The sequence below is a fragment of the Hyphococcus luteus genome (assembly GCF_002943565.1).
In the GTDB taxonomy this organism is placed as follows: domain Bacteria; phylum Pseudomonadota; class Alphaproteobacteria; order Caulobacterales; family Parvularculaceae; genus Hyphococcus; species Hyphococcus luteus.
In genome coordinates this window covers 123,990-179,921 of record NZ_PJCH01000003.1, presented here as the reverse complement: position 1 = coordinate 179,921, position 55,932 = coordinate 123,990, and the positions used below count along the sequence as shown (strand labels likewise).

Sequence of the window (55,932 nt, the reverse complement as noted above, 5' to 3'; positions counted from 1 at the left end):
CGCCCATAAGCGGCGAGCCTGTCGGCGTCGCGCCCAGACAGGTCCATCGCCTTGCGGAAGGCGGCGACGGCTTCCCGGTATCGCCCCCGCTCATAGGCGGCCTGCGACAGCGCCCGCCAGGCTGGGGCGCTTTGCGGCGCGCGCTCCGTCCATTCGCGCGACAGGGCGGCGAGCGTTTCGATGTCGCCGAGCGCGCCGAGAACGAAGCTGTAAAGTTCGAGATAGTTTTCGTCGCGCGGCCCGTATTGCGCCGCTTCTTCCAGAACCTGGCGCGCTGCCTTGAAATTGCGGTAGCCCGCATGGGCGCGGGCGAATTTCATCATCAGGGGATAAGAGCCGGGCGCCCGCCGCAACGCTTCGAGATAGGCGTCGGTTGCGGCGCCGGGCTTGCCTTTGCGGACGCAAAGATCGCCGAGCTTTTCCCAGATGCGGGGCAATTCGGGATCGAGTTCGAGCAGCGCCTCGATCTCTTCCAGCGCCGGGTCTGTCTGCCCCGTCTGCTCCAGCCATTCGAGCCGGTTGAGGCGAAACCCGGCTTCCTTCGGCTCGGCCTTAACCGCTTTTTCGAGATAGGGCCCGGCTTCGTCGAAGCGGTGCAAATGCGTAAGGGCGAGGCCTACAAGGCTGTTGACCTCGGCGTCTTCCGGCGCGGCCTCGAGGGCGGCGCGGTAGCCTTTCAGCGCGTCTTCGAAACGCCCCGCCTGGTGGGCGGCGGCGGCGGCGTCAATCGTCTGTGCGAGCGTGTTTTCGGTCATGTCTCTTTCGCGGCTGGAAGACTCAGGACTTCGCCAGCCACTCTTCCAGCCAGTGAATGTGGTAATCGCCCTTCTGGAAATCCGGGTCGTCGACGAGATCCATGAAGAGCGGCACGGTGGTTTCGACGCCGACGAAGACCATCTCCGAGAGCGCCCGGCGAAGACGCGCAATGCAATGCGCGCGGTCGTCGCCGTAAACGATCAGCTTGCCGATCATGGAGTCGTAATAAGGCGGGATCTTGTAGCCCGTATAGACAGCCGAATCGAAACGCACGCCGGGCCCGCCTGCGGCGTGGAACTGCGTGATCTCGCCGGGCGAGGGGCGGAAGGTCTTGGGATTTTCCGCATTCACGCGGCATTCGATGGCGTGGCCTTTGAAGACCACGTCTTCCTGTTTCATGCTGAGCTTGTTCCCGGCGGCGACAAGGATCTGTTCGCGCACGAGATCGGTGCGGGTCACCTGTTCGGTGATCGGATGTTCGACCTGCAGGCGGGTGTTCATTTCGATGAAATAGAACTCGCCGTTCTCATACAGGAACTCGATGGTGCCGGCGCCGAGATAGCCGATCTTTTCAATCGCCTTCCTGACCGTCTCGCCGATTTTGGCCCGCTCTTTGTCGTCGAGCGCCGGCGACAGGGCCTCCTCCAGCACTTTCTGGTTCCGGCGCTGCAAGGAGCAGTCGCGCTCGCCGAGCTGGACCACATTGCCATGGCTGTCGGCGATGATCTGCAGTTCGATATGGCGGGGAAATTCGAGATATTTTTCGAGATAGACCGCGTCGTCGCCGAAGGCGGCCTTGGCTTCGGTCTTGGCGGTGGAAAGCGCCTCGGCGAGGTCGGCGGGCGTTTTTGCGAGCTTCATGCCGCGCCCGCCGCCGCCGGCGGCGGCTTTCACCAGCACCGGATAGCCGATTTCCTCGGCGGCTTCCTGCGCCTGTTCGTAGGAAAGTAGGGCGCCTTCGGAGCCCGGCACCAGCGGGATGCCCGCCTGGCCGACCGCTTCCTTGGCGGCGATCTTGTCGCCCATGACGCGGATATGCTCCGCATCCGGACCGATAAACGTGATATTGTGCGCTTTTACAATCTCGGCGAAGCGCGCATTTTCGGAAAGAAAACCGTAGCCCGGGTGGATGGCGTCGGCTTCGGTGATTTCCGCGGCGGAAATGATCGCCGGAATGTTCAGATAGCTGTCCTTCGGCGCCGGCGGGCCGATGCACACGCTTTCATCGGCAAGGCGCACATGCATGGCGTTTTCATCGGCGGTCGAATGCACCGCAACAGTGGAAATGCCGAGCTCCTTGCACGCCCGGTGAATGCGAAGGGCGATTTCACCGCGATTGGCGATCAGGACCTTGTTGAACATTTCTATCCGTCTATTCCGCTTATTCGATGATGATGAGCGGTTCGTCGAATTCGACCGGCTGCGCGTCGGAAACGAGAACCTTCACAACCTTGCCGGCATGCGGCGCGGCGATGGGGTTCATGGTCTTCATCGCCTCGACGATCATCACCGTCTGGCCTTCCGTTACTTGCGCGCCTTCGCGCACGAACGGGTCGGCGCCGGGCGAAGGGGAAAGATAGGCCGTGCCCACCATGGGCGATTTCACTGCATTCGGATGAGACTCGGCCGCAGCAGGCGCGGCGGGCTGAGCCGTTGCTTGCGGCGCGGGCGCCGGCGGGGGGGCGGCGAAAGCCGCGGCGCCGCCCTGGCGCGAGACGCGCAGACGCGTGTCGTCTTTCTCGATTTCGATTTCAGTAAGGCCGGTTTCTTCGAGGATCCCCGCGAGCTCGCGAATCCACGCGGCCTCCGCGCCATGATCCTTCTGGTCTTTTTTATCGGACATTGAGTTCCCGCTTCTTCAAATGCAACGCGCCGCGCCAAATCCCTGAGGGGCGGTCTTCAAGAGCCCGCGCGGCTTTCGATTAGGCTTTTAAGGGCTTCGAGGGCGAAACGATAGCCCGCCGCGCCAAAGCCCATCATCACGCCGTCGACAGCCGGCGCCGTCATGGATTGCCGCCGAAAGGCTTCGCGGGCGTGAATATTGGACAGGTGCAGCTCGATCTTCGGAAGCTTCGCCGCCGAGAGGGCGTCGAACAGGGCGACCGATGTGTGGGTGTAGGCCCCCGGGTTGATGATCAGGCCCGCCCCCTTGGCGGCGGCCTCCTGAACCCAGTCGATCAGGGCGCCCTCCGCATTGGACTGGCGGAATTCCACCGAAAAGCCCAGTTCCCGGCCTCTCGCCTTGGTCGCCGTTTCGATGTCGGCGAGGGTCGTTTTCCCGTAGATTTCGGGCTCACGGGCGCCCAGAAGGTTGAGATTCGGCCCGTTGAGGACATAGATGGTCTTCGAAGCCATGGGTTTTCCGCCGTTTTCCCTCTGTTCTTCCTTGCGGGGCCGCGCGCGCCTTTCTACATCTGCGCCCGTCAAGGCGCGAAGGCTCCGGGTTTAGTCCCGGGCCCGCGCCCAGGCAATAGACCGAAGAGATTGAATTTTCATGGATATTACCGTGAATGGCGAAGAAAAGAGGTTTGAGGCCCCGTTAACGGTGGCCGGGCTTCTCGACGCGCTCGAGCTGGCGCCCCGGAAAATCGCCGTGGAGCGCAATCTCGAGATCGTGCCGAAATCGCTCTTTACGCAAACCGCGCTCGCCGACGGCGACCGCATCGAAATCGTCCAGTTCGTCGGCGGCGGATAAGGGCGGAAGGTTGATCAATGTCTGACATACTGGAAGTGGCGGGACGCAAGCTGAATTCCCGCCTCATCATCGGCACCGGCAAATACGAGACCTATGAACAGAACGCCAAGGCGGCCGAGGCCGCCGGCGCGGAGATGGTGACGGTCGCGGTGCGCCGGGTGAATCTTACCGACAAGGACAAGCCCTTGCTGGTCGATTATCTCGACCCGGAGAAATATCTCTATCTGCCGAACACCGCCGGCTGCTTCACCGCCGAGGACGCGATCCGCACCTTGCGGCTGGCGCGCGAGGCGGGCGGCTGGGAGCTCGTGAAGCTCGAAGTCCTTTCCGACCAGAAGACGCTTTATCCCGACATGGAGGAGACGCTGCGCGCCGCGAAGCTGCTCATCAAGGAGGGCTTCGACGTCATGGTCTACTGCTCCGACGATCCGGTCTATGCGAGGAAGCTCGAAGATGCGGGCTGCTGCGCGATCATGCCTCTGGGCTCGCTCATCGGCTCGGGGCTCGGGATCATGAACCCGGTGAACATCCGCCTCATAGTCGAACAGTCCTCCGTGCCCGTCATTGTCGACGCAGGCGTCGGCACGGCCTCGGACGCGGCGTCCGCGATGGAGCTCGGCTGCGACGGTGTTTTGATGAACACGGCGATTGCGGAAGCCAAGGACCCGATCCTGATGGCGAGCGCCATGAAGCACGCCGTCATTGCAGGGCGCGAGGCTTATCTCGCCGGCCGCATGCCGAAGAAGCGCTATGCCGATCCGTCTTCCCCTCTTGCCGGTTTGATATAAGATCAGGCCGATTCAGGAAGCGGGGAGGGAGAAGGCGTGGCGTCTACGGATGAGGTTTTCAGGCCTGCGGCTTATGCGCGGTTCGCCGGTTTTAATTACCTGCTGATTTTCGTCCTCGCGATTTTCGCGAATTTTTTCGTTCTCTCCAAGCTAATCGTCAGCGGCGACCCGGCGGCGACGGCGGCCAACATTGCCGCTCAGGAAGACCTCTTCCGGATCGCTATCGCTTGTTTTTTCGTCGTTCTCATTTGCGATGTGTTCATCGCCTGGGCGCTTTATCTTTTGTTGAAGAAAGTCGACCCGCATCTCTCCCTGCTCGCGGCGCTGTTTCGTCTCACTTATACGGTTGCGCAGATCGGGGTCGTTCTCAATCTCGTCAGCGCATTGCGTATCGCCGATGCAGCCGGATCCTTTGGCGCGCTGGCGCAGGAGCCGTGGCCGTATTTCTTTCTCGCCGAACATAACGCCGGGTTCACGCTGACGCTGATCTTTTTCGGCGTCCATCTCGCGCTTCTCGGCTATCTGATTGTCAGGTCTTCTTTCCTGCCGTCGCTGATCGGCGTTCTGGTGATGATCGCCGGCGCCGGTTATGTCATTGACGGCTTCAGCGAGATTCTCGGCTTCGATTACGCCGGCATTCCCAATGCAGGGCTCTTCATCGTCATCCTGCCCGCGCTTATCGGCGAGGGCGTGCTGATGCTCTGGCTGTTGATCCGGGGCGTCGACACGCAAAAATGGCGTGCGGCCGACGCTTAAAGTTTCGGCGGTCTGGCGGGGCTCAATCAGCTTCGGCTTTTTGGCTTAAGACGCGGCGTCCGCCTGTCATTTATGCTATAAGACACGATAGAACAAAAAACCGGCTGAGGCCGTCCGCGACGGTTTCAGCCTGACCAGGGACGGGCGCCGCGCTAATGTTCGATAATCTCAGTGCGTTTCGCATTCTTATTCTTGCGATTGTTTGTTTGCCTTTTATGTGCGGCGCGTCCCGCGCGGAAGACGGTTACGATCTTTGGCTGCGCTATCCGGCGATGGAGCGCGGCGAAGCGCGCCAGTATAAAGCTGCGGCAAAGCGGATCGTCGTTCCGGCCGCGCAAAGCGAAACGCTTGAGCTTGCGGTCAGGGAACTTGAGCGCGGGCTTGCCGGCATGCTGGACGCGGCGCCGTCGGTTGCGAGCGACGCCAAACGCGGCGGCAATCTGTGGCTCGTATCGGGCGACGCCGCGCTGCCGCAGGGCGCCGGAATCGACATGGCTGCGCTCGGACCTGAAGGCTACGCCATTCGCAGCGTCGATGGCGGAACGGTGATCGCCGCCAATTCCGATATCGGCGTTTTATACGGCGCGTTTCATTTCCTTCGTCTGATGCAGACCCGCGAAAACGTGACGGGCCTCGACATCACCGAAATTCCATCCGTAGACGTCCGCATCATCAATCACTGGGACAATCTCGACCGCACGGTGGAGCGCGGTTATTCCGGCGCGTCTATCTGGGATTGGCATAAGCTGCCCGATTATCTCGATCCGCGTTACGAAGATTACGCCCGCGCGCTGGCGTCGATCGGGATCAATGGCGTGTCGCTCACCAATGTGAACGCCGACGCCATGGCGTTGACGCCGGCCTATCTTGAAAAAGCGGCGGCGCTCGCCGGCGTCTTCCGGCCTTACGGCGTCAAGATTTACCAGACCGCCCGTTTCTCCGCGCCCATGGAGATCGGCGGCCTCGATACGGCCGACCCGCTGGACCCAGAGGTGCGCGCCTGGTGGAAAGCGAAAGCTGACGAGATTTATGAGTTGATCCCCGATTTCGGCGGTTTTCTCGTCAAAGCCAATTCCGAAGGCCAGCCGGGCCCGCAGGATTACGGCCGCAATCACGCCGACGGCGCCAATATGCTGGCCGATGCGCTCGCGCCCCATGGCGGGATCGTGATGTGGCGCGCCTTCGTTTATTCCGAACACAACCCCGAAGACCGCGCCAAGCAGGCCTATGCGCAATTCGTTCCGCTCGACGGCAAGTTCAGGGACAATGTGCTGGTTCAGGTCAAGAATGGCCCCATCGACTTTCAGCCGCGCGAGCCGTTCCACCCGATGTTCGGCGCGATGCCCAAAACGCCGCTGATGATGGAGTTCCAGATCACCAAGGAATATCTCGGCTTCGCGACGCATCTCGTCTATCTCGGCGCCTATTACGAAGAGGTGCTGAGCGCAGATACTTATGCGCAAGGCGAGGGCTCGACGGTCGCGAAGATCGTCGACGGCAGTCTGCAGGATATCGAGCTTACCGGCGTCGCGGGCGTCGGCAATGCCGGATCGGACCGCAACTGGTCGGGCTCTCATTTCGATCAGGCCAACTGGTACGCCTTCGGGCGCCTCGCCTGGGACCTGGATGCGGACAGCAAAGATATCGCGGAAGACTGGGCGCGCATGACGTTCGCCAATGACGACGCCTTTGTCCGGCCGGTCGTCGCGATGATGATGGAGAGCCGTGAAGCGGTCGTGGACTACATGACGCCTTTGGGCTTAACGCACCTCATGGCGACGGGGCATCATTACGGGCCGGGCCCATGGGTCTGCGATCTCGCGCGGCCTGAATGGAACCCCTGCTATTATCACAAAGCGGATGAAGAGGGGATCGGTTTCGACCGCACCGCGAGCGGCTCCAACGCCGTCGCGCAATATGAAGCGCCGCTTGCGGAGATTTACGGCGATGTGGAGACGACGCCTGAAAACCTTCTTTTATGGTTCCATCATCTGCCGTGGGATTACGAGATGAAGTCAGGCCGCACGCTTTGGGACGAGCTGGTTATGCGGTACACGGAAGGCGTGGCCGAGGTCCATGAGATGCGGGAGACATGGGAAGGCCTTGAGGGCTATATCGACCAGGAGCGCTACGATCAGATTGTCGCATTTCTCAAGATACAGGAAAAGGAAGCGCAGTGGTGGCGCGACGCCTCGATCGCTTATTTTCAGTCCGTTTCCGGACGGCCGCTGCCGGACGGCGTTGCGCCGCCGCCGCACGATCTTGACTATTACAAGGCGATTTCGCACCCCTACGCGCCGGGACATTAGAGACGTGCGTCGCTCGCGGCGCACAGGCGCGTCTTGCTAGACAATCTTGTCCAGCGCGGCTTCGAGCCGCGCTACAGCGCCATCCACATCCGTCAGCTTGTCGAGGCCGAAAAGGCCGATGCGAAAGGTCGAAAAGCTTTCCGGTTCGTCGCATTGCAGCGGCACGCCGGCGGCGATCTGCAGGCCTTGTGCGGCGAATTTCAACCCGTTTTTGATCTCGGGGTCGCTCGTATAGGAAACGACGACGCCCGGCGCCTCGAAGCCTTCCGCCGCGACGGATGGAAAGCCGCGCGAGGTTAAGAGCGCGCGCGTTTTCCGGCCCAGCTCCCATTGCGCCTCGCGCATCGCCTCGTAACCGTTTTCCTTGGTTTCAAGAACCGCATTCAAAAAGCCGCGCAGGGCGTCGGTGGGCATGGTGGCGTGATAGGCGTGGCCGCCTTTTTCGTAAGCCTCCATGATCTCGAGCCATTTGCCGAGATCGCATGCGAAGCTCGTCGATGTCGACGCCTTCACTCTTTCGCGGCCGCGGTCGCTCATCATCACGATCCCGGCGCAAGGCGACGCGCTCCATCCCTTCTGCGGCGCGCTGATCAGGAAGTCGACGCCGGCGTCTTTCATATCGGCCCAGACGCAGCCCGACGCGATGCAGTCGAGGACGAACACCGCGCCCGCCTCATGCGCCGCTTCGCCAAGCTTTTTCAGATAATCATCTGGCAGGATCATGCCCGAGGATGTCTCCACATGCGGGGCGAAAACGACATCGGGTTTTTCGGCGGCGATGCGCGCGACAACGTCGTCGATGGGCGCGGGCGCGAAGGGCGCGTCCGGGGCGTTCGCCATCCGCCGCGCCTTCATCACGATGGTCTCGTCGGCGATCTTCCCGGCGTCCAATATCTGCGTCCAGCGGAAAGAGAACCAGCCGTTCCTGACGACCAGCACTTTCTTGTCCGTTGCGATTTGTCGCGCGACCGCCTCCATGGCGTAGGTGCCGCCGCCGGGCACGAGCGCCGCTGCGTCGGCGTTGTAAACGCCCTTCAGTTCGGCGCTTAGCGTGCGCATCACCTTCTGAAAAGCCGCCGACATGTGGTTCAAGGAGCGGTCCGTATAAACGACGGAATATTCAAGCAGGCCGTCGGGATCGACGTCGGAGCGTAAGGCGGGCATGCGCTTATCCTTTTTAGCGTCTCGGCGATGAGAGGTGACCGTTTGTCGAGACTTTTCCGGCGTTTGTAAATGCCGCCATTGCGCCCGACAGCGTTGCGCCGGCCATATTTCAAGGCGCGTGCTTAATCGAAGTTAAGATGCGCCGCCGCGCGACCGTGTTATATTTAAAACAAGGACTGGGCGCAGAATGCGAAAAGGGAGAAACATTATGAATAAGACAATGCTTGTGCTTATCGCCGGCGCCAGCGCGCTGGCCGTCGCCGCCAGCGCTTACGCCAATTACCGCGACACGAAGGGCGGCGACTGGGAAACCAGAATGTCCGCCCATTTCGAGCAAATGGACGCCAATGGCGACGGCAATGTGGACCATGACGAGTTCATCGCTTTTCAGGCGAAAATGAACGAGCAACGCTGGCAATGGTTTTCTTCTGAGGCGGGCGACGACGGCGTCGTTTCGCTGGAGGAGGCCAAGGCCCATCACGGCGCCATGATGAAAGGCGGGAAGGGCATGGGTTCCGGGATGGGCCCCGGAATGGGCATGGGGCCGAATTGCGACGGCTCAGGGCCGCATGGCAAAATGGGCCCGATGATGCAGGACGATGATTCCGATGAGGAATAAGCCCCGTTCCAGCTCTTGAAGAAGACCCGGCCCGGCGGACCGCTATCCGCCGGGTTTTTGACGAAAAAACCCTCTTTCCGCCCCTTGAGATGGCGGTTTTCGGCCCCCATCTTGACCTAGAACAAGGCGTCGCCGCGAACGGGACGCTATTATCCTTTTGACGCTCAAACCGAGGTCGAGATGCAATTTGAAAACTATACGGACCGCGCCCGCGGTCTCATTCAGGCCGCTCAAACCATCGCCCTGCGCGAAGGCCACCAGCAATTCACCCCCGAACACATTCTGAAAGCGCTGCTTGACGATCAGGAAGGGCTCGCCGCGAATCTCATCAACGCCGCCGGCGGCCAGCCGGACAAGGCGCTCCAATTAACGGATGAGGCGCTGGGCAAACTGCCGCAGGTCGAGGGCGGAAACGGCCAGATTTATATGGCTTCGCCCACCGCCAAGGTCTTCGCGACGGCCGAGGAGATCGGCAAGAAGGCGGGCGACAAATTCGTCACCGCCGAGCGCCTGTTGACCGCGCTCGCCGTCGAGGCCGATGCGGGCACGTCGAAAATCCTGAAGGAAGCAGGCGTCACCGCGACCAAACTCAACGAAGCGATCAACGACATCCGCAAGGGCCGCACCGCCGACACCGCATCCGCAGAACAGGCTTACGACGCGCTCAAACGCTACGCCCGCGACCTCACCGAAGCGGCGCGTGAAGGCAAGCTCGATCCGGTCATCGGCCGCGATGAGGAAATTCGCCGCACCATGCAGGTGCTCTCGCGCCGGACCAAGAACAATCCCGTCCTGATCGGCGAGCCCGGCGTCGGCAAGACCGCCATCGCCGAAGGGCTGGCGCTCAGGATCATCAATGGCGACGTGCCCGAAAGCCTCGCCGACAAATCCCTTCTGGCGCTCGATATGGGCGCGCTCATCGCCGGCGCGAAATATCGCGGCGAGTTCGAAGAGCGCCTGAAAGCCGTCTTGCAGGAAGTGACCGCCGCCGCCGGCAAGATCATTCTCTTCATCGACGAGATGCACACGCTTGTAGGCGCGGGCAAATCCGACGGCGCCATGGACGCCTCGAACCTCTTAAAACCGGCGCTCGCCCGCGGCGAATTGCATTGCATCGGCGCGACGACGCTCAATGAATACAAGAAATATGTCGAGAAAGACGCGGCGCTTGCCCGGCGTTTCCAGGCGGTGTTCGTGGACGAGCCGACGGTCGAGGACACAATCTCGATCTTGCGCGGCCTGAAGGAAAAATACGAACTCCACCACGGGGTGCGGATTTCCGACAGCGCCATCGTCGCCGCCGCGACCCTGTCGAACCGTTACATCACCGACCGCTTCCTGCCCGACAAGGCCATCGACCTTGTGGACGAGGCGGCCTCGCGGTTGCGCATGGCCGTCGACTCCAAGCCGGAAGCGCTGGACGAGCTCGACCGGCGCATTATCCAGATGAAGATCGAGCGTGAAGCGCTGAAAAAGGAAACCGACAGCGCCTCGCAAGACCGGCTCGAAAAGCTTGAAAAAGAGCTTTCCGAACTGGAGCAGAAATCGGCCGACCTCACCGCCCGCTGGAAGGCGGAAAAGGACAGTCTCGCTTCGGCGACCAAGGTCAAGGAAACCCTCGACCACGCCCGCCAGCAACTGGCGGACGCCGAGCGCAAAGGCGATCTCGCCCGCGCTTCGGAGCTGAAATACGGCGAAATCCCTGCGCTCGAAAAGCAGCTTGCGGCGAGCGAAGAAAAGGAAGAAGAGGCCGACCAGTCGAAAGCGCTAGTGCATGAGGTGGTCGATCCGGAAAACATCGCCGCCGTCGTCTCGCGCTGGACCGGCGTTCCCGTCGACAAGATGCTCGAAGGCGAACGCGAAAAGCTGCTCACGATGGAAGAGAATCTCGGCCAGCGCGTCGTCGGCCAGCGCGAAGCGGTGGAAGCCGTGTCCGCCGCCGTGCGCCGCGCCCGGGCGGGCCTTAAAGACCCGAACCGGCCCATGGGCTCGTTCCTGTTTCTCGGCCCCACCGGCGTCGGCAAGACCGAGCTCACAAAAGCGCTCGCCGAATTCCTGTTCGACGACGAGACCGCGATTGCGCGCATCGACATGTCGGAATTCATGGAGAAGCATTCGGTGGCCCGTCTCATCGGCGCCCCGCCGGGCTATGTCGGCTATGAAGAGGGCGGCGTTCTTACTGAACGCGTGCGCCGGCGGCCTTATCAGGTCGTTCTCTTCGACGAGATCGAAAAAGCGCACCCTGATGTCTTCAACGTCTTGCTTCAGGTGCTTGACGACGGCCGCCTGACCGACGGTCAGGGTCATACGGTCGACTTCAAGAACACGCTGATCATCATGACGTCCAATCTCGGCGCGGAATATCTCGCCAACCAGCCGGAAGGCGAGGATAGCGATGCGGTGCGCCCGCAGGTGATGGAGGCGGTGCGGGCGAGCTTCCGGCCGGAATTCCTGAACCGTCTCGACGAGATCATCCTGTTCCACCGCCTGTCGCGCGGCAACATGGACGCGATTGTCGATATTCAGGTCGCGCGTCTGCAAACGCTTCTGGCGGATCGCAAGATCACCCTGGAGCTCGACGAGAAGGCGCGTCACTGGCTCGGCGACAATGGCTACGATCCGGTCTATGGCGCGCGTCCGTTGAAACGCGTGCTCCAGAAACGGCTTCAGGATCCGCTGGCGGAAAAGATTCTCGCCGGCGACGTCACGGACGGCGAAACCCTCAATATCTCCGCCGATGACGAGGGGCTGACCATCAACGGCAAACCCGCCGGCGGCCGGGACTCGTTCTCGCTCAGCAGCGGGTCAGGGCCGGAGGCGCCGGCGCCAGGCGCGCTCCTCAACTAAAGGATGGCCCATGACGGACAAAAAGCCGACATGGAAACCGGATGACGATGAGGATTTAAAAGACCTCATTCGCGCCACCATCAAAAGCGCGGGATCGGCCGATCCCGCGCAACTGCCCTCGAAACTGCGCGAGCAGATTAAGGGCCGCGTTAAGGGCGATGTCGATATCGACGCCTATGTGAAAAAAGTGCTCGCGGAAGAGCGGAAAAAATAGAGCGGTCTGCCCGCAATCATTGCGGTCCTTGTTGCCGTTCATCCCGGCGAAAGCCGGGATCCCGGATTGTGGTTCTGGATTCCCGCTTTCGCGGGGAAGACCGGGTGGAAGGCTTCTAAAGCCGGTGCTCTAAAGGCCAAGCGCTTTCAATGCTTTTTCGAAGCGATCGAACGCCGCATCCCATTGATAATGTTCGAGCACATGACGCCGCGCCGCATCGCCGAGCGCGCGGCGTCTGTCTTCATTCTTCAACAGGCCGTCAATTGCCGCCGCCATGTCTTCGGGCGCCGCAGCGGTTACCGCCGCGTCTTCCGGCGCGCCGACGCCGGTCATGGCTTCGGGCGAGGCGATGACGGCTTTTCCCATGGCCATGGCTTCCAGCACCTTGTTCTGCATGCCGCGCGCGACGTGCAAGGGCGCGACGGCGAGTTTGGCCCCGGCGAGCCAGGGGCGCACATCCCCGACGCGGCCGGTCACCGTCACGCCGTTCTCGTCGTCAAGCGCGAGAACAGCCGGCGCCGGATTGGCGCCGACAATGGCGAAGCTTGCCTGCGGGTTTTGAAACCGCACAAGCGGCCAGACCTCTTTCACGAACCAAAGAACGCCTTCCACATTGGCGCGGTAATCCATGGCGCCGACAAAGACGCAGTCATAGTCTGGCGCGGAGGATGGGGCGACGCTCTGCGGGTCGAGGAAATCCGTATCGACGCCGTTTGAAAACCAGTCGACGGTTTTGGTCATGCCTTGCCGCGCATTGAAGATCGCGGCTTCGTCAGCCGTAATCGCAAAACTGGCGTCCGCCCAATTGGCGATCTCGGTTTCCTTGCGCGCCAGTGTTTTCGCCTCGCGGGCATAGAGGAGCGCCAGCGGGCCTTTCGCCTCTTGCGCATAGCTGCGCCATTTTTCGGCGTCGGCGTCGCAGAAATCGACAATGCGTTTGCGGCCTTCCACTGAGGTTTCGATGTAAGGCGCCATGGAGGAGGAAAAGACGATTTCCGCCGCCAACGGTTTTTGCCTGATCTTGCGCGCCGCCCTGGCCATCCGGGCGTCGCGAAAATACTGAAAGCTCAAGGGCTCGCCGGTGAGAAAGCCTTTGGCGCTGCGCAGGCGCGCGGCCTTCGGGGCGAGCGGAACGATCGTTACGCTTTCGCAAAGACCTTCGAGAAATTCCCGGTGAACGAGGTCGCGCTTGTCATCGGCGAAACAGGCGAGATGCACGCGGAACCGTTCGGTCAGGAATTTCAGCATGCGCCATGATCGGATCTTGTCTCCCTTGTCCGGCGGATAGGGGATGCGATGCGCCAGAAAAAGAATTTCCGGTTTCATGGGAAGTTCGGCGCCAGCGCGGGGCCGAGCCGGTTTGCAACGCCGAGCGGCAGATGCGGCCAGAGTTTTGAGAAGAGCGCGAATTTCGGGTTCGTCGCATTCACATCCGGCAATTCGTCCGCGCCGATCAGCTTCACCTGATAGGAAAGCGGGCGCGGCTCGAAGCCCCAGAGTTTTTTGTAAAGATAAGCGCCGCTGCCGGTCTTGCTGCGGCCGAAGTCGAAACGCGTAAAGCCTTTGCCGGCGGCGCGGCGCATGACCGACCAGTAAAGATAATCGAAAGCGCGGGAGGCCCGCGCGTCATCGCCCGCGCCCACATAATAGGGCAGGACCGCATCCTTGAAATAAAAGCTGAGAAGCGCGGCGACAGGCTTTCCTTTGTCTTCGACAACCGAGATTTCTGTTTCCTGCGGAAATTCGGCGAGCAGCGCATCGAGAAAGCGTTTCGGAAAGACCGGCGTGCCGAGCCGATGCAGGGACTGCGCATAAAGCCGGTAAAAAAGATCTGCGCCGCCGTCATGACGGATCGAAAGCGCGCCTTTCTGCGCCGTTTTTACAGCCTTTCTGATTTCCGCGCGGCGTTTCCTCGGTATGGCGGCGAGGGCTTCCTGTTCATCGGCGATGAGCGGCGCCTCGAAACTGGCGTGAAGGCCGGTTTTCGTTTCCCAGCCCGGCGCATCGAAGCCGGAGCGGCATTCGACATAATTGACGCGCTTTTCTGCGCCGAGCGCTGCGGCGGCGGCGAGAAGCGCATCGCGCGCCTCTTCGTCATCTGCGAGAGGGCCGCCGCCGACGGAAAACGCCGTTGCGACAAGCGAGGCGCCGAGAAGCGGCGTGCGCGCTTCGGTGAGCATCAAAACGCCGGCGAGCCCGCCATCGCGTTTGGCGGCGAGGTAATGCGCGTCATAGCCGTAAGCGCGTTTCGCCGCTTCCCCCCAGCCTATGAGATGGAAGAAAGTTCCTTCATGATGCGCGCGGACATACGCGTCCCAGCGCGCGCGGTCGCAAGATGTGTTGTGCGTGACCTCGATAGAGGGAAACCGGAGCGCGGGGGCGGCGGTCATGACGCGGCTCCCGGCTGCAAGGCCTCGTCGATGCGCCCCCAGGAAAAGTCCGACAAAAGGCGCGAGAGCTTTCGCTCCATGGTCGAAAGATTGAGATAATGCCGGACTTTCGATTTCAGCCCCGCGCGATTAAGGCGCGGCTGGTCCGGGTCGATTTCCCATGGGTGGAAGTAGAAAATGGCCGGCCCCTGCAACGTCTTCGACGCTTTCTCCAGAAGCATTTTCGAAAATCCATAAGGCGCGGCGCGAAACCAGCCGCCGCCGGCGGCGCTGACGCGCCGGCCGAAGAGATTCGCCGTCGCCACCGGCGCCTCGATAAGTCCCGCGGTTTCATAAGGCGATTGCGGCGCGCTTGCGTCGCCATAATGGTCGTGCGCGATCGGATGCGTGCTTGAGGAATAAAGATAGCCGGCCTCGGCCAGCGCCTCATGGGCCCAGGGCGTGTCGCGCCCGATGGAAAATCCGGCGGCGCGATAGCCCTTGACGTCTGCGCCGCCAATATCTTCGAGCAGCTTTTTGGTTTTCATCACGTCGGCGTGGAATTCGCCGCGCGTCTGCGCCGTGACTTTCGTGTGGTCATAGCCGTGGCTCGCGAGCTCATGGCCCCGTGAAACGATGGCTTTGATGAGGTCGGGATCGCGCTCTGCGACCCAGCCGAGGGTGAAGAACGTCGCCTTTGCGTCATGTGCGTCGAAAAGATCGAGACAGCGGCGGGTATTGTCGCCGACGCGCAGCGCAAAGCCGTCCCAGGAGTTCCGCGAAACGACATCGGAGAACGCCCAGACCTGAAAATAGTCCTCTACATCCACCGAGAGGGTGAAACGGCGCCCGTTTTCAGCGGGGGATATGTCGTTTTGCGCACACATCGGCGTTTGCGCATCAGGCCTGCGCCCGGCGCAGTTCGTTCAGAAGGCTTTCCGCGCGGGAAAGGCTTTGCGCGATTTCCGCGCGGCGCGCGCGGGCTTTTTCCGCGGCGCCGAGAAGGCGCGCGACATTGCCGTTCGCCTGTTTCAACTCGTCCCGGGCTTCATCAAGCGCGCCGCGCAGGCCCTTGCGTTTGGGCGGCGTTCGCGGGACTTCGACAGCGTCCGAAGAGGCTTCGGCGGTCTCGTTCGCGGCGGAAGCGGCGGCGATCGCGCTGGCGACGTCGGTGAGCGTTGCTTCCTGGCGCTCGTCTTCCGGCTTTTTTGAGCGCAGCCGGTCGAGAACGCTCAAAGAAGAGGAAAGCGCCACGCCGCTCCTCGGTTTTTCGTCCGCAGCGTCTTCCGGCGCCGTTTGTTCTTCTGCCCCCGTCTTTTCCCGGGCTTCGTCCAGCGACAGGACGACGGCGTCTTTCACGTCCGCGAGCTTCGTGTGGGCCGGGGCTTCTTCCGCCGCTGGCGCTTTTTCTTCCTTTGCCGGCGCTTTTGCAGCCGGCTCGTCGTCATTGTGAACCTGCGGGACGGCCGGCATGGCGTCGGCCGGTTTGCGGGCTTCGAGCTTTTCGTCCCGCAACTCGGCGCTCACCGTTTCCACGACCTTGGCCGTCACTTCATGGGCTTCTTCCAGCGAGCAATAAAGCATCAACCGGTTGCACAGCGTGTTGATGCGGCGCGGCAGGCCGTGCGTCTGCTCATGGATCGCTTTGAAGGCGCCCTTGGTGAAGGCCGGGTCTTCGCGCCAGCCGGCGACGGCGAGCCGGTGAAGAATATAGTCGCGGGTCTCCTCTTCGGTGAGCGGCTCGAGGTGATAGGAAGCGATGACGCGCTGGCGCAGCTGCTCCATATTCGGCGCTTCCATGATCGCGCGGAATTCCGGCTGGCCCACCAGAAAAACCTGAAACAGCGGCGTTCCTTCATAGTCGATATTCGACAGCATCCGCAGCTCTTCGAGCGTCTTGAAGGGCAGGTTCTGCGCTTCGTCGATGATCAGGAGAACGCGCCGCCCGCGATTGAGCTGGTCGAAGAGATAATCCTCGAACGCTTCGATTTCGCCGGCGCGGCCTTCGCCCTCCGGCTCGATGCGGAAGGCGGACAGGATCTGGCTCACAAGATCTTGCGGTTCGATATTGGACGTCAGGAGATTCGCCGCGACGACATTCGAAGCGTTGAGCTGGTCGAGGAGATGGCCGATCACCATCGATTTGCCGGCGCCGACCGGCCCGGTGATCACGATAAAGCCTTCGGCCTGCTTCAATCCGTAATGAAGATAGGCCATCGCCTTGTTGTGGCTCCGGCTGCCGTAAAAGAAGCGCGGGTCCGGATTGAGCCGGAACGGCGCGTCAGTCAGCCGGAAATACTCTTCATACATGTCAGAAATCCAGAGTGATCCCGGCCAGGATGCTGTTTTCCGCATATTCAAGATCGGGGTTCGGCGCGAAACGTTCCGTATGCGAGCCTTCGACGAATACGGACGCGTTTTCGTAAAGCCGGTAAGACGCGCCGAGACGGCCCACGACAGTGTTGGTGACGCCGTTATTCGCGGCGAGATCCGCACAGTCTGTCATGGCGTCGAACGCCGGATCGGTCGGGTCGAAACCGAAAACAAGCGGGTTCGCCTCGCAGGTGGCGGGGTCGAAAACCGTATCGATGCGGCGATAGGTGACCGAGCCATAGCCGGTGAGCTTGCGGGTGACGCGGCGGCGCAGATCAAGGCCGCCGCCAATTGATTCGACCTGGCGATACCCGAAATCGTCGTCCGAATAATAGCCTCTGAAGGAAAGCTCGGTGCGGTCGAAACTGCCGACAAGGCCGGCGGAAGCGTTATTGGAAACGGTGACGCCGTTGGTCTGCGACAGGCCGGACGATTGCCCCCTGGCGTACCAGTTCGCCGCCTCGATGACGCTGCGTGCGTCAAGCTCATCGCCGGCGCGAAGGCGGTCGGCGAATTCGAGCGCGCCGCGTTGGGTCGAGCGGAATCTCGATGTGGCGAATTGCGCGCGCGTGCGGAAAGAACGGCTTGCGGAAGCCGTGAAAAGAAAGCGCCGGGAAATCTGGTAGCGCGCATCCGCATCGATGAAGTCATCGCCGTAACGCTGGCCGTATTCGAGACGGATAGAGGATCGCGCGCCGGGCTGGGCGGAAAATCCCGCGCGCCAGAAGAATCCCGAAAGGTCGCTGTCGCTGAAAAACAAAGCGGAGGCGCCCTGGTTTTCAATTTCGTCATATCCGACGCCGCCTGAAAGCGCGAAACGGCTCGACAGCGCATATTGCGCGGACGCGGACAATGAGCCCTGACGGTAGCCGAAATCGGGGAACGGCGCCACGCCGTCTTCCGTCGTGTCGGAGCCGTAGGCGGTCAGCCGAATGTGCAGCTGGTCGAATTTACGCCCGGTGTCGTATTGCGCCAGCGCTTCATGGGTGACGGAGTCTTGAATGGAGCTGCCGAAAAGCAGCGAGGAGAGCGATTTTTGGTCGTCGACGAAAACCTGGGAATAGCGATAACGCAGTTCGGTCGTCGATTCATCGGAATTCTGACGGAAGATATAGGGGCTGGCGGAATAGGTGTGGACATTGGCCTGCTGATTGCGGGCGGCGTTGATATTGCCGGAGAACCGCGCATTGTCGCCGACCAGCTGACGCGTTGTAGAGCCGGAAAGATCGAAATAGAGCCAGTTGTCGACAGCCGTAAACGTGCTCGTGGCGGCGATATTCTGGCTGACCCGAAAATCGCCCTGATTGAGGAGATAGGAAAAATCGAGATCGCCGAGGATAAGACCCGTCACGCGCGGCGTCGAAACGATGGCGCCGCCGGTAAACAGCGTTGACAGGAAAAACTCGTCTTTTTTCAGCGCGCCGCGTTGCAGATTGATATTGTCCGAATAACCGGCGCGCGCGGAAACCCCGGCGGAATAGCCGAAATAATCGGTCTGCATTTTCAGCGGCGCCGTGGGATTGGTCACCTGCGCGAGCGCCGCGCCGGCGAAGCCGGCCGTGGCGGCGGAAGCGAGCAAGGTTTTCTTTACGCGCGACATCTTGTTCGGCTTTTTGCGTTGCTGCCCCATGGGATTATCCTTCGCTTGAGGGGGTGGCTGCGGCGGACGCTGGCGCGGCCTCGCTGCGGTCATAATATTCGTAAGAGCCGTAATGCGCCCCGCCTGCGCCGATCTGGCAGCGGTTCAGCATCAGGCTGATATTCGGATTGATGTCGATCAGCTCGTCGACGGCGGCTGCGACCGCCGCTTCGGGCGTCGAATTCGCTTCGACGACGAAGACGATTTCGTCGGCGTATTTGGCGAGAATGACGGCGTCCGTGGCGGCGAGCACCGGCGGCGCATCGATGATGACGAGACGGTTCGGGTTGGCCCGGGCGATGTCGGTCCACATCTCTTGCGCTTTTTGCGACGCGAAGATGTCCGCCGGACGGTCGAACCGGTCGCCTTCGGGCAGGACGCTAAGCGGCGCGGCGTTCGACCGCCAGCCCATGGCTTCGACATCGCGCCTGGGATCGAGAAGGCGGTCGGCGAGGCCGGGCGCGGCGGGCAGGGCGAGCCTTTCGCGCACTTTCGGGCGCGCAAGATCGGCGTCGACGAGGAGCGTTTCGATCTGGTCCTCGAAAGCAAGGCTGAGGGCGAGATTGATCGCGGTGAACGTTTTGCCTTCGCCGGCCCGCGTCGAGGTGACGAGAATGAGATTGCGCTGCTTGCCGGGCGTGCGGAACGCCTGGCGTTCGGCCGATGCGCGCAGATAGCCGATGCGGCGCAGGAGGCGGCGCTTCACCGCCCGCAATTCGAGCGCGAGCTGGCTCGAGCGGTCTTCCGGACTGTAAATTCCTTCTTTCGACAGCGCAGCGAAATCGAGATCGAACGGTTCGCGTTCGGGCGGCGCAGGCGCTTCGGCTTCGGCGGCTGCTGCAAGTGCGACGGGCTTTTTCTTATTTTTGGTTTTGGGCGCGTCCTTCTTGTCGAAGGAGCCTTTGAGGACCGTGGCGCCGGCTTTTTCGATCAAACTCATGACGACGCCTCATATGAAATGGAAAGCTGCGCCGATTTTTCCGCCGGCGCCGGCGTCGCCGAGGGCAGGCGGTATACGGTCAGATAGGTGTAAAGGACGGCGACGGCGACAAAGCCGGCGGAGGCCATGGCGAGACGCATGTGATCGCGCCGGCGAAGGGCGAAAACGCTTTCCGACGGGGTTTCGCTGATGGCGCCAAGCACCGGCAGGCCGAATGCGGTCTGCAGTTCGCTGGCCTGGGTGTAGCTCTTGTCGAGCAGCGTCAGGACGACGGCGACGCCGGCGCCGGCGCCGGCGGCGAGAAGGGCGACGCCGAGGATGAGCAGCAGGCGCGGCGGATCGCTGGGCGCCAGCGACACCGACGGCCATTCGAACACCTGATATTCGACGCCGCGTCCCGCCGCGCCGAGATTGCGCGTCAGGTCCAGCCGGTCGCGGCGCGCCAGCAGCTCTTCGTAAGTTTTTTGCGTCTGTTCGTATTCGCGCTCGATCTGGCGCAGCTGCGCCTCTACGGCCGGGGCCTGACCCGCCGCGAAGTCGAGCGTGTCGAGTTCTTCTTTCAGGCGTTGCTCTCGCGCTTCGAGCGCCGTCACCGAATCCTGGGCGACCCGCAGCTCGGAGGAGAGGCGCACATATTCCGGATTGGCGGAAAGCGCGGCGTCCGCTTTTTCGAGTTCCTCGATGCGCGCTTTGACGCCGCGGATGTCCGGATGGTTTTCTTCATACTGGCTGCGCAGCGACGCGAGCTCCACTTTCAGGCGGTCAAGCTCGCCGCCCGAAGCGTGGCGCGGCGTCGCCGACATCAGGTTTTGAAGCGTCAGCACGCGCCCCTTGGTGCGCTCAAGCTCGTCGCTGACGCGCACCAGTTCGTTTTCCTTCATCTCACGCTGGCGCTGCGCACCCTGGCTCGCCGTCAGTTCCCGGGCGTGTTCGGCCCGGAAGGCGGCGACCGCGTTTTCATTGGCGGTGAGTTTTTCTTCATATTGCTCGACCTGCAGATCGAGCCGGCGGCGCGCGGCCTCGCTTTCGGAAAGGCTGGCGCCGAGATCCTGTTCGATCAGCATGTTGAGCACGGCGTCGACGACGGCGCGGGCGATTTGCGGATCGCTGTTTTTGTAGGAGATGATGAAATACATCTCCCGCGGGCTTTCGATCTGGATCTGTCCCGCCACCCAGTCGACCATGTTCTGCATCTTCACGCGCCGCTCCATGGGGCTTTTCGCGTCGATGGTCTTGTCGAGGCCGGCGCGGCGGATGATCTCCTCCACATTCGGCCGGGTCAGAAGCTGCAGGCGCATGACTTCGACGCGCCGGGAATAATCCGGGCGCGCCGTAAAGCCGTTGAGCACGGGTTCGAGGATCGTCTCCGTCTGCACGAAAACCTGCGCGCGCGACTCGTATTTGTCGGGGATGAGCCACACCGCCAGCCATCCGGCGAGCGCTGCAGCCCATGCGACGGAGATCACAAGCCAGCGCCGGCGCCAGAGCCCGTTAAGGCCGCGCAGAACCGGTTGTGGCAGATCGGAGAACTTGAACACTACGCTTTCCCCCGGAACCCGAAGGCGCCGCCCGTTAGAGCGCGCTTTCAGGGATCAAAATCACATCGCCCGGCAGGACCGGCACATTCGCCGAGATGTTGCCCTTGCGCAGGAGATCGTTGAGACGCAGGCGGTAGGACTGGCGGTCCTCGCCCTGGCCGCGGATCAGCACCGCGCGGTTGCCGGCGGCGAATTCGGTGAGCCCGCCGACGGAGACCATCACGTCAAGCACCGTCATGCCGGCCTGATAAGGCAGGGCGATCGGCTTTTGCGCCTCGCCGAGGACACGCACTTGCTGGTCATAGGTCGATGAGAAGTTGCTGACGATGACAGTCACTTCCGGCGTGCGGACATATTCGCGCAATACGCCTTCAAGATCGTTTGCAAGCGCCGACGGCGTTTTGCCGGCGGCGACCATGTCTTCGACGAGCGGCGTCGAGATCCGTCCGTCCGGGCGGACGGTGACATTGGTGGAAAGCTCCGGCGCGCGCCAGACGAAAATTTCAAGCTGGTCGAGCGGTCCGATAAGATAATCCGGCGCCGTCTGGGCGGCGTCGGAAGCAGTCGACGGCGCAGCCTGAAGCTGCTCGCCGCCAAGCCCCAGCGTGTTGCATGCGGCGAGCGTCAAAGCGGCGGCGAGCGCCGCAGCGGCGCGGATCGTGTCGTTAATCTTAATCATGGTCATATCCCTGTGGCGTCCAAGTGAGCGTCGGGCCGGCGCGACGGCCCCCAAAATCCCATGTCAGTCTAAAGGCAACGCAAAATCTTTGCCATGCCTCCCCCTGCACTGCGCAAAGTGCAAACCCGCGTAACAACAAGATTTCCCGCGGAAATTCGCTTCCGCTCCTGTCGGCTGATTCCTGACAAAACCGGAGTCGCGATTAAGGGCTGCGTTTAGCGCCCGCCAAGCCCGAAAAGCGCCACTCTCACGGTCATCAGGACGATCAGAAGGTCGAGAGCTGGGGAAAAATGGCGGATATAGTAAAGATCGTAGCGCAGCTTGGTGCGCGCGCCTTCGACGGAAGCGGCGTATTCGTATTTCACCTGGGCCCAGCCGGTGATCCCCGGTTTGACCAGATGCCGGCAGTGATAATTGGGGATTTCGCGCTCCAGCGCCGCCACGAATTCCGGGCGCTCCGGCCGCGGACCCACAAAGCTCATGTCGCCGCGCAACACATTGATCGCTTGCGGAATTTCATCGATCCTGAACTTCCGGATGAAGCGCCCCACGCGGGTGATCCGCGGATCTTTCCTGGCGGCGTATTGCGGCCCGTGCGGCTCCGATCCGACGAACATCGAGCGGAATTTAATGACCTCGAATTCGCGTCCGCCATAGCCGACCCGGCGCTGGCGGTAGAGAACGGGGCCGGGACTGTCGAGCCTGATCGCCAGAACGGTCATGACCAGCAGCGGCGAAAGACAGAAAACAAGACCGAAACTCAAAGCGATATCGAGACATCTTTTGAGACGGCTTGAGGCGGGCGCCGTGATCTTTCGGGCTGCGGTTTCATAGTCGCGGGGACTGACGCGCCCGAGATCGACCGCGCCCTCGAGGGGGCCGGTGGGCACGGGCCGTTCAAGCAGGCCGACGCTGTCGCGATAAAACTGATGGTCGCCGGCCTTGCGGGGTTTCGGATGGAAAACCAGCCGGGAGGAGGCGAGCGCGCCGCCAGCAGCCAGTATGGCGGCCAGACCAAGCGCAAAAGCGAAGTGAGCAAACATCTCCCGTGCCTTAAATTCCGCCGGGAGGCGCGGCCTTTATTGCGAACTGGGCCGTGACCGTCCCGGAATGCGACGTTCACGGGGCTTTCCCGCACAATGCATGCCTAACGAAAAGTTAAGGGACTCCATGGAGCGGGTTTCCGCCTGGGGTTGCAGGGCAAGCGGTGAATGCGCGCCTTATTTTCAAGATTGTGCCGTTTCGGGATTGGCCGGGACGAAACGCAGAAGAGCCGCTCGGGCTAAAGCGGTTTTTAAAGCCTCGCAGGATAAGGTGCCGCCGCCATGCGCATTCTTCTCTTTTCAACGCTCTTTCCGAACGCAGCCGCGCCTGCGCATGGGATCTTCGTTGAAAATCGCCTCAGCGCCTATCGAAAGAAATACGACGCGGAGGTGAAAGTCGTCGCGCCGGTCCCGTGGTTTCCGTTTTCCCATCCGCTTTTCGGGCGTTACGGCGCTTACGCCCGGGCGCCGCGCCGGGAAACCCGTCACGGCGTTGACGTCTTTCACCCGCGGTTTTTCATTCCGCCAAAGCTCGGCATGCAGGCCGCGCCCGTCGCGCTTGCGCGCTGCCTGCGCAAAGAGGCGAAGCGGCTGATCGCCGAGGGCTGGGATTTCGACTTCATCGACGCGCATTATTTTTATCCCGATGGCGTCGCGGCGGCTGACGTCGCGCGCGAATTGGAAAAGCCTTTCGCTGTCACGGCGCGCGGCACGGATGTCAATCTCCTGCCTCACTATGAAGGGCCGCGAAAGAAAATCCTCGACGCCGCCTGGCGCGCCGATGCGGTGATGACGGTCGCCGACGCCTTGAAGCAGGAGCTCGCAAGGCTCGGCGCGCCCGCCGAAAACATCACCGTTCTGCGCAACGGCGTCGATCTCGAAAAGTTTTCGCCCGCCGACCGGGAGGCGGAGCGCCGCGTCCTGGGGCTCGACGGGCTGGTGCTGGCGAGCGTCGGACAGCTTATCGAACGCAAAGGCCATGGGATCGTTATCGACGCCCTGAAAGATTTGCCGTCGGCGACGCTGTTGATCGTCGGCGAGGGACCGGAACGCAAGATGCTGGAGGCGCGCGCAAGACTGGCGGGCGTCGCCGAGCGCGTGCGGTTTCTGGGGCAGGCGGACCATGACGATCTGAGGCGCATCTATTCCGCCGCTGACATTCTGGTGCTGGCGTCTTCGCGGGAAGGCTGGCCGAATGTGCTGCTCGAAGCCATGGCCTGCGGAACCCCTTGCGTTGCAAGCGATGTCTGGGGAACAAGCGAAGTGATCGCCGCGCCGGAGGCGGGCCGTCTGGCGAAGGAAAGAACGCCGCGCGCCATCGCCGGAGCGGTGAAGGATCTGCTTGCGTCTCCGTCAGGGCGCAAGGCGGCGCGCGCTTACGCGGAAAAACAGTCATGGGAGGAAACCGCCGACGGCATGCAGGCGATCTTCTGCGCGCTTGAAGAGAGATCGCGCGCCGCCTCGGCGCTCAAAACGTCGCCGGTTGTTCTTGATGAAGATAACAAGCGCCCGCGTCTCATCGTTACGGTGGACACGGAAGAGGAATTCGACTGGCGCCGTTTCGACGGGGACGACTATCGGGTCAGTCCCATGGACGGCGTCGAGCGTTTCCAGGCCCTTTGCCGCGAGGAAGGCGCCGCGCCGCTTTATTTTCTCACCTGGCCGATTTTGAAAGATGAACGAGCCGCGCCCTGTTTTCAAAGCATGGCCGGCGCGGGCGTGGCCGATTTCGGTCTGCATCTGCATCAATGGACGACGCCGCCGGGAAATTTTACGGGCGAATATTTTTCCTTTCAGAAAAACCTGCCGCGCCAGGCTTATCGTGAAAAACTGAAAAGCCTCGCGGGGCTTTTTGAAGATGTCTTCAGCGAAAAACCGCTCGCCCATCGGGCCGGGCGTTACGGGATCGGCAGCGGCGATTACGAATTGCTGGCTGAGTTTGGGCTTTGCTATGATTTCAGCCCCAGCGCCGCCTTCGATTTTTCATCGCGCGGCGGGCCCGATTTTTCAACGATGTCGAACAAACCGTTTATTGCAGAAGCGGACGGGCGGCGCCTTGTTGCAACGCCGGTCACGGGCGCCAGGGCGCTGCGCGGCACAAGCTATTTTCTGTCTCAGGAAAAGCGCGACGCGGGCTTTGCGCCATACAAAAAAGATCCGTTTTCGGTCTTCAAAATTCCCATGCGCCTGTCTCCGGAAGGCGGACGTCTTGAAGATCTGCAGGCGCTGACAAGAGCCGTGATCGATGGCGGCGCGCCGGTTTTAACCTACACGCTGCATTCGACGTCGCTGACGCCGGGCGCCAGCCCCTATGCGCGCGATGAGACGGGTGCGGATGAAATCCTCGCGACAACCGCCGCTTATCTCTCCTGGTTCCGGGAAACGCTGGGCGGCGAAATCGTGTCTTTTAAAGACCTTCGCGCGCTTTATGACGGCGCGGGGGAGCAGGCTTAACAGCTCATTAATCAAAAGACCGGTATTTTAGACGCCGAGAGAAAAGCCGCGAGGAGCGGGGAAGCCATGCCAGCGTCGGAAATCCTACGGATTGTTTTCGGTTTCATCGCCGTCATCGGCATGATCGGCGCTTGCGCCTACGCCGCGCGCAAGGCGGGGTTCGCGTCGCTGCCGGGGGCTTCGGGCAAGAAGCGCCGTCTTGCGGTTTCCGAAACGCTGCCCCTCGATGCGCGCCGGCGCCTTGCGCTCGTGCGTTGCGACGATGCGGAATATCTCGTCATTCTGGGCCCTTCCGGGGAGACGCTCGTCGCCGGCGGGCTGGAAGCGCCGCCGCGCGAAGACGCGTCGCCCGCGCAACAGCCGGCCAATCCTTTCGCCGGCTTTGGGTCTTTCGCTGAAAAGTTCCGTCAGGCGGGACTGGCGCAGGAAAACAAAGACGCCGCCTAAAGTCCGCTATGCCGAGTTAGCGTGCAGTGCAACAAGACGCGCCTTCAGGCGCTGCTTGGCTTGTTTCTGTGAAGACGGTAAGGTCCGCTTTCGTGGTTAAGGGCAAGGGGATGCGAGATGATCCGAATTTTACTGCCGCTGGCGATGATCGCGGCGCTTTTCTTCGGGCCGATGTTTTCCGAGGAAACCAAGGGGCAATTGAGCGGCAAGACCGTATCGATCGTCACCGGCGAACATTTCATCGGCGATATGGTTGAGTGCGTGCGGGATATGAAACTTCCCGTGGGCGAAGAATGCGAATCGACGGGCGAGTTGAATGACTCGACCTTGGTGGGCGACGCGCTTTCCTGGTCGGCGCTGCTCGCCGCGGTTGCGGCGGTGCTCGGCGTGCCCGGCCTGCTGCCCTATATCGGACGCATGACCAGCATTGTGACGGTGGTTTCGGGCGTCGCCATGCTGGGCTCGCTCGGATTGTTCATGACGACGATGATCGGGGCCGAACCCGGCCTCGGCGCGGTGCAGTGGGGGGCTTATCTGACCGCCGGTCTTGCGCTTCTGACGGTCATTTCGGGGCTTTCCGGCATGCGCGGGCGATGACCGGACGATACTCAACCCAATAAAAAAGCCGCCTCAACAAGGCGGCTTTTTTTTATGAGGAATGTCTTTTGCGTTTAGCGCAGCGGCGAGCGTCCGACGCTGAGGAAGGACGGCGTTTCGTTGGCCGCTGCGCGCTCGCCCGTCTCCCCGTCATCGCTGTCGGTGGTCACGGGCCGCGGCGCCGGCGCGGGAGCCGGGGCCGACGGGCGGGACCGGCGGAAATCCTTCGCGGAGGTTTCCGAAAGCGGATCGTCGGAATGACGGCAATTGCCTTCGAAATGCGCGCCCGTCTCAACGGAAAGCGAGCTGTGCAGGATGTCGCCCTGAATGTGGGAGGTCGAGGCGAGGGACACCGACTTGGCGCGAATGCCGCCTTCGACGCGGCCGCGCACGGTCACGGTCTCGCAGATGATCTCGCCTTTGACCGAGGCTTTTTCGCCGATGATCAGCGAGCCCGCTTTAAGATCGCCCTCGAGCGAGCCGTCGAACTGGATCTCGCCGGCGGAGTTGATGTTGCCGTGCATGACGACGTCGGAAGAGATGATGGATGGCACGCCGGCGGATTTCATGACGCCTGACCCCTTTTTTGGCGCTGCTTGCACGCTTGCTTGCGGTTGAACAGGCGCTTCCTGCGGCGCGTTGTTCATCGACTTCGCGTCAGGCTGTTTGCCCGATTTAGCTTTCGAAAACATATCTACCTGCCTCGATAAAACGGCGAGGATTAAGCGGCTTGCCCTTGTACAGCACTTCGTAATGAACGTGCGGTCCTGTTGAGCGGCCGCTAGACCCCAGTTCCCCAACTTTCGTGTGAAGCGATACTTTTTCTCCGCGCTTCACGACGATCCGGCTCATATGCGCGTAACGTGTTACGAACCCGTTTCCATGATTGATTTCAACAACGCGGCCAAAACCGCTGCGTGTGCCGGCGAAACGAACGACGCCGTCCGCCGTCGCCGTGACGGGCGACGCCCATGGCGCGGCGAAGTCCATCCCGTTATGGCGCGAATATTTGCCGTTGATCGGATCGCGGCGGATGCCGAAGCCGCTGGTGAAGCGGCGGGTGACGGTCAGCGGCGAGGAGAGCGGCACGTTCTGCAGCGCCTTGTTCAGCGCCGCCAGCTCGTCGACGGCCATCGCCGCGCGGTTGGCGTGCTGATAAAAATGCGAAGCCGCTTCGCCGCCGGCGGCGATGTCGATGAACGGGCCGCCCTGGGCCAGCATGGTGTTCGAAATCTTGGCGGGGGTGACGAGCGATTCCACCGGCACGCCGGCGCTCGCCAGGAGCAGGGTCAGTTCTTCGCGTTCGGCGTTCGATTTCTCTTCGAGCTTGGCGAGGAGCATCATCTGCTCCGTGTAAAGATCGGCGGCCGCCTTGTTCATTTGCTTGATGGCTTGCGACGCGGCGCCGTTCTGCGGCGCGGTGCTGTTGTGAACCTGCTCAGCGCCGAGCTTGCGGGCCGCGGACATGCGCGACTGGCGCGGCGTCGGTTCGCCTGGGGCGACGTCGATCATCACGCGATTGCCGTTGGTCGGGCGCTGGCCGTTCGGCCCGCCGGCTTCCGCCAAACCTTCGGCGAGGGCGTCGAGGCCCTGGTCGATCGCCGCCTTGCGCTCGACCATGTTCTGCAGAAGCTGGTGGCGGGCGGAGATGTCGGTCAGCGTCTCGTCGAAATTCTGTTTCAGGATCTGATTGAGTTCGCTGACGTCGTCATAAGCGCGCTGGGCGTCATGAAGCCGTTTGGAGTAGGTCGTCTCCATGATCCGGCTGTCCCGGTCCTTGGCGACGATAATCTGCTCTTTGAAGACGACGTTCACCGAGGCGTAGGCGACCCAGAGCAGGGCTGCGCCGATAATCACGGCGAGCGCGATCTGGGTCTTGGACGACATCGAAATAAAGTGAACGACGCCGTCGCTTCGGTGATAAATCTGCCGTTCCTTAAAGGTACGGCTGAGTACGCGCCTGAGTTTGCCGGACCGACGGCTCATTGGTCGTACGCCCTTTGCACGCGCCTACGCACGCTACACTGTCCACCCTTGTCGCATAGCAGCGCAAAACCGCCCATGACGCAACAGTTATGTGATGGTGTAACGCTATTTTCCACCGTATTCACCAAATGCCTTTACCTTAACCCCATTAAACGCGGTTTTCCTTGCCAAGTGGTTCATAAAACGCCCGGGGAAGCCCGGCCTGGGCCCTGGCGTCATGATTGAAGGGCGGTTTCAGCCGTCCTGCAAAGAACTCTTCGCGCAGAGCATGAAACGCGCCAACCGGCTCAAGCCCCCGGGCGGCGCAGACCGCGTCGAACCAGCGCTTGCCGCAGGCCACATGGCCGACCTCCTCGCGATAGATCACCTCGAGCACGGCGGCGCTGTCAGGATCGCCGGCGGCGCGCAGCCGATCCATCATATCCGGCGTCACGTCAAGTCCTCTCGCTTCCAAAATGAGCGGCGCAATCGCTAGCCGCGCCAGCACGTCTTCGCGGGTTTGCTCGGCCGCCTCCCACAGGCCGTTATGGGCCGCCAGGCCGCCATAAGCGCAGCCAAAGGCGTCCATCCGGTCCGCGATCATGCGGAAATGGCGCGCCTCCTCGCCGCCGATCCGGACCCAGTCGCGCGCAAATGCAGCCGAATCGAGCCCTTCGGCGGCGATCATCGGGGCGAAGCGCGCCGCCATGTCGAAAGCGAGATCGATGGCGTTGAACTCGATATGGGCGACGGCGTGGAGGAGGGCGGCCCGCCCTTCCGGCGAGCCCAGCTTGCGGCGGGGAACCTCGCCGGGCGGGACCAGCGCCGGCCGCGACGGCCGGGCCGGATAATCAGGCGGGGACGGGGCCTCGCCGAGCGGCGCGCCGGCGGCGCGCAAAGCCTCTGCCCGGTCCGCCGCGGCGGTCTTTTCCGCCGGATCGGCGGCCCTGAGAACGCCGACAGCCGCAGCGAGGAGAAAGGACGGCGCCGCGCCGCTCAAAGCGCTTTCACCTCTGCCAGCACCTCTTCGGCGTGCCCGGCGACCTTCACCTTGCGCCAGATCTTCCGGATGACGCCCTTTTCGTCGATCAGGAAGGTGGCGCGCTCGATCCCCATGAATTTGCGGCCATACATGCTTTTTTCGACCCAGACGCCGTAGCTTTCCGTGACCTTGCCGGTCTCGTCGGCCCCGAGATCGACTTTAAGGCCATGCTTTTCCTTGAATTTCTTGTGTTTTTCCAGGCTGTCGCGGGAAACGCCGATCACATGCGCGCCGGCGCGCTTGAACTTCGCCGCCGCTTCCGTGAAGGCGATCGCCTCCTTGGTGCAGCCCGACGTGTCGTCCTTGGGATAAAAATAAAGCACCACCTTTTTTCCGGCGAGGTCCTTCAGCTTGACGGTTTCGCCATTATCGAGGGGGAGGGTGAAGGCCGGGGCTTTCGAGCCTTCGGCGAGGGCTTTGGCCATGATCGATTCCTGATGTTGTCCGGGTTATGGCGGCGCACCATACCGGCGTGCGCGAAAATGGCCAGACGGGGGCTCGTGTCTCGCCCCCCGGTTGCGGACGATCCCCGCGCATCCCTTGTCGCAGGCGTGAATGACCGGTACCGGTAGTGCTTTGCGGCGTCAGTTGTGGGGGCGGACGCGCGTCAGCAGTTTAAAGAGTGTCGCGGGGTTTGCGGCTGCATGAAAAAGCGGGCGTTGAGATCGGCGGTCCTTGCGTTCGAAGTGCTTGCGCTTGTGATCGCAATCGCCGCCGCCGCCGTAATCTTTCTGTCCTGGCGCCTCGCCCAGGGGCCGGTGGCGCTCGATCTTTTAAAGCCCAGCGTTGAATTCGCCATCGAACGGCGCTTGCCGCCCGGTTACGACGCGGTGATCGAAAGCATGGAGCTTCACAGCGCCGAGGCGCGCGGAGAATACCGGCTGCAGCTTCAAGGCCTGACGCTTGTCAGCGAGGAGAGCCGAGAGGCCGCGAGCGCGCCGGAGATATTGATGACGTTCGATCTCGGCGATTTTCTCGCCGGCGAAATCGGCCCGAAAACCGTCACGGCGCAGGGCGCCAGTTTCCGCATCATTCGCCGTGAAGATCTCAATGTCGATATTCCCATCGTCAAAAGGCCCTCATCCAAAAGCCGCGGCGACCAGCTCTCGGCGATGCTCGACGGCAGACTTTTGAAGAGCGCGTTTGAATCCGCTGAACTGTCGGATGCGCGAATCACGTTTCTCGATGTGGCGTCAGGACGCGCCTGGGCGGCGCCGCATACGCAAGTGCATCTGCGCCGCACGGAAAACGGTCTCGCCGCGCTTCTTGAAGGCAAGATCGACATGGGTGGCGTCGGGGATGGCGCCAAGGCGGGCGTCAAGGCCGAAGCCGACTACGACATTGAAATGGACGTCATCAATGTCGTTGTCGACGGCGATAATTTTCCCGTCGGCGATTTGCTCAGCACGTTTTACGGCGACAGGGCCGCCATCGTCGATGCGCCGGTCAGCGGCCGTGCGGTGATCGCGTTCACGTCGGAAGGCGACGTGCTCACATCAAAATTCGATGCGCGGGTCGGCGAAGGATTTTTGCGCCTCGGCGGCGCGCGCCGCGCCGTATCGCATATCGAGTGGGAGACCGGTTTCGATCCGCTGACGAACCGCTTTTCCATAGACCGCTTCGAGTTCGATCTTGAAGGTGCAAAGGGGACGGCGACGGGGGAGGTCTCGATTTCTTTTGGCGACGATATCCGCCAGCCCGAAAGCATTTCCTTTGAACTGGCGTCTGAAGAAATCGTCGTCACCGCGCCGGATGAATTGCCGGCGCCGCTGGCGTTCTCCGCGCTTGGCCTCGACGGCCAGTATTTCGTGTCGGACCGCCGGCTCGCCCTGTCGTCTCTCGAGGCGGAATTCGGCGGGCTGGCCGCCCGCGGCATGCTGACTTTCTTGCGCCCGCGCGGATTTGACGGCGGACCGGATCCGTCGCCCGGCGTGATCGCCGATATCGATATAGACGGGTCGCTCGATCCGGAAGGGGTGCTTGCGATCTGGCCGAGGAGCCTTGCGACAGGCGCGCGCGACTGGGTGGAGGCGCGGCTTGAAACGGCCGTCATCGACAATATCGATTTCAGCATGAACCTCGTGCCGGGCGCCATTCCGGAAGACGGCGGTTTTCCCGATGAAGCCCTGACGCTCACTTTCGACGCGCGCAACGGCAAGGCGCATTACATTCAAGGGATGACGCCGATGCGGAACGGATCGGGCCGCGGCGTCCTGCACGGAAATTCATTCCTCCTCACGGTCGACAGCGCCCGCATCGGCGATGTCGCGATCCGGCGCGGCGAGGTTTCCTTTCCCGTCTTCTGGCCGAAATGGCGGCCCACTTATTATCGTTTCACCGCCGACGGCGCCGCCGAAGACATGCTCGCCGTTCTTGACGAAGCGCCGTTGTCGCTTTTGTCGAAAGTCAATCTCAGCGCCAGCCAGTTTTCCGGCGAGGCGCGCGCCGAGATTGAAATCATGCGGCCGAACAAGCGCGACGTTCCGCCGGAAGATTATGGCTATGAAGGCGAGGCGACATTTAAAAACATGACCATTGCGGAGCTGATCGGCGGCATCCAGCTTTCAAACGCTTCGGGAACGGTCGATCTTAAAACGCGCTCCATGACGGTTTCGAGCAAAGCCGAAATCGCCGAGGACGCGCCGATTGAAATGACCTGGCGGCAGAATTTTTATAAAGAGGACGGTCCCTCGAAAGTGAGCCTTTCGGGCGTCTTCAATTCCTCCACCGGCGATCTTTTCGGCGTGTCCACCCGCCGTTTCCTCCGGGGCCCCGTGGCGTTCGAGGCCGAAGCCCTGGGCGATTTCGGGGCCTTCGAGACGCTCGACGTCAAAACCGATTTCAAGGACGCCGCGCTGATGATGGATGCGCTGGGCTGGCGCAAGCCGACCGGCGCGCCGGCGGCCGGCGAATTGGCGATGGCTTTCAACCGGGACGGCGTCGCGGTGAAGCGGCTGTCGGTGGAGGGCGACAACGTCAACATTTTCGGCGCGCTTTCCTTCGATGCAAACGGCGCCTTGCAGAAAGCGGACTTGCCGCGCTTTTATCTCGCCGACGCGGCGGACTTCGCTGTGACCGCCCAGCGCGACGCCGCCGGGACGCTCGATCTGACGGCGGTCGGCGATTTCCTGAATGTCGGCCCGTTGGTTCAAGACACGCTGGAAGGCTCCGCCGCGCCGGAAAGCGATAGCGGGCTCGTCTGGGGGCAGGGCGTCAATGTCCGCGCACGGATCGATCAGATTGCGTTGCGCGAAGGCGTTCTTTATCGCGACGGCGCGCTCGATCTGTTCCGCGATGCGGAGCGTCTTCAAGCGCTCGATTTTTCCGCCTTCAGCGCCGATGGCAAGCCGCTGACCATGACCATGGCGCTCACCGGCGCCGAGGACGGCCCGGAGCGGGCGATTGAAGCGCGCACCAGCGCAATCGGCGAGTTGATGAAAGGGATTTTCGGTCTTGATTCCATTGCGGGCGGGGAGGGCTCCATGCGCATCGCCCTGCACCAGACGGGCAAGCCCGGTTTTGAGGGAGAGCTTGAAGCGCGCAATCTGCAGGTGGTGAATGCGCCTTTGCTGGCGCGGATTTTCTCCGCCGGCTCGCTCGACGGTCTCGCCAATCTCCTGAACGGCGAAGGCATCGACTTTTCTTACGCTTACGGAAAGTTCGATTATGCAGACGGCGTCGTTTCCGTGGACGACATGCGCGCCACCGGCTCTTCCGTGGGGATCACGGCCGAGGGCGTCGTCGGCGTCGGCGCCGGCGGCCAGGCGGATCTCAACGGCGCCGTGGCGCCGCTCTATGCGATCAATTCCGTCCTCGGCAATGCGCCGATCATCGGCGACATTCTGGTGGGGAAAAAAGGCGAGGGAATTTTGGCGTTTTCCTACCGGGTGAGCGGCGAGACCGGCAATCCGTCGGTTTTCGTCAATCCCCTGTCGGCGCTGACGCCCGGCATCTTCCGGCAGCTGATGCAGCCCCAGCGCGAGACGGCGCCGGAAGAAGAAGCGGCGCCTGCCGAAACACCGGGCGAAGACTCGGCGCCGCAGCCTCAATAACAGCGCAATGATTATTGCACGCGAATGATCGCGTGCTTTTTCTTGCCGATGGAAAGCTTTACCGAGCCGCCGCGAATGTCGTCCGCCGAAAGGTTGCGTTCTTCGCGGACGGCTGCGTCATTCACCTTGAGGGCGCCGGCCTTGATGTGACGGCGCGCTTCGCCTTTCGAAGCGCATAAGCCGGCGGCGAGGAACTGATCGATGAGCGCGGCGCCGTCGAGATCGCCTGCGGTCATATCGATGGTCGGCAGATCGCCGCCGAGCCCGCCCTGTTCGAAAGTCTTTTGCGCGGTGGCGGCGGCGCTTTCCGCGGCTTCGCGGCCATGGAGAAGAGCGGTCGCTTCCGTAGCCAGCACTTTCTTGGCTTCGTTGATTTCCGCGCCATCGAGCGCGGCAAGCCGGCGCACCTCGTCCATGGGCAGCGTCGTAAACCGCGCCAGCAGCGTCGCCACATCCGCGTCTTCCGCGTTGCGCCAGTACTGCCAGTAATCGTAAGGCGAGAACATGTCGGCGTTGAGCCAGACGGCGCCCGATTCCGTTTTGCCCATCTTTTTGCCGGAGGCCGTGGTCAAAAGCGGCGTCGTCAGGCCGAAGACCTCAACGCCGTCTTTCCTGCGACAAAGCTCGACGCCGTTGACAATGTTGCCCCACTGATCCGTGCCGCCGAGCTGCAGGAGGCAGCCATAACGGTTGTAGAGTTCGTGGAAGTCGTAGGCCTGCATCAGCATGTAGTTGAATTCTAGGAACGTCATGGGGCTTTCGCGCTCGAGCCGCAATTTCACCGAGTCGAAAGTCAGCATGCGGTTGATGGTGAAATGCACGCCATAGTCGCGTAGGAACTCCACATAGCCGAGTTTTGAAAGCCAGTCGTCATTATTGACCATGACCGCGTCCGTCGGCCCGTCGCCGAAGGTCAGATATTTGTCGAACGCGGTTTTGATCGAGGCGATGTTGGCGTCGATTTCTTCGTCTGTGAGGAGTTTGCGCTGCTCGTCCTTGCCGGTGGGGTCGCCGACCTTGGTCGTGCCGCCGCCCATCAGCGCAATCGGGCGGTGCCCCGTCTGCTGCAGCCAGTAGAGCATGACAATCTGGATGAGATGGCCGGCATGGAGCGACTTCGCCGTGGCGTCATAGCCGATATAGCCGGTGATCGGGCCCGCCGCCGCTTTTTCGTCCAACCCTTCGAGGTTGGTGCCTTGCGCGATGAAGCCGCGCTCGTCGAGCACGTTCAGGAAATCGGATTTGTAGGTCGCCTTGGCGCTCATGGGGCCGCTCATCTTAAAGTCTTTGCCTGCCGGAAAGGCGCGTCCCGTAGCATGGTATCGCGGAAAATCCAACGAATTGGCGCGCCGCGCTTTCCTGATTAAGAAAGGTTTCAGGCTTTGAAGCGACTCTTGATAGGAAGGCCCATGCGTGCGAGCGGAAAAATTTCATGTCCGACACACTGACAGCCATCGGCCTGATGAGCGGCACCTCGCTGGACGGCATCGACGCCGCCATCCTGACGACGGATGGCGAGGACGCGGTCGCGGCGGGCCCCGCGATCCATATTCCCTACAGCCGCGACCTCAAGATCTGGGTGCGTCGGGCCATCAAGGCTGCGCTCGAGGGCCGCGACGGGGCCGAGGAAATCGGCAAGGCCGCGGGCGAGGTCACCTACGCTCATGTGAAAGCGGTGGAAGAACTGCTCGAGCAGGCGGGGATTCGGCGCAAGGATGTCGACGTTATCGGTTTTCACGGCCAGACCATATTGCATCGCCCGTCGAAAGAGCCGGGCATTGCGGGACGCACCTGGCAGCTCGGCGACGGGCGGGTGCTGGCCGAAGAGACCCGCATCGACGTGGTCAATGATTTCCGCTCCAACGACGTCGCGTCGGGCGGGGAGGGCGCGCCTTTCGCGCCGGTCTATCACCGGGCGCTGGTCGCTTCGATGGAGGAGCAGCCGCCCTGTGCGGTGGGCGTCGTCAATCTCGGCGGCGTTTCGAATGTCACCTATGTGCCCGAAGGCGCGAAGGCGATCGATCTCGTGGCGTTCGATTGCGGTCCGAGCAACGGCCTCATCGACGAATGGATCGAGATGAAGACCGGCGAACATATGGATACGGACGGCGCCATGGCGCTCGCCGGCACGGTGAACGAAGAGGCGCTGCGGATGATGCTGCTGACGCCCTATTTGCGCCGGCGGCCGCCGAAATCCCTCGACCGGTACGACTTCAAGCTCGATCATGTGAAAAAGCTGTCGCCCGAAGACGGCGCGGCGACGCTGACCGCGTTCACCGCCGAATGCATCCAGCAGTCGGAGAAATATTTGCCGGAGCCGCCCGGCGGCTACATCATCTGCGGCGGCGGGCGGCATAATCCGGCGATGATGACTGCGCTGCGCGAGCGCCTCGAGGCGGAGGTCGTGACGGCTGAAGACGCCGGCTGGCGCGGCGACGATCTCGAGGCGGAATGCTTCGCCTATCTCGCGGTCCGCAGTCTCAAAAAGCTTCCCATCAGCTATCCGAAAACGACGCGCGTTCCCCGGCCCATGACCGGCGGCGTGTTTCACCGCGCCCCGGTTTAGAACATCGGGCGAGACGTCCGCGCCACAAACCACCATCCCGCTCACCCCGACGAAGGTCGGGGTCTCGTGCAAAACGAAGAAGATTCCGGCCTTCGCCGGAATGAGCGGAAACTAAAAAGTCACGCGAACTTTTCGCCCGACACCTTAGGTCTAAACCGGCGCCGCCGGCTGTTCGGCGGGGGGCGTTTCTTCTTCCTCTCCTTCTTCCTTGCGCGGGCGCTGAATGCGTTTGAACGCCTGGAATAGGAGCGTGAGCGCGAGAATTTCGAGGATGAAGGCGAAGACCAGGGGCGCGCCCGGGAAGTAGAACGGCGCCCCGTCGGGCAGGATCGTGACGGAGAACAGGGTGAAGGGCTCTCCCGGCGATGAAAACGCCGAAAACAGCTGCGTCATGATCCACGGGCTGAACACCATGGTGAGGCTGTTGAGCGCCGCGATGGCGCCCTGCAATTCGCCTTGCGCATTGGGCGGGATGGTGCGCGACATGATCCCTTGCAGCGACGGCTGCGCCAGCCCGCCAATGGCGGTGAAGGTGAGGATCGCAAAGATCATCCAGCCATGATTGGCGAGAGCGAAGCACAGATAGCCGATGGCGGTGGCGCTCATGCCGATGATGGCGGCCTTGCGTTCGCCAAGCTTCGGGATCGCGACGCGCGTCAGCCCGCCCTGCACGAGGCCGGCCGTCAGGCCCATATACATGAGCGACGCGCCGATCATGGCCTCGCTCCAGGAGAATTTCTCGATCGCGTAATAGGACCAGATCGAGGGATAGGTCCAATGCGCGAGTTGCGCGAAAAACAGCACCGCCGCAATCGGCAGCATGATCGGATATTGCGCGAACTGCTTGAAATTCCCGAGCGCATTGGCGCGCCGCCAGTCGAAAGCGCGCCGGTTTTCGGGTTTCAGCGTTTCCGGCATGGCGAAAAAGCCGAAGACGAAATTCACCGCTCCTGTGGCGGCGACGAAATAAAACGGCGCGCGGGGTCCGAAATGCTCGCCGAGAAAGCCGCCGATGCCGGGACCGATGATGAAACCGACGCCGAAAGCCGCGCCGATAAGGCCGAAATTGCTCGCGCGTTTTTCCGGCGGCGTGACGTCGGCGATATAGGCGTTCGCGGTCGAAAACGTCGCCGCGAAGGCGCCGGCGAGCATGCGCGCGACGAGGATCATGCCGATGGTCGGCGCGATCGCCATGATGAGAAAGTCGAAGGAATAGGCGGCGAGCGAAATCAACAGCACCGGACGGCGCCCGAATCGGTCGGACAGCCCGCCAATCACCGGCATCATGAAAAACTGCATGATGGCGTAGACCACCGACAGATAACCGCCCCATTTCGCCGCATGGGCGACGCCTTCACCGGTCACCTCCATGATCAGTTGCGGCATGACCGGCATGATCACGCCGAACCCGATCATGTTGAGCAGGATCGTGATGAAGATGAAAAAGATCGCGCTTTTGCCTGCCGGTCTCGCCATGGGTCGGCTTCTCTCTTAGGTGATGGGCGTGATTTTCAGCGCCGTGATCTGGTTGCGGCGCCGGCGCAGGATTTTGAACCGGAAGCCGTGGAAGGAAAATGTCTGGCCGACCTCAGGAATGCATTGCGCTTCGTGAATGACAAGCCCCGCAACGGTCACAGCTTCTTCATCGGGCAGGTTCCAGTCCTTGGCGCGGTTGAGATCGCGGATGGTGACGTCGCCGTCCACATTGACGGAGCCGTCGCCTTGCGGCCTCACGCCCTGGACCGGGCTGTCATATTCGTCCTCGATCTCGCCGACGATCTCTTCGAGAATGTCTTCGAGGGTGACGAGGCCCATCAGCGCGCCATATTCGTCGACAATCAGGGCGAAATGCTCCTGCTTTAATTTGAACGCGTCGAGCTGCTCCTGCAGCGTCGTCGTTTCCGGCGCGAAATAGGGCTCGCGGGCGAGCGCCTCGAAGTTAATCGCGTCGGCGTCGCCTTCCGCGTCCCAGAGCGCGCGTAAGAGATCCTTGGCGTGCAGGATGCCGATGATGTTGTCGGGATTCTCCCGGTAAAGCGGCAGGCGGGTATGGGCGCTTTTCAGCGCCTGGCGGATGATCGCGTCGTTCGCCATGTCGATATCGAGCATCTCGATCGACTTCCTGTGGATCATGATTTCTTCGGTGCGGATCTCGTTGAGATCGAGCGCCCCGCGGATCAGGTCGCGCGCCTCTTTGTCGACGCGGCCTTCCGAGTGGTGCAGGTCGATGGCGCCGCGGATTTCCTCCTCGGCGGAAAAGACGGCGCTGTCTTTTGAAACATCGAGGCCGAAAAGATGCAGCATGGCGCGCACGACAACCTGCACGACGCGGGTGATTGGCGCGAAGACGAACACCACCCAGCGCATGACCGGCGCGATGACCATGGCGAACCCGTCAGGCCGCGAGATCGCCGCGGTCTTGGGCGCGACTTCCGCAAAGACGAGAACGAGGATCGTCATGGTGGCCGTCGCGACCGCGTTGGCGAGGCCGCCTTCGCCGAACAGGGCGATGAACACGCTGGTGGCGATGGACGTCGCGAGAATGTTGACGAGATTGTTGCCGAGAAGAATGGCGCCGATCAGCCTTTCGCGGTCCTTGATCAGGAGATTGACGCGGCGCGCGCTCAGATTGCCGTCTCCTTCGAGCCGGTGCATGCGCGCTTTCGACGTGGCGGTGAGCGCCGTTTCCGAGCCTGAAAAGAAGGCGGACATGACAAGCAGAAAGACGATGATCCCGATCGGCAGGAATAAAGACGGATCGAAGGTGTCGGGCATGGGGCTGGTTCCGCCGGCCTAGCGGCCGGTCTTCTCCTTCAGGAAGGCGGCGACGTCCTCGACTTTGGCGTCTTTTGCAATGAAGGCGTCGCCGATGGCTCTGGCGAGTATCAGGGTCAGCTTGCCCTGCTCAACTTTTTTATCCTGCATCATATAGCGCGCGAGCGCGTCGGCGGGAATGCCGGCCTTCAAGTCGGCGATGTCGGCGGGAAGGCCGGTCGCGGCGAGATGGGCCTTCACGCGTCCGGCGTCCTGCCCCGAACAAAGCCCCAGGCGGGCCGAATAGTCGAAAGCGAGCGCCATGCCGAGCGCCACCCCTTCGCCATGGAGGAGCTTGTCCGAATAGCCGAAATACGCCTCGAAGGCGTGGCCGAACGTATGGCCGAGATTGAGAAGCGCCCGCTTTCCTTTTTCCTGCTCGTCGGCGCCGACAATCGCCGCCTTGGCTTCGCAGGAGACTTTCACCGCCTGCGTGCGGGCGCCGGCGTCTCCATCGAGGAGGGCGCTCCCGTGTTTCTCGCACCACTCAAAGAAGGCCGCGTCCGCGATAAGGCCGTATTTCACGACTTCGGCGTAGCCCGCGCTGAGTTCGCGCGCCGGCAATGTTGCGAGGGCGTCGATATCGGCGAGAACAAGCGCGGGCTGGTAAAAAGCGCCTATCAGGTTCTTGCCTTGCGGGACATTGATCGCCGTCTTGCCGCCGACGGCGCTGTCGACCTGGGCGAGGAGGGTGGTCGGGATTTGCGCGAACCGGCAGCCGCGCCGGAGAATCGCGCAGGCGAAGCCTGTGAGATCGCCGATGACGCCGCCGCCGAAGGCCAGCACCATGTCGTCGCGTTCGATCCCGAGATCGAGCAGGCGGCCGGTCAGCGCTTCAAGCTCGGAGAACGACTTCGTGGCTTCGCCGGGCTTCAGCGTGATGAAGTCCGCCTCGACGCAGCCGGCCTGAAGTCCTTGTCTCAGCCTTTCGCCCTGCGCCGCCATGACATGCGCGTCGGTGACGACGGCGACGCGCGGGCGTTTCAGGAGCGGCGAGATCAGCGCGCCCGCCTGATCGAGAAGGCCGCCGCCGATTTTGATGTCGTATGACCGGTCGCCAAGCGGCACGCGGACCGTTTCCATGCTCATTGGGCGTTTTCCTCCACCGCCGTCAGCAGGTCGGGCCGGGCTTCGAGGGCGTTCATGATCAGATCCACCGTGTGACTATGGGGCCCGGACTGGCTCTCCACATGAATGTCCGCCGCTTCGTAATAAGGCCTGCGTTCTTCGATCAGGCGTTCCAGAGTCTCCCGCGGATCGCCGGCCTGAAGCAGGGGACGCGTATTGCGCTTGGTGGCCCGGGCGACGATGGTGTCGAGATCGGCCTCGATCCAGACGGAGACCGCCCGCTTTTTGATCAGCTCCCGGGTCTCGGGATGGGTGACCGCGCCGCCGCCGGTGGCCAGCACATGGGGAGGGCCTTCGAGAAGCCGGCGAATCACCCGGGCCTCGCCCTCGCGGAAGCTTTTCTCGCCATGGGCGGCGAACAGGTCGGAAACGCTCATCCCCGAGGCTTTCTCAATCTCTTGATCCGCATCGTAAAAAGGCAGGCCCAGCCGCGGCGCAAGGCGGCGGCCCACGGTGGTTTTTCCCGCGCCCATCATGCCGACGAGGACCACGGACCGGGCGCATTCCAGCTCAGGGTGTTTACGAGATTGCCCCATGGCGGCTAGATGTAGGGGAGCGTTGAGCGCGATGCTAGCCGAAACCTTGTTTTATCAGGGAACTGCGAGGCGACAGGGCGCTGGCGCGGCGGGCGAAACGGGGCCCACCGCCGCTGAAGAGCGGCGGCGGAGGAGGAGCGGCGGCGTGCGATTTGTAGCGATACTTGTGCTTTTGGTTCTGGCGGGCCTGATCGGCCTGTTTGTTTACGGGCAGATGATGGAGCCGGATCTGCACGAGATTGAGGTGGAAGCGAACCATGCGGCGCAATAAACTCCTTTTCGCCGGCGCGGTCGCCGCCCTTGCAAGCCTTTCCATTCCGCTTTCCGGCGCGCAGGTGGCGCCCCCCGAAACCGTCGAAACGGCCCAGCTGCCGACTGACGCCTTTTCCATCGGCGCGCTCGAGCCGTCCGAAGGCGCGTTGCCGGGCGCGCTCTGGTCGGGCAGCAATCCCCAGACGCTCGATTTTCTTTTGTCTCATGCGCCGTCCCGGCCGGCCTCGCCGAGCCTTGGCCTCGCCATGCGCCGCACCCTGTTGTCGCCGGGCGCAAAGCCTCAGGGCGCGGACGCCTCGCTCGGCGGCAAGAAACTGCTGGCGCTTGCAAAAGCCGGCTTCATCGATGAAGCGCGCACCATTGCAAGCCTTGCGACCGTCGGACGCAATGATCTTTACGTCGCGGAAGCCGAAGCGACGCTGAGCCTGCTCGGCGGTGATGCGGACGCGGCCTGCCGCCGCGGCGCGTCGCTCAACGGCGGGCGCGAAGCGCTGTTCTGGGTGCGCCTGCGCGCCTTTTGCTATGCCCGGGCCGGCGAGCTCGACGCCTTCGATCTGACGGTCAATCTCTTACGCGAACGCGGCGCGCTCGCAAGCGCCGACGAGGCGCTGTTCTTCTCGATGCTTTCGAAAACCCCGCCCAAATCGATCCCCTCCATCGAGACGGCGCTGCAATATGCGGCGTTCAAGGAGGCGGGCCTTGAAATCGCGCCGGGACATCTGTCGCAGGCGCAAGGCGGCGTTCTTGCTGCGATTGCCGCCGACAGCGCCGCCCGCCCGGCGCTGCGCATCGAAGCGGCGGAGCAGGCGGCCGCCATGGGCGTCCTCGCGCCGGCCGTCCTCAAGCGGCTTTTCAATGAAATAGAGTTCGAGGTCTCCGATATGGGCGCGGCGACGGACGTCGCCGCCGCGCGGCCGAACGATCCCATGACCGATGCGCTGCTTTATCAATCGATCGCCGCGATGAACGCGCCGGAATTCGTTCGCGACAAGGCGATGCGCATCGCGCTGGCGCTGTCTCGGGCGGACAGTTTTCACCGCGCTTATGCGTTGTCTCAGGTTTACGCCGACGACATCAACGCGCTTGAAGGCGTTCTGGTGACGTCGGAAGAAGCGGGCGCTTTTGCGCTCGCTATGATGGCGACAGGCGACAGCGTCGGCGCCGGCCGCTGGCTGTCGGCGATGATCGGCGAGAATGAAAGCGTCGCGGCGCTGCCGGAAGACCTCGGCATGGCCTTTATCGACCGGGTCAATCTGCTGGCGCTGCTCGATCCGCAAACGGCGGCGCGGATTGCGCGCAGCGCGGGCGTCTCGCTGTTGTCCGAGGAAGGCCCGCAGAGCGCGACGCTTCCCGCCCATGGCGATCCGGCGGTGACGGCGCGCATCCTTGAAGCCGCTTTCGATGCGGTCGACGGCGATAAGGTCGGCCAGGCTGGCCTGGCCGCGCTTGCGGCGTCGGCGGGCGGCTCGAGCGCCTCCGGGGAAGTTGAGTCGGTTATCGTGAGCGAGGGGCTGCGGGCGGCGGGCATGCCCGAACTGCGCCGGCGCAATACGTTTGAACGGGCCTGGGCGGCGTCTTTCGCGACCATGGCCCCGGTTGCGGATGACGCTGCAGAGACGGCGCAGACGCCGGAAGAAAGAGGGTTCGTCCCGCGTCTGAAGCCGCAGAAAAGCTGACGGCTGACTGAAAGGCCATGTGATGCCGGCGAATGCCGCCGCTGAACAACTTCGCGAAACCAATGCGCGCCTTATCGAAGCGTTTCTCGAAATGATGGCGGTGGAGCGCGCCGCCGCCGCCAACACGCTGAAAAATTACGGCCGCGATCTAGGCCGGTTTTCGCTCTTCGCCGCGAAGCGGGGCGAGTCGCTTGAAACCGCCGGCGCCGACGACATCGCCGCCTGGCTTGACGCGCTTGAACAGCAAGGTCTCGCCGCGTCGACGGCGGCGCTCAAAACATCCGCACTGCGCCAGTTCTACCAATTTCTGTATACGGAAGGCTATCGCGCCGACAATCCGAGCGCCGCGATCGAGCGGCCGAAAACAAGACGGCCGCTGCCGAAAGTGCTGACGCCGGAAGAGGTGACGGCGCTTTTCGAGGCGGCGGAGAAAATGCAAGGGCCAAAGGGCGCGCGCCTCCTCGCCATGCTCGAAGTGCTTTATGCGGCGGGCCTCAGGGTGTCGGAGCTGGTGGGATTGAAACTTTCGGCGCTGAGAAAAGGCGAACGCGTTCTGATCGTTCGCGGCAAGGGCGACAAAGAGCGGCTCGCGCCTTTGACCCGGCGCGCGCTCGATGCGGTCGACGCTTATATCGAAATGCGCGAGGGGTTTCTCGGCGAGGGAAAAACCTCGCCCTGGCTGTTTCCGTCCCGCGGCAAGAGCGGGCACGTCACCGCCGCGCGCTTCGCCCAGATGTTGAAAGATCTCGCCGTTAAGGCGGGCGTGCCGCCCGCGAAAGTCTCGCCCCATGTCCTGCGCCATGCTTTTGCGACGCACCTTCTAGAGGGCGGGGCGGATCTGCGCAGCGTCCAGCAGATGCTCGGCCACGCCGACATCACGACGACCCAGATTTACACCCATGTGGCCCAGGACCGTCTGCGCGAGCTGGTCATGACCAAACATCCCCTGGCGAAAAAGGGGCGGTGAGGGGGCGGTGGCGTGCGAGGGTTGCCGGACTCTTGCCGAAATACTAGGAATTGCAGCCAATCATCAATCCGGCCCTAACCTCTCAACATTAGATCGTCACGCATGCGCACTTATCTCGATTTTGAAAAACCGATCGCCGAGCTCGAAGGCAGGATCGCCGATCTTCGCCAGATGGACGGCGAAACCGGCGTCAATGTCGCCGAGGAAATCGAAAAGCTGCAGGGCAAGGCCGACAGCCTGCTCGCCGACGCTTATTCGAAGCTCTCGCGCTGGCAGAAGGCGCAGGTCGCGCGCCACGCCTCGCGCCCGCATTTCGCCGATTACGTCTCGCAGCTCGTAGACGATTTCACGCCGCTCGCCGGCGACCGCGCCTTTGGCGAAGACTCCGCGATCCTCGGCGGCCCGGCGCGCCTTCGCGGCCGTTCGGTCATGCTGATCGGCCATGAAAAAGGGTCGGACACGGCGGGCCGCGTCGAACACAATTTCGGCATGGCGCGCCCGGAAGGCTACCGCAAGGCGATGCGGCTTATGGATATGGCCGAACGGTTCGACATGCCGGTGGTGACGCTGGTCGACACGCCCGGCGCCTATCCGGGGCGCGGCGCCGAAGAGCGCGGCCAGGCCGAAGCGATTGCATCGTGCACGGAGAAATGTCTCGGCCTTCACGCGCCGCTCGTCTCGGTCATTGTCGGCGAGGGCGGGTCAGGCGGCGCGGTGGCGCTCGCCGCAGCCAACAAGGTGTTGATGCTCGAACATTCCGTCTATTCGGTGATCTCGCCGGAAGGCTGCGCCTCCATCCTCTGGAAGGACGCCGCCGGCAAGGGCGAGAACAAGGCCCAGGACGCCGCCGAAGCCATGCGCATTTCCGCGCAGGACCTTCTCGAGCTCGGCGTGATCGACAGCATCATCCCCGAGCCCGTGGGCGGCGCGCATCGCGACGTGCGCCTGACGGTGGAGCGGCTCGGCGACGCGGTGGAGTCCGCGATCCGCGAGCTTGAACATCTTTCGCCCGATGAGTTGAAACAGCAGCGCCGGGACAAGTTCCTGGCGATCGGCCGCACCGGCCTTGCGTAAGCTTTAATAAGACAGCGCCAGCAGCGCGATAAGGGCGATCAGCCCGCAGGCGAGCAGAATCCAGACAAGCGGCGCCTTGCGTTCCTTTGTTTCGGGAACGGGAAAGTCGTCGCCCTGTTCTTCCGGTTCATGGATCGCCACTGCGCGCTCGCCCTTTCGACTACGATCATAACATGGGGTGTGAAAAACGCAGCGCAATTTGCGGCAGACGGGTTCACACGCGCGTCAGAACGCCGCTCAAGACGATGTCGCCGTTCTGGCGAATGTCGATATGCGCGCCGTCTGCAAGCGCGGGCAATTTATCGCCTTTCGTTGAGGAGAAAGTTGCGCTTGCGCGGCCATTTGTAATGGCGATGCTTGCGGCGCGTTCGCCGTCTGCGAAAATGTCCGCCCGCCGTCCCGCAACGCCGCTCAATGACACGGTCAGGACGCCGCCCTGTTCCATGGCGGCGTAATGAACGGAGCCGTGCCCCGTAAACCCGCTGACTCCCGTCAGTTTTACGGCGAGCGCGCCGCGCAATGGCGGCAGCATCCGTAATATCGATTGCAGCATGACGTCCCCCACAGAGCGTTTTCGCATTACAATAATGCAACGCAAAAGTTAAGCCGCGGGAAAAGCCGTTGCTGTCCTAATTCGGGACGTGTTGCAGTGAAACCTTACTGGTCGCCGTGAAATTCGCCTTCCGGCGTGTCATGAGCGAGGCGGTTGTCGAGATAGTCCTCGGCCGTCGAGATGAAGGCCTCCATATGCGTCTCGAAGAAATGGTCCGCGCCGGGCACGGTTTTGAACTCGATCTTGCGGCCCTTCTGGGTGCGCGTGCGTTCGACCATGCTGCGGGTTTCTTCCGGCGCGCAGATCTTGTCGAGCTCGCCATGGATGACGACGCCGGAAGAGGGGCAGGGCGCGAGGAAGGAAAAATCGTAGAGATTGGCGGGCGTCGACCCGGCGATGAAGCCGACGATCTCCGGGCGGCGCATCAAAAGCTGCATGGCGATCCAGGAGCCGAAGGAAAAGCCCGCGACCCAGCTGAACGGCGCGTTCGGGTTCATCTGCTGCATATAGTCGAGGGCCGTCGCCGCATCGGCGAGCTCGCCCTGGCCCTGGTCGTATTCGCCCTGGCTGCGGCCGACTCCGCGGAAATTGAAGCGCATGGTCGAAAACCCGCGGCGCACGAACATCTGATAAAGCTCGTAAGTGGCGCGGTTGTTCATGGTGCCGCCGAACAGGGGGTGCGGGTGCAGCACCAGCGCCACCGGCGGATTCTCGCCTTTTCCTTTTTGATAACGGCCTTCGAGGCGCCCTTCCGGACCGGCGAAAATCACTTCTGGCATCGTCTACCTTTTCAATCCTTGCGGCTTATTACTGTCGGGGCCGGGAGGCGAATTCCCAGCATTTCACTTGGTGACCTGTCCGGGTGCGCTGAAAACGGCCTGAAAACCCCGATTTTCGCCGTTTTTCTGCGGCGTTAATGTTGACTAAAATGGTCGGATTTCTTATCTCGGCTGCGCATCGGAAGGTCGGCGGGCGCGTATAGCACGTTTTTGCTGCGGCGCCAGCCGAAGTCAGGTTTTGAGCCCGGTTTTAAAGGCCTGACCCGATTGAAACGGCTGATAAGGAAGGCGGCCCCCGTGAAACTGACGACCAAAGGCAGATATGCGGTTTCGGCGCTCTCCGATATCGCCGCCACCGGCGGCGAGCAGGGCCCTGTCGCCCTGTCGGACATCGCGCTGAGACAGGGAATCTCGCTTTCCTATCTGGAGCAGCTTTTCGCCAAGCTCCGCCGGGCGGGACTGGTGGAAAGCGTGCGCGGCGTTTCCGGCGGCTATGCGCTGACGGCGCCCGCCGCCGACATTCGCGTCGCCGACATTGTTGCGGCGGTGGATGAGGAAATCCGCACCACCGCCTGCGCCGCCGGCTCCACCGTCGGCTGCAAGGGCACGAGCGCGCGCTGCCTCACCCACGATCTCTGGGACGAGCTCGGCCGCCAGATCGAAGTGTTCCTCAACGCCGTGACGCTCGAAGACATTATCGAGCGGCGCGTCCTCGGCATGGCGGCGGTGAACGCGCCTTTGCGTGAGAGTGCGCAAGCTGAAAACGGGGACGTGAAAGAGCTTGCGCATGAGACCCGGTTTGCAGGAGCGGCGGAATAATATGCTGACTTCAAACAACGCCTTCGTCCTTCGAGAGACATTTTTCCTTCATCCTGAGGAGGGCCGCAGGTCCGTCTCGAAGGACGAAGGAAAAATGCTCCTCAGGATGAAGGCAGAGGTGAGAAAATGACCCGTCATTATCTCGACCATAATGCGACCGCGCCGATCCGGCCCGAAGTGATCGACATCGTCGCAGAGACGATGCGCCATGACGGCAATGCGTTGTCGGTGCATGAAGAAGGCCGGCGCGCCCACAAGATTCTCGAAGATGCGCGCGAGCAGGTGCGCGCCCTTGTGAACGCGCCCATGAACGGCGTCATCTTTACGAGCGGCGGCACGGAGTCGATCCATTACGCGCTGCACGGCGCGGTGAAGCCGCACAATATCAAGCGGTTTTTCGTGAGCGCGCTGGAACACACGGCGGTTCCCTCGAACGCCGAAACCACGGGCGCCGAGATTGAAACCATTCCGGCGCTCCCCTCGGGCATTGTCGATCTCGACTGGCTGAAAGAGCGCCTCAAAAATTACGACGCCGCGCGTGACGGCGGCTTCATGGTCTGCCTGATGTTCGCCAATAACGAGACCGGCGTCATCCAGCCCGTCTATGAAGCGGCGGCGATTGCGCATGAAGCGGGCGGGCTTTTGTTCTGCGACGCGGCCCAGGCGGTCGGCAAGGTTCCGGTCAATTTCGTCATGTCGGGCGCCGACATGATGAGCTTTACCGGCCACAAATTCGGCGGGCCGGTCGGCGTCGGCGCGCTTGTCGCCGGGCCGAACCTTCCGCTCGAGCCGCAAATGCGCGGCGGCGGCCATGAAAGCAACCGCCGCGCCGGCACCCATAATGTTGCGGGCGTCGCCGGGCTCGGCAAAGCCTGCGAACTCGCCAAGGACAGCCTGGCCCGCGCCAAGGACATCGCCGCGATGCGCGATGCGATGCAGAAGGCGGCCGTCGAGGCGGGCGCGAAAATCTGGGGCGCGAAGTCGGAGCGCCTGCCCGGCACGTTGTGCCTCTCCGCGCCGGGCTTTCCGGGCGCGACGCAGCTCATGAATATGGACCTGTCGGGGATTGCGATTTCAGCCGGGTCCGCCTGTTCCTCGGGCAAGACGAAACCGAGCCATGTGCTCCTCGCCATGGGCGCCGGTGAAGACGAGGCGACCTCCGCCATCCGTGCATCGCTCGGCTGGAACTCCACGCAAGACGACGCCGACGCCTTCATCCGCGAATGGCCGAAAGCTTACGACCGCATCAAAGCGAAAGCTGCTTAAATGTCAGAAGTCAAAGACTCCATTTCGAAAGAAACCGTCGACACGGCGAAGGCGCTGGAGACCTATAAATACGGCTTCACGACCGACATCGAGTCGGTGAAGGCGCCGAAGGGTCTTAATGAAGACACGGTCCGCTTCATCTCCGCTAAAAAAGAGGAGCCGGAGTGGCTCTTGGAATGGCGGCTCGAGGCGTTCCGGCGCTGGCTCACCATGAAGGAGCCGGAATGGGCGATGGTGCATTATCCGCCCATCGACTATCAGGATCATTATTATTATTCCGAGCCCACCTCCGGCGCGAAATACGAGTCCATCGACGACGTGCCGAAGGAAATCCTCGAGGATTTTGAAAAGCTCGGCATTCCGCTTAAAGAGGCGGAAGTCCTGCTCGGCGTCGAGGGCGCGGGGCAAAGCCCCGGCGAAGCGCGCACCCATCCCGACGGCGAGGCGAATGGCTCTGGCGGTTCGGGCAGCAAGGTCGCCGTCGACGCGGTGTTCGATTCGGTTTCCGTCGCCACGACCTTTAAAAAAGAGCTCGAAAAAGCCGGCGTCATCTTCATGTCGATTTCCGAGGCCGTGCGCGAACACCCCGATCTGGTGCGCAAATATCTCGGCACGGTGGTGCCGGCCTCCGACAATTTCTTCGCGACATTGAACTCGGCGGTCTTTTCCGACGGCACCTTCGTTTACGTGCCCGAGGGCGTCAGATGCCCCATGGAGCTGTCGACCTATTTCCGCATCAACGAGGCGAATACCGGCCAGTTCGAGCGCACGCTTATCGTCGCCGCGCCGGGTTCATACGTCTCCTATCTCGAAGGCTGCACCGCGCCCATGCGCGATGAAAACCAGCTCCACGCAGCCGTGGTCGAGCTCGTCGCGGAGGACAACGCCGAGATCAAATATTCGACGGTGCAGAACTGGTATCCCGGCGACAAGGACGGCAAGGGCGGCATCTATAATTTCGTGACCAAGCGCGCCGACTGCCGCGGCGTGAATTCCAAAGTGTCATGGACGCAGGTTGAAACGGGTTCGGCGGTGACGTGGAAATATCCGTCTTGCGTCCTGAAGGGCGACAACTCTCAAGGTGAGTTCTATTCCATCGCCATCACCAATAATTACCAGCAAGCCGACACCGGCACCAAGATGATCCATCTCGGCAAGAACACCAAGTCGCGGATCATCGCCAAGGGCATCTCGGCGGGCAAGTCGAACTCCACTTACCGGGGCCTCGTGAGCATTCACCGCAAGGCCGAGGGCGCGCGCAATTTCACCCAATGCGACTCGCTGCTGATCGGCGGCGATTGCGGCGCCCACACCGTGCCTTATGTGGAATCGAAAAACCCGCGTGCAATTCTGGAGCATGAGGCGACGACCTCGCGGCTTTCCGAGGATCAGCTCTTTTATTGCCAGCAGCGCGGCCTCTCCGAAGAGGAGGCGGTGGCGCTCCTCGTCAACGGTTTCTGCAAGGAAGTGCTGCAGGAGCTGCCCATGGAATTCGCCGTCGAGGCGCAGAAGCTCGTGAGCGTCAGCCTTGAGGGGAGCGTCGGCTGATGACCAAACACGTTATGAATATCGACGACGCCGAGCTCATGGATTTCGGCAGCCCGAACGGAAAGTTCAAAGCCAGGCTGGGGCGCATGGGGCCGGCGCTGGGTGCGGAAAAGCTCGGCGTCAACATCACGATTGTAGAACCGGGCAAGCGCGCCTTTCCGTTTCACGTTCATCACGCCATCGAGGAAATGTTCTACATCATCGACGGCGAGGGCGAGTACCGCTTTGGCGCAGAGACGCATCCGATCCGCAAAGGCGATCTTCTGTCGGCGCCGACCGGCGGGCCGGAACGCGCGCATCAGATCATCAATACGGGAAAAGACATGCTGAAATATCTGGCGATCTCGACCATGGATAAGATGGACATGGTCGAATATCCGGATTCCGGCAAGTTCGCCGCCTTTTCCAGCGAAGATGGAAGCCGCGAGAAAGCGCGCATCCGCTATGTGGGCCGCGCCGATTCGGCGGTCGGCTATTTCGACGGAGAGGATGACTAGATGACCCTTTTCAACGGGAGCATGCGGTAATGTTCTGGAAGCGCGGCGGCAGCAGGTTCGATCTGGCGGGCAATTCGCTTGGCGGGTGGATTGTGCGCATCCTGATCCTTGCCTTGCTTGCGCTCGGGATCATCGTGATGGTGCGTCTCTGGCTTCCCGCGGCGGTGGCGCAAGAAGAGGAAAATCCCATTCCGTTTTCCGGCGGCGCGCTTGTCATGAAGAAGGCGGACGCAGAATCCGAAAACGCCGGTCTTCCCCACGCCATCGACGCCGGCTGGAAAGGCGAAAAAGTCTGCGAGCTTTTGTTCGAGAATGACGAAACGCGCGTCGCGCGCTGCACGTTTGCGCCGGGCGTCGGTCATGAACGCCATTATCACCCGCCGCATTTCGGCTATATCCTGAAAGGCGGGACCATGCGCATCACCGATGCAAGCGGCACGCAGGAGCGGACCTTTGACGACGGCGCGACATGGTGGTCTGACGGCGTTCCATGGCATGAAGTCGTGAATGTCGGCGATGCGGAGAGCGTCTATCTGATTTTCGAGCCGAAATCGGCGGCGCAGTAAAAGCAAGAGGAAAGCAAAGGCATGAACAAGGAAGAATGGGCGGAGTGGGAAAAGCTCTACAAAGATTACGAGGAGAAGCGCCAGGCGTATGAATCCGCGCTCAGCCATATTGGCGGCGCCTTTTCCGAAATGGCGCGCCATTACGACCGCGACAAGTTCGACCAGAACGGCTTCGTGCGCGAAGCGGACACCCATGAAGCCTTTTTGAAAGCGCGCGCAAAACTCCACGCCTTTATCGAAACGCATGTGTCGAAAGCCTGACGGCGTCAATTAGGGATAATGCAGATGAGACTTTTCTTAGGATTGATCTTTGCGTTTGCGGCCTCCGCCGCATCGGCCGCCGACCGCGATTTTTATACAAAGCCGTCGATGGCCGATTATCCGTTTTCGTCTGCGGTTGTGGTCGGCGATACGATCTATCTCTCCGGGGAAATCGGCCTGACGGAAGACGGCAAGCTTGCGGAAGGCGGCGTCGGCCCGCAGACGGCGCAGATTTTCAAGAACTACGAGAAGACTCTCGCAGAAGTCGGGTCGAGCCTTGAGGACATCGTCAAATGCACGGTGTTCCTGGAGGACATGGCGGAATATGGCGACATGAACGCGGCTTATGCGGCGGCCTTGCCGGACCCGAAGCCGGCGCGCTCGACCTTCGGCGTTGACGGGCTGGCGCTCGGCGCGGCGCTCGAAATCGAATGCCTGGCGATCAGAAAGACGGAATAATGTTGAAGATTGAAGACCTCCATGTCGCCGTTGGAAACAAAGACGGCGGCGGCAGTGAAATTCTGAAAGGCCTCTCGCTCGAGGTTCCGAAAGGCGAAGTGCACGCGATTATGGGCCCCAACGGCTCCGGCAAGTCGACTTTGTCCTACACAATCGCCGGGCGGGACGGGTACGAAGCGACGTCCGGCGACGTCCTGCTTGACGGACAAAGCGTGTTGGATCTCGACCCGGACGAACGCGCGGCGAAGGGGCTTTTCCTCTCCTTCCAGCACCCTATGGAAATCCCCGGCGTGCAGACCATGAATTTCATCCGCACGGCCCTGAACGCCCAGCGCAAGGCCCGCGGGGAAGGCGAAGTTTCCGCGGCGGACTTCATCCGCCTCATTCGCGAGAAAGCCAAGCTCGTCGGGCTCGACGACGCGAAGCTGAAGCGCCAGTTCAATGTCGGTTTTTCCGGCGGCGAGAAGAAGCGCATGGAAATGCTGCAGATGGCGATGTTCGAACCGCATTTCGCCATCATGGACGAGACCGATTCCGGGCTCGACATCGACGCGTTGAAAATGGTCGGCGCGGTGGTGAACGAATTGCGCGGGCCGGATCGCGGTTTTCTTGTCATTACGCACTATCAGCGGCTTCTCGATTACATCAAACCCGATGCGGTGCATGTGCTCGCCGGCGGGCGCATTGTGAAATCCGGCGGGCCGGAGCTCGCGGTCGAACTCGAAAAGTCCGGCTACGATCAGTTTATCGAGGCGGCGTAACGCTATGACGGCAATGGCCAAACCATCCCCTTTCGAAGCCGCGATCGAGGCGGCTTACGCGGCGCGCTCGAAAACCAACGAGGCCCAGGCCGCGGCGTTCGACCGTTTTGCGCGGCTTGGCCTGCCGCACCGGCGCGTCGAAGGCTGGAAATGGAGCGATGTGAACGCGGCTCTGCGCGCGGCGGCGCCCGGCGAGGTCGAAACGCCGGAGATCGCGCCGTCGCCTTTCGCGCCGCTCGAGCCGCTGGAATTCCGCATCGTCAATGGCCGCATCGACCTGCCCAAGGAAGACGCGCCGGAGGGCGTGCGCTACGGCGTGATGAATCCGGTCGGCACAATCGACGAGCTTGAACAGCATGCCATCGCCACGCTGAACGTCGCCATGACGCGCAAGACGCTCGGGATAGAGGTGCTGGACGGCGTCGATTTCGAGCGGCCCATCCTCATCCGCCATATCAGCGGCGGCGCCGGCTTTTCCTTTGCGCAGACCATGATGCGCATCTCGCCGAATGCGAAGGTTCAGATCATCGAAACTTATGAAGGCGAGGGCGCCGGGTTTTATTCCCATCTCGGTCATATGGTGGTGCGCGACGGCGCCGAAATGCGCCGCGCCGTCCTGAACGAGACGGGCGCGGAAAATGTGACGCACGGGATCTGCGCGGCGAAGCTCGATGAAAAGGCGCGGTTTTATCAGACGGGTCTCTCCACGGGCGCGCGGCTTTCCCGCCATGAAACCCATGTGCATTTTTGGGCGCCCGGGTCGTCGGCGTCCCTGAACAGCGCCTCGCTGCTTTCCGGCGAACGCCATGCGGACTTTACGAGCGAGGCGCAGTTCCGCGCGCCGGACTGCGCCGCGGCGCAGTTGCACAAGGGCGTCGCCAGGGACCGTGCGCGCAACGTCTTTCAGGGCAAGTTCAATGTCTGGCGCGACGCGCAGAAGACGGATGCGAAAATGACCGCCAATGCGCTGCTCCTCTCCGACGGCGCCGAGGCGAACCACAAGCCCGAGCTCGAGATTTACGCCGACGATGTGGAATGCGCCCATGGCTCCACGGTCGGCGCGCTCGACGATGAGGCGCTTTTCTATCTGCGCCAGCGCGGGCTCGACGAGGCTGCGGCGCGCGCGCTTCTTGTTGAAGCGTTTGTGGGCGAAGCAATGGAAAATATCGAAGACGAAGCTTTACGCGCGATTTTCGCAGAGCGCATCGCCGACTGGCTGGAGAAAGAATGAGCGACGGGTCCCCCATAACGCCTTTGGATGTCGAGGCTTTGCGCAAGGAGTTTCCTATCCTTGAACGCGACGTCTATGGCAAGCGGCTGGTCTATCTCGACAGCGCGGCCTCGGCGCAGAAACCGCGCGCCGTGATCGACGCCATGACCCATTCCATGGAGCATTCCTATGCGAATGTGCATCGCGGCCTGCATCTCCTCTCGAACGAGACGACGGCGGCCTATGAAGACGCGCGCAAGACCGTCGCGGCGTTCCTGAACGCCCGCTCGGCCGATGAAATCGTCTTTACTTCGGGCGGCACGGACGCGTTCAACCTCGTTTCCTACGCCATGGGAGTCTCCGAGATAGGAGAGGGCGACGAGATCATCCTGTCCGTCGCCGAGCACCATTCCAATATCGTGCCCTGGCATTTGCTGCGCGAGCGCAAGGGCGCGGTCCTGAAATGGCTCGACGTTTCCGATGACGGCGGGATCGATCTGGAAGCCTATCGTGCGCTGTTCACGGACAAAACAAAACTCGTGGCGCTGTCGCATATGTCGAATGTGCTCGGCGCGACGACGCCGGCGAAGGAGCTGTCGCGCATCGCCCATGAACACGGCGCGAAAATCCTTTTCGACGGCTGCCAGGCGGGCGTCCATGGTTCCGTCGACGTGCAGGATATCGACTGCGATTTCTATGTGATGACCGGCCACAAGCTTTACGGGCCGTCCGGCGTCGGCGTCCTTTATGGGAAAATGGACGCGCTCAAGCCCCTGCCGCCGTTCAAGGGCGGCGGCGAGATGATCGACTTGGTGACCACCGAGACCGTCACCTATAACGATCCGCCGCACCGCTTCGAGGCGGGCACGCCGCCGATCCTCGAAGCCATCGGGCTCGGCGCGTCCCTTAACTGGATGCGCGACAAAGGCGTCGAAACCATCGCCGCCCATGAAGCGCGCCTCAAGACCCATGTGCTCGAAGAACTGGCGAAGCTCAATTTCGTGCGCGTTTTCGGACGCGCAGAAGACAAGGCGCCGATCATCGCTTTCACTGTGGAAGGCGCGCATCCGCACGATGTTTCAGCGATCCTCGACCGCACCGGCGTCGCCGTGCGCGCCGGCCATCACTGCGCCCAGCCGCTGATGCAGCGCCTCGGCGTTTCCGCGACCGCGCGGGCGAGTTTCGCCGCCTACAACACCCATGAAGACGTGGAGGCCCTGGTTGCAGGGCTCCACAAGACGCACCAGATGCTTGGCTGAGAGTGAATTATGGAAGACCAACGCGACATCATTAACGTCAACCCGCCCGCCGAGCCCGCGCCGCAGGCCGAGACCACGGGCGCCTCGTCCATTCCGGCCGAAGAGCTGGAGCGGATCACGGGCGACGTGATCAAGTCCTTGAAGACCGTCTACGACCCGGAAATCCCGGTTGATATTTACGAGCTCGGCCTCATCTATAAGGTGGATCTCGACGACGACCGGCTGTTGACCGTCGATATGACGCTAACCGCGCCGGGCTGTCCGGTGGCGGGCGAAATGCCCGGCTGGGTCGAGGGCGCGGTGCGCGGCGTCGAAGGCGTCGAGGACGTGAAGGTCAACATGACCTTCGAGCCGCCCTGGACGCCGGAGAAAATGTCCGACGAGGCGAAGCTAGAGTTAGGATGGTTGTAAGATGGCGAGACGTCCGAGACCGAAAGTCATAACCCTGACCGATCGCGCCGCCGAGCGCATGCAGGAAATCATGTCCGCCGCCGACGAGAATTATATCGGCGTCAAGATCGGCGTGAAGAACGGCGGTTGCGCCGGCATGGAATACACCATGGATTACGCGACCGAGCAGGCCGCGCTCGACGAGGTCGTCGAAGAGAACGGGATCAAGATCCTCATCGATCCGAAGGCGATCCTTTTTCTCATCGGGACGGAAGTCGATTACGTCACCGAGAAACTCTCGCAGCGCTTCGTCTTCAACAACCCGAACCAGACCGACGCCTGCGGCTGCGGCGAAAGCGTGACGATTGTGCCGGCCAAGGCCGAGGCTTAAAAAGGCCCGCTCATCCCGGCGAAAGCCGGGATCTAGTAAAAGAGACTTTTAACAGAAAGGTTTTCATCCTCCAGCCGCGGCTCGCCACGCTTTAAGCGTGGCGTCCAGCAAGGTGGACATTTTGCAAGATGGGCCCCACGGTCGAGCCGTGGGGAGGCGATAATGGGGAGATGCTAATTATTCTGGATCCCGGCTTTCGCCGGGATGAGCGGAGGAGGAGAGTTCGGGCATGGCGCCGTCCGCGTCCTATCTCGATTACATTAAAGACCTCTTTTCGCCCTTCGGCGAAATCACCGTGCGCAAGATGTTCGGCGGGGCGGGGGTGTATTGCGACGGCGCGATTTTCGCGATCTGCGGCGACGACGATGTCTGGTTCAAGGTCGATGACGTCTCCCGGCCCGAGTTCGAAGAAGCAGGGCTGCACCCCTTCGAAGTGGAGATGAACGGCAAGACCGGAACCATGTCTTATTACAACGCGCCCGAAGACATCTTCGACGACAATGATGCGTTGAGGCATTGGACGGGATTAGCGCTCGCCGCTTCAGCGCGCGCCAAGAAACCGGCGAAGAAGACGAAGAAGAAAGCCAACAAGGCTAAGGCTTAGAGAACAGGCCGGCGTAGCCACACCCGCTCATCCCCGCGTAAGCGGGGATCCATACAGGTTTCGGCATTTCTGGATTCCCGCCGGAGCCTGTCCTCGGGCGGGCCTTTGACCCGACCCGGGGGCGGGAATGAATGGTTTTTGGTGTTGGGATCATCACCCCAATAACGCGAGTCACAGCCCGGAAAATTCATCAGAATTGATGAATTCCTGCAGGAATCCCGCATTCGGTGCGCAGTTGTCCACCAATGT

55 protein-coding genes (1 of these 55 cut by a window edge) are annotated in these 55,932 nt (G+C 62.1%); 29 read left to right on the top strand and 26 right to left on the bottom strand.

Annotated elements, in window-relative coordinates; genetic code table 11:
• The 4 genes in view from CW354_RS03465 to aroQ are tightly spaced (at most 56 nt apart) and all read right to left on the bottom strand, a layout consistent with a single transcriptional unit that may run on beyond the window.
• Positions 1–755, bottom strand: the 5' portion of a protein-coding gene (locus CW354_RS03465; protein WP_104828660.1) for a tetratricopeptide repeat-containing sulfotransferase family protein. 1,237 nt of this gene lie to the left of the window's left edge; 755 of the gene's 1,992 nt are visible here — the first part of the coding sequence; it begins with the start codon at positions 753–755; its stop codon lies beyond the left edge, outside the window.
• 22 nt (positions 756–777) lie between these two features.
• A complete protein-coding gene (accC, locus tag CW354_RS03460) occupies positions 778–2,118 on the bottom strand; it encodes an acetyl-CoA carboxylase biotin carboxylase subunit (protein ID WP_104828659.1) in 1,341 nt (446 codons plus the stop codon).
• A 19-nt stretch (positions 2,119–2,137) separates the two neighbouring features.
• Complete coding sequence (gene accB / locus CW354_RS03455; RefSeq protein WP_104828658.1) at positions 2,138–2,599, bottom strand: acetyl-CoA carboxylase biotin carboxyl carrier protein; 462 nt, start codon at positions 2,597–2,599, stop codon at positions 2,138–2,140.
• A gap of 56 nt (positions 2,600–2,655) precedes the next feature.
• Positions 2,656–3,111, bottom strand: coding sequence for a type II 3-dehydroquinate dehydratase (gene aroQ, locus CW354_RS03450; protein ID WP_104828657.1), 456 nt, complete (start codon positions 3,109–3,111; stop codon positions 2,656–2,658).
• A gap of 139 nt (positions 3,112–3,250) precedes the next feature.
• Here aroQ and thiS point away from each other — a divergent pair, with 139 nt between their 5' ends.
• The 4 genes from thiS (at position 3,251) to CW354_RS03430 (ending at position 7,304) form a co-directional block, all read left to right on the top strand.
• Positions 3,251–3,451 carry a sulfur carrier protein ThiS gene (gene thiS / locus CW354_RS03445; protein ID WP_104828656.1) on the top strand — a complete coding sequence of 67 codons (201 nt, stop codon included), beginning with the start codon at positions 3,251–3,253 and terminating at the stop codon, positions 3,449–3,451.
• A gap of 17 nt (positions 3,452–3,468) precedes the next feature.
• Entirely contained in the window at positions 3,469–4,239 is a 771-nt protein-coding gene (locus tag CW354_RS03440) for a thiazole synthase (protein ID WP_104828655.1), read from the top strand.
• Positions 4,240–4,275: 36 nt separating this feature from the next.
• Positions 4,276–4,995: a DUF4386 domain-containing protein gene (locus CW354_RS03435; RefSeq protein WP_104828654.1), complete on the top strand. Its 720-nt coding sequence runs from the start codon at positions 4,276–4,278 to the stop codon at positions 4,993–4,995.
• Positions 4,996–5,150: 155 nt separating this feature from the next.
• A complete protein-coding gene (locus CW354_RS03430; RefSeq protein WP_104828653.1) occupies positions 5,151–7,304 on the top strand; it encodes an alpha-glucuronidase family glycosyl hydrolase in 2,154 nt (717 codons plus the stop codon).
• Positions 7,305–7,340: 36 nt separating this feature from the next.
• Here the strand turns inward: CW354_RS03430 and CW354_RS03425 are convergent, their stop codons facing one another.
• Positions 7,341–8,468, bottom strand: a complete 1,128-nt coding sequence (locus CW354_RS03425) for an aminotransferase class V-fold PLP-dependent enzyme (protein WP_104828652.1) — start codon at positions 8,466–8,468, stop codon at positions 7,341–7,343.
• Between the two features lie 208 nt (positions 8,469–8,676).
• Between CW354_RS03425 and CW354_RS03420 the strand changes: the two genes are divergently transcribed.
• From CW354_RS03420 to CW354_RS03410, 3 genes are all read left to right on the top strand, one after another.
• Positions 8,677–9,087: an EF-hand domain-containing protein gene (locus CW354_RS03420; RefSeq protein ID WP_165793500.1), complete on the top strand. Its 411-nt coding sequence runs from the start codon at positions 8,677–8,679 to the stop codon at positions 9,085–9,087.
• Positions 9,088–9,267: 180 nt separating this feature from the next.
• Positions 9,268–11,934, top strand: coding sequence for an ATP-dependent chaperone ClpB (gene clpB, locus CW354_RS03415; RefSeq protein ID WP_104828650.1), 2,667 nt, complete (start codon positions 9,268–9,270; stop codon positions 11,932–11,934).
• A gap of 10 nt (positions 11,935–11,944) precedes the next feature.
• Positions 11,945–12,148: a hypothetical protein gene (locus CW354_RS03410; RefSeq protein ID WP_104828649.1), complete on the top strand. Its 204-nt coding sequence runs from the start codon at positions 11,945–11,947 to the stop codon at positions 12,146–12,148.
• A 129-nt stretch (positions 12,149–12,277) separates the two neighbouring features.
• Here CW354_RS03410 and CW354_RS03405 read toward each other — a convergent pair whose 3' ends face one another.
• The 9 genes from CW354_RS03405 to CW354_RS03365 form a co-directional block, all read right to left on the bottom strand.
• The gene (locus CW354_RS03405; protein ID WP_104828648.1) at positions 12,278–13,474 is read right to left on the bottom strand and encodes a TIGR03087 family PEP-CTERM/XrtA system glycosyltransferase; all 1,197 of its coding nucleotides are present in this window, start codon (positions 13,472–13,474) and stop codon (positions 12,278–12,280) included.
• Positions 13,471–14,538, bottom strand: coding sequence for a FemAB family XrtA/PEP-CTERM system-associated protein (locus CW354_RS03400; protein ID WP_104828647.1), 1,068 nt, complete (start codon positions 14,536–14,538; stop codon positions 13,471–13,473). The genes CW354_RS03405 and CW354_RS03400 overlap by 4 nt, the downstream gene beginning before the upstream one ends.
• The gene (locus CW354_RS03395) at positions 14,535–15,404 is read right to left on the bottom strand and encodes an XrtA system polysaccharide deacetylase (RefSeq protein ID WP_104828646.1); all 870 of its coding nucleotides are present in this window, start codon (positions 15,402–15,404) and stop codon (positions 14,535–14,537) included. Before CW354_RS03395 ends, CW354_RS03400 begins: the two co-directional genes overlap by 4 nt.
• Positions 15,405–15,417: 13 nt before the next feature.
• Positions 15,418–16,827 (bottom strand): XrtA/PEP-CTERM system-associated ATPase, encoded by a 1,410-nt coding sequence (locus tag CW354_RS03390; protein ID WP_165793499.1) that lies wholly within the window; start codon positions 16,825–16,827, stop codon positions 15,418–15,420.
• A gap of 1 nt (position 16,828) precedes the next feature.
• On the bottom strand, positions 16,829–18,520 hold the full coding sequence (locus CW354_RS03385; protein WP_104828644.1) for a porin family protein: 1,692 nt from the start codon (positions 18,518–18,520) through the stop codon (positions 16,829–16,831).
• Positions 18,521–18,524: 4 nt separating this feature from the next.
• Complete coding sequence (locus CW354_RS03380; protein WP_104828643.1) at positions 18,525–19,469, bottom strand: P-loop NTPase family protein; 945 nt, start codon at positions 19,467–19,469, stop codon at positions 18,525–18,527.
• Entirely contained in the window at positions 19,466–21,007 is a 1,542-nt protein-coding gene (locus CW354_RS03375; RefSeq protein ID WP_165793498.1) for an XrtA system polysaccharide chain length determinant, read from the bottom strand. Before CW354_RS03375 ends, CW354_RS03380 begins: the two co-directional genes overlap by 4 nt.
• A gap of 34 nt (positions 21,008–21,041) precedes the next feature.
• Positions 21,042–21,686 (bottom strand): XrtA/PEP-CTERM system exopolysaccharide export protein, encoded by a 645-nt coding sequence (locus CW354_RS03370; RefSeq protein WP_243396283.1) that lies wholly within the window; start codon positions 21,684–21,686, stop codon positions 21,042–21,044.
• A gap of 215 nt (positions 21,687–21,901) precedes the next feature.
• Positions 21,902–22,729: an exopolysaccharide biosynthesis polyprenyl glycosylphosphotransferase gene (locus tag CW354_RS03365; protein ID WP_104828640.1), complete on the bottom strand. Its 828-nt coding sequence runs from the start codon at positions 22,727–22,729 to the stop codon at positions 21,902–21,904.
• Between the two features lie 282 nt (positions 22,730–23,011).
• On the opposite strand from CW354_RS03365, the gene CW354_RS03360 reads away from it, so the two are divergent.
• From CW354_RS03360 to CW354_RS03350, 3 genes are all read left to right on the top strand, one after another.
• On the top strand, positions 23,012–25,183 hold the full coding sequence (locus CW354_RS03360; protein ID WP_104828639.1) for a glycosyltransferase: 2,172 nt from the start codon (positions 23,012–23,014) through the stop codon (positions 25,181–25,183).
• 66 nt (positions 25,184–25,249) lie between these two features.
• Complete coding sequence (locus CW354_RS03355) at positions 25,250–25,630, top strand: FliO/MopB family protein (RefSeq protein WP_104828638.1); 381 nt, start codon at positions 25,250–25,252, stop codon at positions 25,628–25,630.
• 117 nt (positions 25,631–25,747) lie between these two features.
• Positions 25,748–26,227, top strand: a complete 480-nt coding sequence (locus CW354_RS03350) for a hypothetical protein (RefSeq protein ID WP_104828637.1) — start codon at positions 25,748–25,750, stop codon at positions 26,225–26,227.
• A gap of 74 nt (positions 26,228–26,301) precedes the next feature.
• Here CW354_RS03350 and CW354_RS03345 read toward each other — a convergent pair whose 3' ends face one another.
• The 4 genes from CW354_RS03345 to bcp form a co-directional block, all read right to left on the bottom strand.
• Positions 26,302–26,796 (bottom strand): bactofilin family protein, encoded by a 495-nt coding sequence (locus tag CW354_RS03345; protein WP_207764643.1) that lies wholly within the window; start codon positions 26,794–26,796, stop codon positions 26,302–26,304.
• A gap of 106 nt (positions 26,797–26,902) precedes the next feature.
• Positions 26,903–28,213 carry a M23 family metallopeptidase gene (locus tag CW354_RS03340; protein ID WP_104828635.1) on the bottom strand — a complete coding sequence of 437 codons (1,311 nt, stop codon included), beginning with the start codon at positions 28,211–28,213 and terminating at the stop codon, positions 26,903–26,905.
• Between the two features lie 148 nt (positions 28,214–28,361).
• Positions 28,362–29,192 carry a ferritin-like domain-containing protein gene (locus tag CW354_RS03335; RefSeq protein ID WP_104828634.1) on the bottom strand — a complete coding sequence of 277 codons (831 nt, stop codon included), beginning with the start codon at positions 29,190–29,192 and terminating at the stop codon, positions 28,362–28,364.
• Positions 29,189–29,659: a thioredoxin-dependent thiol peroxidase gene (gene bcp / locus CW354_RS03330; RefSeq protein WP_104828633.1), complete on the bottom strand. Its 471-nt coding sequence runs from the start codon at positions 29,657–29,659 to the stop codon at positions 29,189–29,191. Before bcp ends, CW354_RS03335 begins: the two co-directional genes overlap by 4 nt.
• 219 nt (positions 29,660–29,878) lie before the next feature.
• Between bcp and CW354_RS03325 the strand changes: the two genes are divergently transcribed.
• Positions 29,879–33,286 carry a YhdP family protein gene (locus tag CW354_RS03325; protein WP_104828632.1) on the top strand — a complete coding sequence of 1,136 codons (3,408 nt, stop codon included), beginning with the start codon at positions 29,879–29,881 and terminating at the stop codon, positions 33,284–33,286.
• An 11-nt stretch (positions 33,287–33,297) separates the two neighbouring features.
• Here the strand turns inward: CW354_RS03325 and tyrS are convergent, their stop codons facing one another.
• Positions 33,298–34,563 carry a tyrosine--tRNA ligase gene (tyrS, locus tag CW354_RS03320; RefSeq protein ID WP_243396280.1) on the bottom strand — a complete coding sequence of 422 codons (1,266 nt, stop codon included), beginning with the start codon at positions 34,561–34,563 and terminating at the stop codon, positions 33,298–33,300.
• Between the two features lie 155 nt (positions 34,564–34,718).
• On the opposite strand from tyrS, the gene CW354_RS03315 reads away from it, so the two are divergent.
• Positions 34,719–35,852, top strand: coding sequence for an anhydro-N-acetylmuramic acid kinase (locus tag CW354_RS03315; RefSeq protein ID WP_104828631.1), 1,134 nt, complete (start codon positions 34,719–34,721; stop codon positions 35,850–35,852).
• Positions 35,853–36,002: 150 nt separating this feature from the next.
• On the opposite strand, the gene CW354_RS03310 is transcribed toward CW354_RS03315, so the two are convergent.
• Genes CW354_RS03310 through CW354_RS03295 form a run of 4 tightly spaced genes read right to left on the bottom strand, consistent with a single transcriptional unit; the run spans position 36,003 to position 40,330 of the window.
• Positions 36,003–37,328, bottom strand: coding sequence for a TCR/Tet family MFS transporter (locus tag CW354_RS03310; protein ID WP_104828630.1), 1,326 nt, complete (start codon positions 37,326–37,328; stop codon positions 36,003–36,005).
• A 15-nt stretch (positions 37,329–37,343) separates the two neighbouring features.
• Complete coding sequence (locus CW354_RS03305; RefSeq protein ID WP_104828629.1) at positions 37,344–38,627, bottom strand: HlyC/CorC family transporter; 1,284 nt, start codon at positions 38,625–38,627, stop codon at positions 37,344–37,346.
• A gap of 18 nt (positions 38,628–38,645) precedes the next feature.
• On the bottom strand, positions 38,646–39,749 hold the full coding sequence (gene aroB, locus CW354_RS03300; protein ID WP_104828628.1) for a 3-dehydroquinate synthase: 1,104 nt from the start codon (positions 39,747–39,749) through the stop codon (positions 38,646–38,648).
• Between the two features lie 2 nt (positions 39,750–39,751).
• A complete protein-coding gene (locus CW354_RS03295) occupies positions 39,752–40,330 on the bottom strand; it encodes a shikimate kinase (RefSeq protein ID WP_104828627.1) in 579 nt (192 codons plus the stop codon).
• A gap of 145 nt (positions 40,331–40,475) precedes the next feature.
• On the opposite strand from CW354_RS03295, the gene CW354_RS23900 reads away from it, so the two are divergent.
• The 4 genes from CW354_RS23900 (at position 40,476) to CW354_RS03275 (ending at position 44,320) form a co-directional block, all read left to right on the top strand.
• Positions 40,476–40,601 (top strand): hypothetical protein, encoded by a 126-nt coding sequence (locus CW354_RS23900; RefSeq protein ID WP_279303117.1) that lies wholly within the window; start codon positions 40,476–40,478, stop codon positions 40,599–40,601.
• Positions 40,588–42,279 (top strand): hypothetical protein, encoded by a 1,692-nt coding sequence (locus CW354_RS03285; RefSeq protein ID WP_104828625.1) that lies wholly within the window; start codon positions 40,588–40,590, stop codon positions 42,277–42,279. The genes CW354_RS23900 and CW354_RS03285 overlap by 14 nt, the downstream gene beginning before the upstream one ends.
• Positions 42,280–42,301: 22 nt before the next feature.
• Positions 42,302–43,246 carry a site-specific tyrosine recombinase XerD gene (locus CW354_RS03280; RefSeq protein WP_104828624.1) on the top strand — a complete coding sequence of 315 codons (945 nt, stop codon included), beginning with the start codon at positions 42,302–42,304 and terminating at the stop codon, positions 43,244–43,246.
• A 102-nt stretch (positions 43,247–43,348) separates the two neighbouring features.
• On the top strand, positions 43,349–44,320 hold the full coding sequence (locus tag CW354_RS03275; RefSeq protein ID WP_104828623.1) for an acetyl-CoA carboxylase carboxyltransferase subunit alpha: 972 nt from the start codon (positions 43,349–43,351) through the stop codon (positions 44,318–44,320).
• 3 nt (positions 44,321–44,323) lie between these two features.
• Here CW354_RS03275 and CW354_RS23280 read toward each other — a convergent pair whose 3' ends face one another.
• The 3 genes from CW354_RS23280 to CW354_RS03265 form a co-directional block, all read right to left on the bottom strand.
• On the bottom strand, positions 44,324–44,461 hold the full coding sequence (locus CW354_RS23280; RefSeq protein ID WP_165793497.1) for a hypothetical protein: 138 nt from the start codon (positions 44,459–44,461) through the stop codon (positions 44,324–44,326).
• 73 nt (positions 44,462–44,534) lie between these two features.
• Positions 44,535–44,873 carry a hypothetical protein gene (locus CW354_RS03270; protein ID WP_133162151.1) on the bottom strand — a complete coding sequence of 113 codons (339 nt, stop codon included), beginning with the start codon at positions 44,871–44,873 and terminating at the stop codon, positions 44,535–44,537.
• 104 nt (positions 44,874–44,977) lie between these two features.
• Entirely contained in the window at positions 44,978–45,652 is a 675-nt protein-coding gene (locus CW354_RS03265) for an alpha/beta hydrolase (RefSeq protein ID WP_104828621.1), read from the bottom strand.
• Positions 45,653–45,949: 297 nt separating this feature from the next.
• On the opposite strand from CW354_RS03265, the gene CW354_RS03260 reads away from it, so the two are divergent.
• The 13 genes from CW354_RS03260 (at position 45,950) to CW354_RS03200 (ending at position 55,683) form a co-directional block, all read left to right on the top strand.
• A complete protein-coding gene (locus CW354_RS03260; RefSeq protein WP_104828903.1) occupies positions 45,950–46,471 on the top strand; it encodes an Rrf2 family transcriptional regulator in 522 nt (173 codons plus the stop codon).
• Positions 46,472–46,597: 126 nt separating this feature from the next.
• A complete protein-coding gene (locus CW354_RS03255) occupies positions 46,598–47,737 on the top strand; it encodes a cysteine desulfurase family protein (RefSeq protein ID WP_104828620.1) in 1,140 nt (379 codons plus the stop codon).
• Positions 47,738–49,285 carry a Fe-S cluster assembly protein SufB gene (gene sufB, locus CW354_RS03250; protein WP_104828619.1) on the top strand — a complete coding sequence of 516 codons (1,548 nt, stop codon included), beginning with the start codon at positions 47,738–47,740 and terminating at the stop codon, positions 49,283–49,285.
• Positions 49,285–49,782: a cupin domain-containing protein gene (locus CW354_RS03245; protein WP_104828618.1), complete on the top strand. Its 498-nt coding sequence runs from the start codon at positions 49,285–49,287 to the stop codon at positions 49,780–49,782. Before sufB ends, CW354_RS03245 begins: the two co-directional genes overlap by 1 nt.
• 29 nt (positions 49,783–49,811) lie before the next feature.
• Entirely contained in the window at positions 49,812–50,348 is a 537-nt protein-coding gene (locus CW354_RS03240) for a cupin domain-containing protein (protein ID WP_104828617.1), read from the top strand.
• 21 nt (positions 50,349–50,369) lie between these two features.
• Complete coding sequence (locus tag CW354_RS03235) at positions 50,370–50,609, top strand: hypothetical protein (protein WP_104828616.1); 240 nt, start codon at positions 50,370–50,372, stop codon at positions 50,607–50,609.
• A 24-nt stretch (positions 50,610–50,633) separates the two neighbouring features.
• On the top strand, positions 50,634–51,068 hold the full coding sequence (locus tag CW354_RS03230; protein WP_165793496.1) for a RidA family protein: 435 nt from the start codon (positions 50,634–50,636) through the stop codon (positions 51,066–51,068).
• A complete protein-coding gene (sufC, locus tag CW354_RS03225) occupies positions 51,068–51,829 on the top strand; it encodes a Fe-S cluster assembly ATPase SufC (RefSeq protein ID WP_104828614.1) in 762 nt (253 codons plus the stop codon). The genes CW354_RS03230 and sufC overlap by 1 nt, the downstream gene beginning before the upstream one ends.
• Before the next feature lie 13 nt (positions 51,830–51,842).
• Positions 51,843–53,060 carry a Fe-S cluster assembly protein SufD gene (gene sufD / locus CW354_RS03220; protein WP_165793495.1) on the top strand — a complete coding sequence of 406 codons (1,218 nt, stop codon included), beginning with the start codon at positions 51,843–51,845 and terminating at the stop codon, positions 53,058–53,060.
• Positions 53,057–54,298: a cysteine desulfurase gene (locus CW354_RS03215; protein ID WP_104828612.1), complete on the top strand. Its 1,242-nt coding sequence runs from the start codon at positions 53,057–53,059 to the stop codon at positions 54,296–54,298. Before sufD ends, CW354_RS03215 begins: the two co-directional genes overlap by 4 nt.
• Before the next feature lie 9 nt (positions 54,299–54,307).
• The gene (locus tag CW354_RS03210) at positions 54,308–54,709 is read left to right on the top strand and encodes an SUF system Fe-S cluster assembly protein (RefSeq protein ID WP_104828611.1); all 402 of its coding nucleotides are present in this window, start codon (positions 54,308–54,310) and stop codon (positions 54,707–54,709) included.
• A gap of 1 nt (position 54,710) precedes the next feature.
• Positions 54,711–55,079, top strand: a complete 369-nt coding sequence (locus tag CW354_RS03205) for a HesB/IscA family protein (protein WP_104828610.1) — start codon at positions 54,711–54,713, stop codon at positions 55,077–55,079.
• Positions 55,080–55,308: 229 nt separating this feature from the next.
• Positions 55,309–55,683 (top strand): TfoX/Sxy family protein, encoded by a 375-nt coding sequence (locus tag CW354_RS03200; protein ID WP_104828609.1) that lies wholly within the window; start codon positions 55,309–55,311, stop codon positions 55,681–55,683.
• The last annotated feature ends 249 nt before the right edge of the window (positions 55,684–55,932 follow it).

Excerpts from the sequence above, each read along its gene's own strand:
- CW354_RS03285 (WP_104828625.1), top strand. The coding sequence starts at position 40,588 with ATGCGGCGCAATAAACTCCTTTTCGCCGGCGCGGTCGCCGCCCTTGCA.
- CW354_RS03410 (WP_104828649.1), top strand. The coding sequence starts at position 11,945 with ATGACGGACAAAAAGCCGACATGGAAACCGGATGACGATGAGGATTTA.
- CW354_RS03255 (WP_104828620.1), top strand. The coding sequence starts at position 46,598 with ATGACCCGTCATTATCTCGACCATAATGCGACCGCGCCGATCCGGCCC.
- CW354_RS03350 (WP_104828637.1), top strand. The coding sequence starts at position 25,748 with ATGATCCGAATTTTACTGCCGCTGGCGATGATCGCGGCGCTTTTCTTC.
- CW354_RS03245 (WP_104828618.1), top strand. The coding sequence starts at position 49,285 with ATGACCAAACACGTTATGAATATCGACGACGCCGAGCTCATGGATTTC.
- CW354_RS03355 (WP_104828638.1), top strand. The coding sequence starts at position 25,250 with ATGCCAGCGTCGGAAATCCTACGGATTGTTTTCGGTTTCATCGCCGTC.
- CW354_RS03280 (WP_104828624.1), top strand. The coding sequence starts at position 42,302 with ATGCCGGCGAATGCCGCCGCTGAACAACTTCGCGAAACCAATGCGCGC.
- CW354_RS03425 (WP_104828652.1), bottom strand. The coding sequence starts at position 8,468 with ATGCCCGCCTTACGCTCCGACGTCGATCCCGACGGCCTGCTTGAATAT.
- accB (WP_104828658.1), bottom strand. The coding sequence starts at position 2,599 with ATGTCCGATAAAAAAGACCAGAAGGATCATGGCGCGGAGGCCGCGTGG.
- CW354_RS03405 (WP_104828648.1), bottom strand. The coding sequence starts at position 13,474 with ATGAAACCGGAAATTCTTTTTCTGGCGCATCGCATCCCCTATCCGCCG.
- clpB (WP_104828650.1), top strand. The coding sequence starts at position 9,268 with ATGCAATTTGAAAACTATACGGACCGCGCCCGCGGTCTCATTCAGGCC.
- CW354_RS03200 (WP_104828609.1), top strand. The coding sequence starts at position 55,309 with ATGGCGCCGTCCGCGTCCTATCTCGATTACATTAAAGACCTCTTTTCG.
- bcp (WP_104828633.1), bottom strand. The coding sequence starts at position 29,659 with ATGGCCAAAGCCCTCGCCGAAGGCTCGAAAGCCCCGGCCTTCACCCTC.
- CW354_RS03295 (WP_104828627.1), bottom strand. The coding sequence starts at position 40,330 with ATGGGGCAATCTCGTAAACACCCTGAGCTGGAATGCGCCCGGTCCGTG.
- CW354_RS03420 (WP_165793500.1), top strand. The coding sequence starts at position 8,677 with ATGAATAAGACAATGCTTGTGCTTATCGCCGGCGCCAGCGCGCTGGCC.
- sufC (WP_104828614.1), top strand. The coding sequence starts at position 51,068 with ATGTTGAAGATTGAAGACCTCCATGTCGCCGTTGGAAACAAAGACGGC.
- CW354_RS03305 (WP_104828629.1), bottom strand. The coding sequence starts at position 38,627 with ATGCCCGACACCTTCGATCCGTCTTTATTCCTGCCGATCGGGATCATC.
- CW354_RS03340 (WP_104828635.1), bottom strand. The coding sequence starts at position 28,213 with ATGAGCCGTCGGTCCGGCAAACTCAGGCGCGTACTCAGCCGTACCTTT.
- CW354_RS03395 (WP_104828646.1), bottom strand. The coding sequence starts at position 15,404 with ATGTGTGCGCAAAACGACATATCCCCCGCTGAAAACGGGCGCCGTTTC.
- CW354_RS03440 (WP_104828655.1), top strand. The coding sequence starts at position 3,469 with ATGTCTGACATACTGGAAGTGGCGGGACGCAAGCTGAATTCCCGCCTC.
- CW354_RS03205 (WP_104828610.1), top strand. The coding sequence starts at position 54,711 with ATGGCGAGACGTCCGAGACCGAAAGTCATAACCCTGACCGATCGCGCC.
- CW354_RS03370 (WP_243396283.1), bottom strand. The coding sequence starts at position 21,686 with ATGATTAAGATTAACGACACGATCCGCGCCGCTGCGGCGCTCGCCGCC.
- CW354_RS03310 (WP_104828630.1), bottom strand. The coding sequence starts at position 37,328 with ATGGCGAGACCGGCAGGCAAAAGCGCGATCTTTTTCATCTTCATCACG.
- CW354_RS03265 (WP_104828621.1), bottom strand. The coding sequence starts at position 45,652 with ATGCCAGAAGTGATTTTCGCCGGTCCGGAAGGGCGCCTCGAAGGCCGT.
- CW354_RS03325 (WP_104828632.1), top strand. The coding sequence starts at position 29,879 with ATGAAAAAGCGGGCGTTGAGATCGGCGGTCCTTGCGTTCGAAGTGCTT.
- CW354_RS03240 (WP_104828617.1), top strand. The coding sequence starts at position 49,812 with ATGTTCTGGAAGCGCGGCGGCAGCAGGTTCGATCTGGCGGGCAATTCG.
- CW354_RS03365 (WP_104828640.1), bottom strand. The coding sequence starts at position 22,729 with ATGTTTGCTCACTTCGCTTTTGCGCTTGGTCTGGCCGCCATACTGGCT.
- CW354_RS03215 (WP_104828612.1), top strand. The coding sequence starts at position 53,057 with ATGAGCGACGGGTCCCCCATAACGCCTTTGGATGTCGAGGCTTTGCGC.
- CW354_RS03210 (WP_104828611.1), top strand. The coding sequence starts at position 54,308 with ATGGAAGACCAACGCGACATCATTAACGTCAACCCGCCCGCCGAGCCC.
- CW354_RS03235 (WP_104828616.1), top strand. The coding sequence starts at position 50,370 with ATGAACAAGGAAGAATGGGCGGAGTGGGAAAAGCTCTACAAAGATTAC.
- aroB (WP_104828628.1), bottom strand. The coding sequence starts at position 39,749 with ATGGAAACGGTCCGCGTGCCGCTTGGCGACCGGTCATACGACATCAAA.
- CW354_RS03315 (WP_104828631.1), top strand. The coding sequence starts at position 34,719 with ATGTCCGACACACTGACAGCCATCGGCCTGATGAGCGGCACCTCGCTG.
- tyrS (WP_243396280.1), bottom strand. The coding sequence starts at position 34,563 with ATGAGCGGCCCCATGAGCGCCAAGGCGACCTACAAATCCGATTTCCTG.
- CW354_RS03345 (WP_207764643.1), bottom strand. The coding sequence starts at position 26,796 with ATGAAATCCGCCGGCGTGCCATCCATCATCTCTTCCGACGTCGTCATG.
- CW354_RS03360 (WP_104828639.1), top strand. The coding sequence starts at position 23,012 with ATGCGCATTCTTCTCTTTTCAACGCTCTTTCCGAACGCAGCCGCGCCT.
- aroQ (WP_104828657.1), bottom strand. The coding sequence starts at position 3,111 with ATGGCTTCGAAGACCATCTATGTCCTCAACGGGCCGAATCTCAACCTT.
- CW354_RS03275 (WP_104828623.1), top strand. The coding sequence starts at position 43,349 with ATGCGCACTTATCTCGATTTTGAAAAACCGATCGCCGAGCTCGAAGGC.
- sufB (WP_104828619.1), top strand. The coding sequence starts at position 47,738 with ATGTCAGAAGTCAAAGACTCCATTTCGAAAGAAACCGTCGACACGGCG.
- CW354_RS03385 (WP_104828644.1), bottom strand. The coding sequence starts at position 18,520 with ATGGGGCAGCAACGCAAAAAGCCGAACAAGATGTCGCGCGTAAAGAAA.
- CW354_RS03400 (WP_104828647.1), bottom strand. The coding sequence starts at position 14,538 with ATGACCGCCGCCCCCGCGCTCCGGTTTCCCTCTATCGAGGTCACGCAC.
- CW354_RS03380 (WP_104828643.1), bottom strand. The coding sequence starts at position 19,469 with ATGAGTTTGATCGAAAAAGCCGGCGCCACGGTCCTCAAAGGCTCCTTC.
- CW354_RS03430 (WP_104828653.1), top strand. The coding sequence starts at position 5,151 with ATGTTCGATAATCTCAGTGCGTTTCGCATTCTTATTCTTGCGATTGTT.
- accC (WP_104828659.1), bottom strand. The coding sequence starts at position 2,118 with ATGTTCAACAAGGTCCTGATCGCCAATCGCGGTGAAATCGCCCTTCGC.
- sufD (WP_165793495.1), top strand. The coding sequence starts at position 51,843 with ATGGCCAAACCATCCCCTTTCGAAGCCGCGATCGAGGCGGCTTACGCG.
- thiS (WP_104828656.1), top strand. The coding sequence starts at position 3,251 with ATGGATATTACCGTGAATGGCGAAGAAAAGAGGTTTGAGGCCCCGTTA.
- CW354_RS03270 (WP_133162151.1), bottom strand. The coding sequence starts at position 44,873 with ATGCTGCAATCGATATTACGGATGCTGCCGCCATTGCGCGGCGCGCTC.
- CW354_RS03230 (WP_165793496.1), top strand. The coding sequence starts at position 50,634 with ATGAGACTTTTCTTAGGATTGATCTTTGCGTTTGCGGCCTCCGCCGCA.
- CW354_RS03390 (WP_165793499.1), bottom strand. The coding sequence starts at position 16,827 with ATGTATGAAGAGTATTTCCGGCTGACTGACGCGCCGTTCCGGCTCAAT.